The organism is Streptomyces sp. NPDC051740, assembly GCF_044453165.1.
Lineage (GTDB): Bacteria > Actinomycetota > Actinomycetes > Streptomycetales > Streptomycetaceae > Streptomyces > Streptomyces atrovirens.
The window spans coordinates 1-52,096 of the sequence record NZ_JBITCL010000034.1; the positions used below are offsets into that span (position 1 = coordinate 1).

Genomic DNA, 52,096 nt, shown 5'->3' on the forward strand with positions numbered 1-52,096 from the left:
AGCGTAGGGGAAACGCCCGGTTACATTCCGAACCCGGAAGCTAAGCCTTACAGCGCCGATGGTACTGCAGGGGGGACCCTGTGGGAGAGTAGGACACCGCCGAACTCATTTTATAGCTCTGGCTCTTGGGCGTACAGCCCAAGAGCCAGAGCTTTTTTGCGTTGAGGTAAGGTCGGGGAGCATCATCGACACGTTTCCCACAGGAGGATCCCGGGTGGAGGTCCAGGAGACGCGGGTCCAGACAGACCGCGTCCTCACCATCCCGAACATGCTCAGCATGGCGCGGCTCGTCGGCGTACCGCTGTTCCTGTGGCTGATCCTCAGGCCGGAGTTCGGCGGCCCGAAGAGCGACGGCTGGGCCCTCCTGGTGCTGGCTTTCAGCGGCGTCAGCGACTACCTGGACGGCAAGCTGGCGCGACGGTGGAACCAGATCAGCAGCCTCGGCCGGCTGCTCGACCCCGCCGCCGACCGGCTCTACATCCTTTCGACGCTGGTCGGCCTCACCTGGCGCGAGATCCTGCCGCTCTGGCTGACCGCCGTTCTGCTGGCGCGTGAGCTGGTCCTCCTGGTCATGGTGGGCATCCTCCGGCGGCACGGCTATCCGCCGCCACAGGTGAACTTCCTGGGGAAGGCCGCCACCTTCAACCTCATGTATGCCTTCCCGCTGCTCCTGCTCAGTGACGGAACTGGCTGGATCTCGTCACTCGCTGCTATTTTCGGCTGGGCGTTCGCCGGATGGGGTACAACTCTGTATTGGTGGGCAGGAGTGCTCTACGTGGTCCAAGTCCGCCGCCTGGTTCGTGCGGACGCTGTGGCCGATTGAGCTCGCTGATTGGCGCGCACAGGGTGGTGCGATGGCTCGCAGTGGAAAAGTGCGAGACAATCCTGGTGGGTGAAGTCGGCTGGACCGTCGTCTCTTAGAGGAGGACGCTTCCGACATGAAGGCCGTCGTGATGGCCGGGGGTGAAGGCACCCGCCTTCGCCCCATGACCTCAAGCATGCCCAAGCCGCTCCTGCCGGTGGCCAATAGGCCGATCATGGAGCATGTTCTGCGGTTGCTCAAGAAGCATGGGCTCAACGAAACCGTTGTGACCGTCCAGTTCCTTGCGTCGCTCGTCAAGAACTACTTCGGTGATGGCGAAGAGCTCGGAATGGAGCTCACCTATGCCAATGAGGAGAAGCCACTCGGTACCGCCGGGAGCGTGAAGAACGCCGAGGAGGCGCTGAAGGACGACGCTTTCCTCGTCATCTCCGGCGATGCCCTCACCGACTTCGACCTCACCGATCTGATCAATTTCCACAAGGAAAAGGGCGCCCTGGTCACGGTCTGCCTGACCCGCGTCCCCAATCCGCTGGAATTCGGCATCACCATCGTGGACGAGGAAGGCAAGGTCGAGCGCTTCCTCGAGAAGCCGACCTGGGGGCAGGTCTTCTCCGACACGGTGAACACCGGCATCTACGTCATGGAGCCCGAGGTCTTCGACTACGTCGAACCCGATGTGCCCGTCGACTGGTCCGGTGACGTCTTCCCGCAGCTGATGAAGGAAGGCAAGCCCGTCTACGGCTATGTCGCCGAGGGCTACTGGGAGGACGTCGGCACGCACGAGAGCTATGGGAAGGCGCAGGCCGACGTCCTGGAGGGCAAGGTCGACGTCGACATCGACGGCTTCGAGATCTCTCCGGGTGTCTGGGTCGCCGAGGGAGCCGAAGTCCACCCCGACGCCGTGCTGCGCGGGCCCCTCTACATCGGCGACTACGCCAAGGTCGAGGCCGGTGCGGAGATCCGCGAACACACGGTCGTGGGATCCAACGTCGTCGTGAAGAGCGGCGCCTTCCTGCACAAGGCCGTCGTCCACGACAACGTGTACGTCGGACCGCACAGCAATCTGCGGGGCTGTGTCGTCGGCAAGAACACCGACATCATGCGCGCGGCACGGATCGAGGACGGCGCCGTCATCGGTGACGAGTGCCTGATCGGTGAGGAATCGATCGTCCAGGGCAATGTGCGGGTCTACCCGTTCAAGACCATCGAGGCGGGCGCGTTCGTCAACACCTCGGTGATCTGGGAGTCCAGAGGGCAGGCGCATCTCTTCGGGGCCCGGGGCGTGTCCGGGATCCTGAATGTCGAGATCACACCGGAACTCGCGGTGCGGCTGGCCGGCGCGTACGCGACGACGCTGAAGAAGGGCTCGACCGTCACCACGGCCCGGGACCACTCCCGTGGTGCCCGTGCGCTGAAGCGGGCGGTCATCTCCGCGCTGCAGGCCAGCGCCATCGACGTACGGGACCTGGAGAACGTGCCGCTGCCCGTGGCGCGGCAGCAGACCGCGCGGGGCAGCGCGGGCGGCATCATGATCCGGACCACACCCGGTGTGCCGGACTCCGTCGACATCATGTTCCTCGACGGACAGGGCGCTGACCTCTCCCAGGGCAGCCAGCGGAAGCTGGACCGGGTGTTCGCGCGGCAGGAGTACCGACGCGCGTTCCCCGGGGAGATCGGGGACCTGCACTTCCCGGCCAGCGTCTTCGACTCGTACACGGGCTCGCTGCTGCGCAACGTCGACATCACCGGCATCGCGGAGTCCGGGCTCAAGGTGGTCGTCGACGCCTCCAACGGCAGTGCCGGCCTGGTGCTGCCGAGCCTGCTCGGCAAGCTGGGCGTCGACTCGCTGACCATCAACCCCGGTCTCGACGAGTCCAGGCCGACCGAGACGGCCGACATGCGGCGCTCGGGGCTGGTCCGGCTCGGGGAGATCGTGGCGTCCTCCGGTGCCGCCTTCGGCGTACGGTTCGACCCCGTCGGTGAGCGGCTGTCCCTCGTCGACGAGAAGGGGCGGATCATCGAGGACGACCGGTCGCTCCTCGTGATGCTCGACCTCATCGCCTCCGAGCGGCGCAGCGGCCGGGTGGCGCTCCCGGTGACCACCACCAGGATCGCCGAGCAGGTCGCGGCCTACCACGGTACGCAGGTCGAGTGGACGACCACCTCGCCCGACGACCTCACGCGCGTGGGCGGCGAGGAAGGGACGATCTTCGGCGGTGACGGCAAGGGCGGCTTCATCGTCCCGGAGTTCAGCAGTGTCTACGACGGCACCGCGGCCTTCGTGCGGCTCATCGGGCTGGTGGCGCGCACCCAGCTCACGCTCAGCCAGATCGACGCACGCATCCCGCGGGCGCATGTGCTCAAGCGGGACCTGGCGACCCCGTGGGCCGTCAAGGGCCTGGTGATGCGGCGGGTCGTGGAGGCGGCCGGAGACCGGTTCGTGGACACCACCGACGGCGTGCGGGTGGTGGAGACCGACGGCCGCTGGGTGATGGTGCTGCCCGACCCGGCCGAGGCGGTCACCCATCTGTGGGCCGAAGGCCCCGACGACGCCTCCGCGCAGGCCCTGCTCGACGAGTGGTCCGCGGTCGTGGACAGCGCGGGCCGGTGAGCGGCCGACGCCGGCGATAGAACGAGCGGTACGCGTGCGTGCCGGACAAGTGTCCCCAACGGGGCCTGTCCGGCACGCCGGTAGGTCCGTTCGGAGGTAGTGGTCACGGCGTGCGACGATGTGCGGCATGCCGCAGCAACCCCCCGTTCGGAGCACACCCGCGCGGCCCGCGCGCCCGGACGCCTCCATGTCGTTGCTCACCAACGTCATGGACCACAGCCTCGACGACGGATACGCCGAGGCCGCCGCGCGGAGGAAGACCGTCGGCGAGGGCGGCATGCCGAAGACCCTCAGGGCGAAGCTGGGGCTCGCCGTCGGCCTGGTGTTCGCCGCCCTGATCGTGACCGTCGGGGCCGCGCAGGCCCGGGTCGCGGCTCCCGTCGTCGCCAAGGAGCGCGAAGAGCTCATCGACCGGATCGACCAGGAGACCGAGGCCGCGGACAAGCTCGAGGACGATGTCGACGAACTGCGCGCGGACGTGAGTGCGCGGCAGCGCGAGGCGCTCCGGGACAGCGGAGGCGACCGGTCCGCGCTGGTGGGCATCCTGTCCGGCGCCGTCGCGGTGCACGGGCCCGGCGTGCGGCTCGTGGTGAACGACGCCAAGGACGCGAGCGGGGGCGGCGGCGACGGTCCGCGGTCGACCTCCGGCTTCTCCGACACCGGACGGGTCCGTGACCGCGACATGCAGCGGGTGGTCAACGGTCTGTGGGAGTCCGGCGCCGAGGCCGTCTCCATCAACGGGCAGCGGTTGACCGCCCTGTCGGCGATCAGGGCCGCGGGAGACGCGATACTGGTCGACAACAGGCCGCTGGTGCCGCCGTACACGGTGCTCGCGGTGGGGGACGGCGGGGAGCTGAGCGACCGGTTCCAGAACAGCGCTGACGGGCTGTATCTGCATGCCCTGCAGGAGAACTACGGGATCCGGACGGCCCTCTCCGTGGAGGACGACGTCCGGCTGCCCGTCGCACCGAGTGTGATCGTACGTACCGCACAGCCGATAACCGAGAAGGGCACATCGTGATCGCCGTACTGGGCCTCGTCGTGGGAGTCGTGGCCGGACTGTTGGTCCGGCCCGAGGTTCCGGCGGTCGTCGAGCCTTACCTGCCGATCGCCGTGGTCGCGGCGCTCGACGCCGTGTTCGGAGGACTGAGGGCCATGCTCGACGGCATCTTCGACGACAAGGTCTTCGTGGTGTCGTTCCTGTCGAACGTCGTCGTCGCCGCCCTGATCGTGTTCCTCGGCGACAAGCTCGGCGTGGGGGCCCAGCTGTCGACGGGCGTCGTGGTGGTCCTCGGCATCCGCATCTTCTCCAACGCCGCGGCGATCCGCCGGCATGTGTTCCGGGCGTGAGGCCGATGAGTGAGCACGAGCACAACGAGACGACGCGCCCGGCGGTGTCCCCGCCGAGGCCCGCTCCGGACGCCTCGCCCGCGGCCGGCCTGCGCAGGGAACTGCCGGCGGAGGTGCCCGCCGGGGCGCCCACGAGGACGCCCGCGCCCACGAGGGCGCCCGCGCCCACGAGGGCGCCCGCACCCGCGGAGGGGGACGTTCCGAAGCCCTCACCCGGTCTGACCGGCCGGCAGCGGCTGGTGAAGGGGCTGTGGCCGCCGCGGGTGACCCGGGCCCAACTCATCGTCGCCCTGCTGCTGTTCGGCCTCGGGTTCGGCCTGGCAGTCCAGGTGGCGTCGAACAGCGACAGTGACAGCGCGCTGCGTGGGGCACGTCAGGAAGATCTTGTGCGCATCCTCGATGAACTAGACGACCGCACAGAGCGTCTAGAGGACGAGAAGCAGGGACTCGAGAAGCAGCGCGACGAGCTGGAGAACAGCTCCGACCAGGCCGAGGAGGCCCGTAAGCAGACGATCGAGAAGGAACGACAGCTCGGCGTGCTGGCGGGCACCGTGGCCGCGCAGGGGCCCGGGATCACGATGACCATCGAGGACACGAAGGGGACGGTCGAGGCGGACATGCTGCTCGACGCCATCCAGGAGCTGCGCGCGGCCGGTGCCGAGGCGATCCAGGTGAACGACGTGCGGGTGGTGGCGGGCACCTATCTGACGGATTCCGGGAACGGTGTCGGCGTGGACGGGAACAAGATCACCACGCCCTATCGTTTCAAGGTCATCGGCAAGCCGCAGGACCTCGAGCCGGCGCTCAACATCCCCGGAGGCGTGGTGCAGACTCTCGAAAAGGAACAGGCCACCGTTACCGTGGAGCGGTCGACCAAGATCGTCGTGGATGCCTTGCGGGTGGTGAAGCGGCCTGACTACGCTCGGTCGTCCTCCCAGTGAACCGGGGGTGCATGCGGGGCGTCCGGCGAGGGCATGAGGTTGCGGGGGGTCGGCGCACCGAATGGGTGGTGCGTGGTGGAAACTGTCTGGCGGAGGCGGACGTTGTGAAGATGTCCGGGTCGGCCAATGTGTTCAGTCAGGGTTCGTCCTGCCCCACGGGCGGGTCTGTTTCGGTCAAGGGGAATCGCCCGTGAAGTTGTTTGCGAAGTTGTTCGGCAAGAGTGCGCGGCGAGAGGGCAGCGACAACGCGACCGCTCGTCATCGCGCACAGCCTGAGGCGGAAGGTCAGCGTCCGCTGTACCGGGACCAGGTGGGTCAGGGCGCGCCGTCCGTTGACCCCGCACAGTCGGGCGGCATAGGTTTCGGGCAACCGTCGACCTCAGGTACGGGTGGAGGGTTCTCCGACCCGTACGCGTCCCATGCCCCCGGGGGGCAGCCGCGGCAGGAGGATCCGTCCATGTCGGCCCTGGTGTGTACGAGGTGCGGCAACCGCAACGCGGAGAACAGCCGCTTCTGCTCCAACTGCGGCGCGCCGCTGAGGCCCGGAGTCACCCCGGAGCGCCCCTCGGAGACGACGTCCACGATCTCGATCTCCGGTCTCGAGGCCTACGACGCGGAGGCCACCGGCCAGACGCCGTCGCCGATGCTCTCTCCCGAGGCGCAGGCGGCCGTCGACGCGCTGCCGATGGGTTCCGCGCTCCTGGTCGTGCGCCGCGGGCCGAACTCGGGCAGCCGCTTCCTGCTGGACGGCGACCTGACCACGGCCGGGCGTCACCCGCAGAGCGACATCTTCCTGGACGACGTGACGGTCTCCCGTCGGCACGTGGAGTTCCGGCGCGGCCCGGACGGCTCCTTCACGGTGGCCGACGTGGGCAGCCTGAACGGCACGTACGTCAACCGGGAGCGGATCGACCAGGTCGCCCTGTCCAACGGCGACGAGGTGCAGATCGGCAAGTACCGGCTGGTCTTCTACGCAAGCCAGCGGGGCTACTGACCTCCCCGGATCCGTCCGGGGACCCCAGGGAAGGTTCATGGTTCAGACACCGAGCGGCGGTGCCGGTGACGGCGCCGCCGCCGCGGGCACCGGACTGATGAGCATCGGCACGGTGCTGAGCGTGCTGCGCGAGGAGTTCCCCGAGGTCACCATCTCCAAGATCCGCTTCCTGGAGTCGGAGGGGCTGATCGAGCCGCAGCGGACCCCGTCGGGGTACCGCAAGTTCAGTGCCGGGGACGTCGAGCGCCTCGGCCATGTACTGCGCATGCAGCGCGATCACTACCTGCCGCTCAAGGTGATCCGTGAGCACCTCGACGCCATGGAGCGCGGCGAGGCTGTCCAGCTGCCGGTGCTGGGCCGTCCGGGGGACGGGGACACCGCTCAGGAGCCCCCCGCCGAGGGGTCCACGGCGGCGCGTATCGGGCGCGGCCGGCTGCTGGCGGCGGCCGGTATCGACGAGCGGACGCTCACCGAGTGGGAGTCGTACGGGCTGCTCGCCCCGGTCGAGGACGGCATGTACGACGCCGAGTCGGTCACCGTCGCCGGGCTCATCACCGAGCTGGGGCGGTTCGGGATCGAGCCGCGTCATCTGAGGGCGATGAAGGCCGCCGCCGACCGTGAGGCCGGTCTGGTGGACCAGGTGGTGGCCCCGCTGAAGCGCCACCGGAACCCGCAGACCAGGGCCCACGCGCAGGCGCGTACGAAGGAGCTGGCGGGGCTCACGGTGAAGCTGCACGCGGCGCTGGTGCAGGCGGCGCTCGGGATACGGCTGCCCTGAGACGGAGCGGCGCGGGGGCCCGGATCGGCCACCCGTTCCCTGCCCGACTACCCAAACGTCCCGGGCACGGCCTAGGGTTGCTGTGTGAACGAGCTCGATGTCGTAGGTGTCCGGGTCGAGATGCCCTCCAACCAACCGATCGTGCTGTTGCGTGAAGTGGGCGGCGACCGCTACCTCCCCATCTGGATCGGACCGGGGGAGGCGACGGCCATCGCCTTCGCCCAGCAGGGCATGGCCCCCGCACGGCCGCTGACCCACGACCTGTTCAAGGACGTGCTGGAAGCCGTCGGACAGGAGCTCACGGAAGTACGCATCACCGATCTGCGCGAAGGCGTCTTCTACGCGGAGCTGGTGTTCGCCAGCGGTGTCGAGGTGAGCGCCCGCCCCTCCGACGCCATAGCGCTGGCCCTGCGCACGGGTACGCCGATCTACGGCAGTGACACGGTGCTCGACGACGCCGGGATCGCCATCCCGGACGAGCAGGAGGACGAGGTGGAGAAGTTCCGCGAGTTCCTCGACCAGATCTCGCCGGAGGACTTCGGAAGCAGCAACCAGTGAGGGCGGTCGGAGGCGGTCGGCCCGGTCGGTCGCCGGGGCTCGCGCCGAGGACATTCGGCTAGCCTTTCCCCGCGACGAGGTACGGGAAACCACTCTTAGGGTGATTATCACTCGGCGTGCCGAGTGTGGCGATCGTTGACGCACCCTTGGTGACTGCCTACCTTCGAGGAGGCAGGTCAAGGACGGAGGTCGGCGTGAGAAGCAGCGGCGACGGTACGGCTGGGGGTGCCCCCGGACGCGGTTTCGGGGCGAGCGGGCCGTACCCTCCCCAGAGCTCCCGGCTCCGTCCGAGCGGGGGGCATCCCGTGCACGGCGGCGCGATCGACCAGGCTCCGCAGCGACCGACGGCTGTGCCGAGCAGCGGAGGGGCGACATCCATGGCGTCCGAGCAGATCGGCTACCGGGGGCCCACGGCCTGCGCCGCCGCCGGCATCACCTACCGGCAGCTCGACTACTGGGCCCGTACGGGCCTGGTCGAACCGAGCGTGCGGCCGGCCCACGGATCGGGCACGCAGCGGCTGTACAGCTTCCGCGACGTCGTCGTGCTGAAGATCGTCAAGCGGTTCCTGGACACGGGCGTCTCCCTGCAGAACATCCGCACCGCGGTCCGGCATCTGCGTGAGCGCGGCTTCAGCGACCTGGAGCGCATGACGCTGATGAGCGACGGGGCCACGGTCTACGAGTGCACCTCGCCCGACGAGGTGCACGCCCTGCTCCAGGGCGGCCAGGGCGTCTTCGGCATCGCCGTGGGCGTGGTGTGGCGGGACGTGGAGAGCGCGCTGTCCCAGCTGCACGGGGAGCGCGTCGACACCGGGGAGACCCTGGTCGGCCACAACCCGATGGACGAGCTGGCGCGGCGGCGGAACAAGGCGGTCTGAGACCGTCCGGGGCCGCCCGGGAGCGGCCGTTGTCAGTGGCGTAGGGCAGCATCGGAGACGTGAGATCCGCGCCCACGATCCTGCACCTCGACATGGACGCCTTCTTCGCCTCGGTGGAGCAGGCGTCCAAGCCGAGCCTGCGCGGGAAGGCGGTCGTCGTGGGCGGGCTCGGGCCGCGGGGCGTGGTGGCCACCGCCTCGTACGAGGCACGGGTCTTCGGCGTCCACTCGGCGATGCCCATGGCACAGGCCCGGCGACGCGCGCCGAACGCCGCGTACCTGGTGCCGAGGTTCGCTCTCTACCGGTCGGTCAGCGACCAGGTGATGGGGTTGCTGCGGGCCCTGTCACCGCTGGTGGAGCCGCTCAGCCTGGACGAGGCGTTCGTGGACCTGGAGGCCGGCGGCACGGCCTGGGACGAGAGGTCGGCACGACTGGCCGGGGCGAAGCTGCGCGCGGACATACGGGCGGTCACGGGACTCACCGGGTCGGTGGGGCTCGCGGCCTCCAAGATGCTGGCGAAGATCGCCTCGGAGCAGGCGAAGCCGGACGGACTGGTGCTGATCGAGCCGGGCACGGAGCGGGCCCTGCTGGGGCCGCTGCCGGTCCGCACCCTGCCGGGCGTCGGACCGGCGACCGGTGATCATCTGCGGCGGGCGGGGATCCACACGGTCGACGAGCTCGCCGAGGCCGGGGAGGACGAGCTCGTACGGCTGCTGGGAAAGGCCCACGGTCACGCGCTGTACGCGATGGCGCTGGCCCGGGACGAGCGGCCCGTGGTGGCCGAGCGGGAGACCAAGTCGGTCTCGGTCGAGGACACGTACGACGTGGACATCCACGACCGGGTGCGGGTCGGGACGGAGGTGCGGCGGCTCGCGGACCGGTGCGTGCGCAGGCTGCGGGAGGCGGGCCTGTCGGGACGGACCATCGTGCTGAAGGTGCGCCGGTACGACTTCTCGACCCTCACCCGGTCCGAGACGCTACGGGGCCCCACGGACGATCCTGCGGTGGTGCGGGAGGCGGCCGCGCGGCTGCTGGACCCGGTCGACACGACGGGCGGGGTGCGGCTGCTGGGCGTCGGGGTCAGCGGGCTGGCCGACTACACGCAGGAGGACCTGTTCGCGCAGGCGGCGGGCGTCCCCGCCGACGACTTCCCGCACGAGGAGGCCGAGGCCGCGCCCGCGCCGGAGCCGGAGACGCCCGCCGAGCGGCGCTGGCCGGCGGGGCACGACGTACGGCACGCCGTGTACGGGCACGGATGGGTGCAGGGCAGCGGGCTGGGCCGGGTCACGGCGCGCTTCGAGACACCCGGTTCCGGGCCGGGCCGGGTGAAGACCTTCCGCGTCGACGACCCGGCCCTGCAACCGGCGGAACCGCTGCCGCTGGTGTCCCGAAGAACCGGGCAGGACGAGGGCGCGGGGGCCGGCGGAGGGACGCGGGCGGAGAGCCGGTGAGCGGGGCGGATCAGGCCGGCTTGTCGTTCCCGGCGAGTTTGCCGAAGTCGCGGTCCGGGAGGGGAGGGGGAGCGGCGAGGTCCAGGCCGTAGTGGTGGTAGAGCTGGAGTTCCTGTTCGGGGGAGAGGTGGCGGCCCACGCCGAAGTCGGGGGCGTCCTTGATGAGGGCGCGTTCGAAGGGCACGTGGAGGGCGCCGTCGACGAGGTCGCTGGGTTCCAGGGGGACGAAGGCGTCCCTGCTGAACAGGCCGGTGCGTATCGCCGCCCACTCCGGTACGCCGGTGGCGTCGTCGAGGTAGATCTCGTCGATGGTGCCGATCCGGGTTCCGTTGCGGTCGAACGCCTTGCGGCCGATCAGGTGGCGCGGATCGATGTCGGTCTGCACAGGCCCTCCACTGGTCGCAAACTCATCCGTAAGCACTACAGAACGGCACAATCGGCTGGACGGCCACTCGAACGTTCTGGTGTGGTGCTCGCTGGTACGCTGGCAAACGGCTGCTGACCCCGTGCGGGAGAGCCCTCCGGACACCATCGGAGGCGCCGAAGGAGCAAATCCTCCCCGGAATCTCTCAGGCACACGTACCGCACGGACGAGGTCACTCTGGAAAGCAGGGCGGGTGTCGACGGCTTCCGCTCTCACCGACGGTGAAAGCCGGGCGCCTTCGGGCCGTCCGGTGAAGCTCTCAGGTTGAGATGACAGAGGGGGAGGCCGTCGGGGCACCCGCGCCGTGGTGCCCCTCGAAGGTCGTCGGACCAGGAGGCCTCCTCAATGACCGCCCCTCGCACTCCGCTCTCCGAGCTCGAACAGGGAATCCCCTTCGAGCAGCGCCACATAGGACCCGACCACGAGGCCCGGGCCAAGATGCTCGCGCAGGTCGGCTACGGCTCGCTGGACGAGCTGACGGCCGCCGCCGTGCCGGACGTCATCAGGAACGCCGACGCGCTGGACCTGCCGGATGCCCGGAGCGAGGCCGAGGTGCTGGCCGAGCTGCGTGGGCTGGCCGACCGCAACGAGGTGCTCGGCTCCATGATCGGGCTCGGGTACTACGGCACCTTCACCCCGCCCGTCATCCTGCGCAACGTGATGGAGAACCCCGCCTGGTACACGGCGTACACGCCGTACCAGCCGGAGATCTCCCAGGGGCGGCTCGAGGCGCTGCTGAACTTCCAGACCGTGGTCGCCGAGCTGACCGGCCTGCCGACCTCGGGCGCCTCGCTGCTCGACGAGGGCACCGCCGCCGCCGAGGCGATGGCGCTGTCGCGGCGCATGGGCAAGAACAAGAAGGGCCTGTTCCTGGTCGACGCGGACGCGCTGCCGCAGACCATCGCCGTGATCGAGACCCGTGCCGAGCCGACCGGCGTCGAGGTCGTCGTCGCCGACCTGAGCGAGGGCATCCCCGCCGAGGTCGCCGAGCGCGAGATCAACGGCGTACTGATCCAGTACCCGGGCGCCTCCGGTGCCGTACGCGACATCAAGCCGGTGATCGACCAGGCGCACGGGCTCGGCGCGCTCGTCACCGTCGCCGCCGATCTGCTCGCCCTCGCGCTGCTGAAGTCGCCCGGTGAGCTGGGCGCGGACATCGCGGTCGGCACCACGCAGCGCTTCGGTGTGCCGATGGGCTTCGGCGGGCCGCACGCCGGCTACATGGCCGTGCAGGAGAAGATGGCGCGCAGCCTGCCCGGACGGCTCGTCGGCGTCTCCGTCGACGCGGACGGGCACAAGGCCTACCGCCTCGCCCTCCAGACCCGTGAGCAGCACATCCGCCGCGAGAAGGCCACCAGCAACATCTGCACCGCCCAGGTGCTGCTCGCCGTCATGGCCGGGATGTACGCGGTCTACCACGGCCCGGAGGGGCTGCGGCTGATCGCCCGGCGCACCCACCGGTACGCCACCGTCCTCGCCGAGGGGCTGCGGGCCGGCGGGGCCGAGATCGTGCACGGCTCCTACTTCGACACGCTGACCGTGCGCGTCGCCGGGCGGGCCGCCGAGGTCGTCGCCGCCGCCCGTGACAACGGCGTCAACCTGCGTCTCGTCGACGCCGACCACGTCTCGATCGCCTGTGACGAGACCACCACCCGGGAGCGGCTGACCGCCGTGTGGGGCGCCTTCGGCGTCGAGGGCGACATCGAGGCCCTGGACGCGGCCGCGCGGGACACGCTGCCGGACGCCCTGCTGCGCAACGACGAGTACCTGACCCACCCCGTCTTCCAGCAGCACCGCTCCGAGACCGCGATGCTGCGCTACCTGCGCCGGCTCTCCGACCGCGACTACGCGCTGGACCGCGGCATGATCCCGCTGGGCTCCTGCACCATGAAGCTCAACGCGACCACCGAGATGGAGCCGGTCACCTGGCCCGAGTTCGGTCAGCTGCACCCCTTCGCCCCCGCCGAGCAGGCCCAGGGCTACCTCACGCTCATCCACGAGCTGGAGGAACGTCTCGCCGAGGTCACCGGCTACGACAAGGTGTCCCTCCAGCCCAACGCCGGCTCCCAGGGCGAACTGGCCGGTCTGCTCGCCGTACGCGGCTACCACCGGGCCAACGGCGACGAGCAGCGCACCGTCTGCCTGATCCCGTCCTCCGCGCACGGCACCAACGCCGCCAGCGCCGTGATGGCCGGCATGAAGGTCGTCGTCGTCAAGACGTCCGACGACGGCGAGATCGACGTCGCGGACCTGCGCGCCAAGATCGGGCAGTACCGCGACGAGCTGTCCGTGCTGATGATCACCTACCCCTCGACGCACGGCGTGTTCGAGGAGCACGTCGCCGACATCTGCGCCGAGGTGCACGAGGCCGGCGGCCAGGTGTACGTGGACGGCGCCAACCTCAACGCGCTGGTGGGTCTGGCCAAGCCCGGCCACTTCGGCGGTGACGTCTCGCACCTGAACCTGCACAAGACCTTCTGCATCCCGCACGGCGGCGGCGGTCCCGGCGTCGGCCCGGTCGGCGTACGGGCGCACCTGGCGCCGTACCTGCCGAACCACCCGCTCCAGCCCGAGGCCGGCCCGGAGACGGGCGTCGGGCCCATCTCGGCGGCGCCGTGGGGCTCGGCGGGCATCCTGCCCATCTCCTGGGCGTACGTCCGTCTCATGGGCGGTGAGGGCCTGAAGCGGGCCACGCAGGTGGCCGTGCTCAGCGCCAACTACATCGCCAAGCGCCTGGAGCCGCACTACCCGGTGCTCTACACCGGCCCCGGCGGGCTGGTCGCGCACGAGTGCATCATCGACCTGCGCCCGCTGACCAAGGCGACCGGCGTCAGCGTGGACGACGTGGCCAAGCGGCTGATCGACTACGGCTTCCACGCGCCGACGATGTCGTTCCCGGTGGCCGGCACGCTGATGATCGAGCCCACCGAGTCCGAGGACCTCACCGAACTCGACCGGTTCTGCGAGGCGATGATCGCGATCCGCGCGGAGATCGAGAAGGTCGGCTCCGGCGAGTGGCCCGCGGACGACAACCCGCTCCGCAACGCCCCGCACACCGCCGCCGCGCTCGGCGGGGAGTGGGACCACGCGTACGGCCGCGAGGCGGCCGTGTTCCCGGCCGGGGTGAGCGCCGCCGACAAGTACTGGCCGCCGGTGCGCCGCATCGACCAGGCCTTCGGCGACCGCAACCTGGTCTGCTCCTGCCCGCCGCTGGACGCGTACGAGGACTGAGGCACGCCGAAGGGGGCCCCTTGTGGAGGGGCCCCCTTCGGCGTGTACGGCTACGCCGGGTACGCGTGCGTCTGCGTCGCCTTGACCGCCGCCCAGACCGTCGCGCCCGGGTGCAGGTCGAGTTCGGCCGCGGCGACCGTGGTGAGGTCGGCGGCCAGGGTGAGTTCGCCGGTGAGCTCCGCGCGGATCTGGTTCCCGTGGGTCTCCAGACCGGCGACCTCGCAGCACCAGAGGTTGCGGGCGCTGGAGCCGGTGGGCCGGTCCCGGTACAGGGTGACGGCGCCGGGCGGGAACGCCACGAAGGCGGGCCCGGAGAGGTCCTCCGTGGTGCTCACGGCGGGGCCCGCGTCGAGCAGCACCGTGTGGCCGTCGGCCTGCCCGCGGTACAGGTTGAGGCCGACCAGCTGGGCGATGTACTCGGTGCGCGGGTGACGGGCGATGTCGGAGGGCGTGCCCTCCTGCACGATCCGGCCCTGCTCCACGACGACCAGACGGTCGGCGAGCACCATGGCGTCCAGCGGGTCGTGCGTGACCAGGACGGCGACGGCCTCGAACGCGGCCAGATGACGGCGGAGCTGCGCGCGCACCTCCAGCCGGGTGCGGGCGTCCAGGGCGGCGAGCGGTTCGTCCAGGAGCAGCAGCCGGGGGCGGGTGGCCAGGGCGCGGGCGAGGGCCACGCGCTGGGCCTGGCCGCCGGACAGCCGCCGGGGCTTGGCGCCCGCGTGTCCGGCCAGCCCCATGCGGTCGAGCCATTCGGCGGCCTGCGCGCGTGCCTCCGCCTTGCCGGCGCCCCGGCAGCGCGGCCCGAAGGCCACGTTGTCGAGCGCGGTCAGGTGCGGGAAGAGCAGGTAGTCCTGGAAGACGACACCCACCGGGCGCGACTCCGGCGGCGTACGGCGCAGATCCACGCCGTCCAGCCGCAGATGCCCGGCACCGAGCGGGGCGAGGCCCGCGAGTGCGCGCAGGGCGGTGGTCTTGCCGGCGCCGTTCGGGCCCAGCAGGGCGACGACGTCACCGGGCGCGGCGGTCAGTGCGACGTCCAGTCGGAAGGAGCCGCGGTCCACGACGAGGTGCGCGTCCAGGCCCTCGGCGGCGTCGGGCACGGTCCCGGGATTCTTCGGCATGGTGTCAGACGGTCCTCGTCCAGCGGTCCCGCAGCCCGGCCAGTACGGCGATGGACACCGCCAGCAGGACCAGGCTGAGGGCGATGGCGGCGGCCGGGTCGTTCTGCAGGGCGAGGTAGACCGCGAGCGGCATGGTCTGGGTACGGCCGGGGAAGTTGCCGGCGAAGGTGATCGTCGCCCCGAACTCCCCGAGGGCCCGCGCCCAGGCCAGTACGGCACCGGCCGCGATGCCGGGAGCGATCAGCGGCAGCGTGACCCGGCGGAACGCGGTGAAGCGGGAGGCGCCCAGGGTGGTGGCCGCCTCCTCGTAGCGCGGGTCGGCGGCCCGCAGCGTGCCCTCGACGCTGATGACGAGGAACGGCATCGCCACGAACGTCTCGGCGAGGACGACGCCCGTCGTGGTGAAGGGCAGGGTGATGCCGAACCACGCGTCCAGCCACTGGCCGACGACGCCGTTGCGGCCCAGGGCGAGCAGCAGGGCGACACCGCCCACCACCGGTGGCAGCACCAGCGGGAGCGTCACCAGGGCGCGGACCAGGCCCCGGCCGGGGAAGTCCGTACGGGCCAGCAGCCAGGCCAGCGGGACGCCGACGACCAGGCTCAGCGCGGTCGCCGTCGTGGCGCAGAACAGTGACAGGCGCAGCGCCTCCCACACCCCGGGGCTGGTCAGCTGCTCGGGGAGGTCCCGCCAGGGGGCGCGGAGGAGGAGGGCGAGGAGGGGCACCAGAAGGAACGCCAGGCCCAGGAGGGCGGGCGCGAGGAGGGCGAGGGGGACACCACGGCCGGGGGCGCGGAGGGCGTCCTGGCCGTTGGTCATGGCTTCAGGAACCCCGCCTCGCCCAGGACCTTCTGGCCCTCCGCGGACTTCACCAGCGCCACGAACGCCTTCGCCGCGGACGGATTGGGCGCGTTCTCGAGCCGGGCGATCGGATAGTCGTTGACGGCCTCGGCGGACTCCGGGAATTCCACGCCCTCCACCTTGTCACCGGCCGCCTTCACATCCGTGCGGTACACGAGGGCGGCGTCGGCCTCCTTCAGCCGGACCTTCGTCAGGGCGCTCTTGACGTCCTGCTCGTACGAGACCGGTTCCAGCTCGACGCCGCCGGCGGTGAGGGCGGTCCGCGCGGCGGCTCCGCAGGGCACCGTCCCGTCGCACAGCACGACCTTCAGGCCGGACGCGGTCAGGTCCTCGAGGGAGTCGATCGCGTGCGGGTTGCCCGGTGCGGCGGCGATCTCCAGCCGGTTGCGGACGAACGTGCTCGGGCTGCCCGCCGTGAGCCCTTCGTCCGTGACGAGCTTCATCGTCCTGGCGCTGGCCGCCGCGAAGACGTCGGCCGGGGCACCGCTGTCGATGCCGGCGGCCAGGCCGTCGCTGCCGCCGAAGTTGAAGGTGACCTCGGTCCCGGGGTGCTCCTTCTCGAACCGCTCGCCCAGCGTCGTGAAGCTCTCCTTCAGCGAGGCGGCGGCGAAGACGGTGACCGTGCCGGTGATGTCCTGTCCGCCGGACTCCGCGGACGCCGACGAGTCCGAGCCGGACGCGGAACAGCCGCTCAGCACCAGTACGGCGGCGGCTGCCCCGGCACCGGCGATCCGACGGGTCCGATGCGAACGGGGCATGTCGGAGCACTCCCTCCGTGGGCCTGTGGAAGAGCCCGCAACGCCCTTCCGGTACGCCGATCATACTGACGCATCTGCCAGGCATTCACCCCCTGTCTCAACGCATGAGCCAGGAAAAGCATCAATAGGGTGCGCATGTGCGTTCACATGGATGTGCGGCCGCCGTCAGGTGCGGTCGATATGGACGTTCGTCGACTTCACACGCGCCGTGGCCTCCACGCCGACCTCCAGCCCCAGTTCCTCGACGGCCTCCCGGGTGAGCAGCGAGACGAGGCGGTGCGGGCCGGCCTGGATCTCGACCTGGGCGGCGACGTCGCCGAGCTTGATCGCGGTGACGATGCCGGGGAAGGCGTTGCGGGCGGAGGTGTACGGAGTGCCCTCCTCGACGGCGCCGGCCCTGGCGAGTTCGACGGAGAACGCCGCCAGGTCCCGTCCGTCGACGAGCCGGCGTCCGCCGTCGTCGCGGTGGGTGGTGATACGTCCCGCGTCCGCCCAGCGGCGGGCGGTGTCCGGGCTCACGCCGAGCAGCCTCGCTGCCTGGCCGATGGTGTAGGACTGCATGCCGGTCACGATAGGCGGTGCCGGAGGTGCCTCAGCCCCGCTCGGCGGGAGCGGCCGTGCTCGCCCGGACGACGAGGTCCGTGCCCAGTTCCACACGGGGGGAGTCCGGCTGTTCGCCGCGGGTCAGACGGAGCACCGTACGGACGGCGAGTCTGCCCATGTCGGCCAGGGGCTGGCGGACGGTGGTCAGGGGCGGCGCCGACCAACGGACCTCCGGGAGGTCGTCGAAGCCGACCACGCTCATGTCCTCCGGGACCCTGAGCCCCCGGCCGCGCAGCGCCTCGATCGCCCCCAGCGCCATCTGGTCGCTGGCCGCGAACACCGCGGTCGGCGGCTCCGGCAGGTCCAGCAGGACGTTGCAGCCCGCGTAGCCGGACTCCGGGCGGAAGTCGCCGGGGACGATCAGCGATGCGTCGAACGCGATGCCGGAGCCCTCGAGCGCCGCCCGGTAGCCGTCGAGCCGCGCGCGTGAGCAGAGCAGGCGCGACGGCCCGGCGATCAGCCCGATCCTGCGGTGCCCCAGGGCCAGCAGGTGTTCGGTCGCGGCCATGCCGCCCGACCAGTTGGCGGCGCCGATGGTCGGCACGTCCGCGGCGGGGGAGCCGGCCGGGTCCACGACCACCAGCGGGACGCCCAGGATCCGCGACTCCTCGTGCAGGGTGTTCATCGCGGAGGTCACGAGGATGACGCCGTCGGACGCGCGCGCCCGCAGATCGCGCATCCACTCCCGGGCGTCGCCGGAACGCCCGTGGACCGCCGACACCACCGTGCCCGCCCCGGCCGCGTGGGCGGCCTCCTCGACACCGCGGATGATCTCCACCGCCCAAGGGCTGCCGAGGTCGTTGAAGACCAGCTCGAGCAGGACCGCGCGCGAGGCGGAGGCGTTGGGGCGCTTGCGGTAGCCGTGACGGCGCAGCAGGTCCTCGACCCGGGCGCGGGTCCCCGGGGAGACGTCGGAGCGGCCGTTGACCACGCGGGAGACGGTCGGCACGGAGACGCCGGCCTGCCGGGCGATCTCCGTGATCGTGACTCTGCCCCCGGCGTCGGCCCCATGTGCTGCCACTTGCCCCACCTCCGTGACGAAACCCGCGAAACTTCCAGGAGTCTTCCGGAAAGCGGGCGCCCGTGGGAAGGCGTCGTGGGGCGGACTCCTGCCCCAGGGACCGGCCGGTCACCCCTCCCGTGTGCCGGGCTACGGTGGGTGATCGACCCCGGACACGCGTCGGGGCCGGCGCGCAGGAGCTCCCGCGTCCGGCCCCTCGTCGCCCGGGCGGGCCCCGTTCCGCCCGGGCGTGCTCAGGCGGTGGTCAGGCTGGCGTCCCGGGGACGCTGCGGGGCGATGATCCTGCCGTCGGGCAGGAGTTCGCCGGTGTCCTCGAAGAACACGACACCGTTGCACAGCAGGCTCCAGCCCTGCTCCGGGTGGTGCGCCACGAGACGGGCGGATTCCCGGTCGGCGGAGTCTGCTGAGGGGCACGGTGGCTGGTGCTGGCACATGGGTGGGATCTCTCGCTCTGTGGTGACCTGTGAGTCGGCTGTCGTTTCAGTTCCGCGGCGTGAAGCTTCGTTCATGGCCGCCCCCCGTTGTGATAAGTCGGTCGGAAACCAGTGTTGCCCCATGGGCGAGGATCCGCAGGGATTTCGCGGCACCGCCCCTCACAGCTTGAGGACGCGTCACCCGCGCGGACGGTTCAGCTCAACTGCACTGTCACTTCGGGTGGTTCGCCATGGCCGGATGGGGCTAGTCCTTCCGGAAGACGCGTGTGCCCCGCCGCGTCGGAGGTCCGGGCGGCGGGGCACACGGTGAACTCTCAGGCGGGTGAGCCGAGCAGGCGGGTCGGTGTCACCCGGTGCGTCAGGACCGGGAGCAGGTCGGTGAACCGGTGCGGGCGGTGGGCCGCGATGCCGGGCGGCGCCGGGGCGAGCGGGACGAGCAGATCGGTGGCGGCCGGGTGCCCGGTGGCGCCGTCCGCGGTGGGATCGCCGTGCAGCCAGAGCGCCAGCATGTAGAGGCTCGGCACCGACAGCAGCCGGGGCTGGTACGGCTGTGTCATGGCCTCGGCCTGGCGCAGCGCGAGCTCGGTGGAGGTGATGTAGGGGCCCTCGAAGAAGCGGGAGAACGTCCAGCCGTCGGCGGTGAGCACGGTGTCCGCGGCGGCCACCGCGCGGTCGCCGGTACGGATCAGGAAACGCCAGCCGGCCAGCCGGGTCGCGGTCCCGCCGTCGGAGGTGGTCCGGTCCAGGACGTGCACGGGAAGGGGCAGCTCGGGCGAGGAGGGTCCCTGGGCGACGAGCAGAGAGGGAGTTCGGGCTTCGCGGACCGCGGTCGGCGAGGAGAGTGCGGTCAGGACGGAACGCAGTGCGGGCGCGGGAGCCGGGGGAACGTGCAGCGGCATGGTGGGTCGCCTCTCATTCGAAGGCACAGTGGCGCGAGGGCGGGGCGTGGCGGGGCGGACGGCGCTGTCAGCTCGCGAAGGTCAGAGAGGCAGGGGCCGGGGGCCGAGCCCGGGAGACGGGGGCGAGGAGTGCCGCACGCCACCTCCCGGCTGGATCGCTCGAACCGCGGGCGCCAACCTTCTGCCTTGTGCGCGAAGTTTATACGACATGTGTTCAGACTGTGTTTCGTCTAGCCGTTTCCGACCGGCGGAACAAGGGTACTTCTGGCCGATGAAATGTGAAAATCATCCCGATTCCGGGCCGGGTGCACGCCTATGACCTCGGAAAGTGGCCGCGAAGCGGTCGGCCAATTCTGGTCGGTGTTTTTCACGAGTTCGCAACCGACCCGTAAGTCGCCTTCTGTGCCATGCCTCGTGAATGTGCCACTGGTCACCTCGACCAGACTAGCGGCCGACGGTTCCGTCCGGGGCGTTATCGATCGCATCGACGGGGCATCCTCCCCTGTGGACCGGGACTCCGGCGGCCGATCTTCGGCCCGCCCGTGCGAGGAAGGACCCTTCGATGGGGGAAAAGGTCGTGGCAGGTCAGTTCGACCTGTCCGATCGCCAGCGCTACCGCGAGAAGCTCCGCCGCTGTCTGACGGGCTTGGAGCGACTACTGGCGGAGAAGCGGTTCGACCGCCCCAAGAACCTCATGGGGCTGGAGATCGAATTGAATCTCGCGGGCGCCGACGGCATGCCGAAAATGTTGAATGCGCAAGTCCTCGAACGGATCGCCAGCAGGGACTTCCAGACGGAACTCGCCATGTTCAATCTGGAAGTGAACATCGCCCCCCACCGATTGGGCGGGCGGGTATTCGACCGGCTCGACGAGGAACTGCGCACTTCGCTCACGTACGCCGACCGGAAAGCCGGTGAGGTGGACGCGGGGATCGTGATGATCGGCATCCTGCCGACACTGGACCGGGACGACCTGGTCTCCTCGAATCTTTCCGACGTCGACCGCTACGCATTGCTCAACGAACAGATCGTGGCCGCGCGCGGTGAGGACTTCACCCTCGACATCGACGGCGTCGAGCGCCTCAGCTGCACCTCCAAGTCCATCGTCCCCGAGGCCGCCTGCACCTCGGTGCAACTGCACCTCCAGGTCACCCCGGAGCGCTTCGCCGGTGTGTGGAACGCGGCCCAGGCCGTCGCCGCCGCCCAGATCGCCGTAGGCGCCAACTCGCCGTTCCTGTTCGGCCGCGAACTGTGGCGTGAGTCCCGGCCCCCGCTGTTCCAGCAGTCCACCGACACCCGTCCGCCCGAACTCCAGGCCCAGGGAGTGCGGCCGCGCACCTGGTTCGGGGAGCGCTGGGTGACCTCGGCGTTCGACCTGTTCGAGGAGAACCTGCGCTACTACCCGGCCCTGCTGCCCCTCTGCGACGAGGAGGACCCGCTCGAGGTGCTGGACCGGGGCGGCGTCCCCAGCCTCGCCGAACTCGTCCTGCACAACGGCACCGTCTACCGCTGGAACCGTCCCGTCTACGGCATCGCCGACGGCGTCCCCCACCTGCGCGTGGAGAACCGCGTGCTGCCCGCCGGCCCCACGGTCACCGACGTCATCGCCAACGCGGCCTTCTACTACGGCGTGGTCCGCGCCCTCGCCGAGGACAGCCGGCCGGTGTGGACCCGGCTGCCGTTCGAGGCGGCGGCCGCCAACTTCGACGCCGCCTGCAAGCACGGCATCGACGCCCGCCTCACCTGGCCCCGGCGCGGTCGCCTGGGCGGGCTGGGCGAGGTGGACGCGGTCACCCTCGTACGGGACGAACTGCTGCCGCTCGCCGAGGCCGGGCTGGACGCGTGGGGGATCGAGCCCGCCGACCGGGATCTGTACCTCGGGGTGATCGAGGAGCGGTGCCGGCGAAGGGTGAACGGCGCGACCTGGCAGGCCGCGACCTTCCACCGGGCCCTCGACCTGGGCCTCGGCCGGGACGCCGCCCTGGCCGCCACCACCCGCCGCTACCGCGAGCTGATGCAGCAGGGCGATCCGGTGCACAGCTGGCCGGTGGGACTGCCGGAACCGGTGCCCACGGGCTGACGCCGTCACCGGCCCCCCGGCCGGGCACACAGCCGCTGCCCTCATACTGATCGGACCGATCGGTGATGTGGAGGCAGGTGTGCAGGCGGAGGCGGGCCCGGCGGCCGATTCGTATCCTGAGCGGAGGCCCTCGCGGACGACGCTCCGCGACGAGACGCTTCTCGTGCTCGCGCTGTCGCTCGGCGCGAGCGGAGTGTCGGCCCTGATCAGTTTCGTCGGATCGGTCACCGAACCGGGCGGTCTGAAGGACCAGGCGGCCACCCTCAACGCGTCGGCCGCGCCGGGCCGCCCCTGGCTGGACCTCGCCTGGCAGCTCTTCGGGATCACCACGGCGCTCGTACCGGTCGCGCTGGTGGCGCACTTCCTGCTGCGCGAGGGCGCGGGGCTGCGCACCCTCGGCTTCGACCGTGCCCGGCCCTGGTCCGACCTCGGCCGCGGAGCGGCGGTCGCGGCGGTCATCGGCAGCAGCGGCATCGCCTTCTACCTGGCCGCGCGCGGCCTCGGCTTCAACCTCACCGTGGTGCCGGAGGCGTTGCCCGAGGTGTGGTGGAAGTACCCCGTGCTGATCCTGTCCGCGATGCAGAACTCGATCCTCGAAGAGGTCATCGTCGTCGGCTACCTGCTGCGCCGGCTGGACCGGCTGGGCTGGTCCCCCGGCGCCTCGCTGGCGGCCAGTTCGGTGCTGCGCGGCTCGTACCACCTCTACCAGGGCATCGGCGGCTTCATCGGGAACATGGTGATGGGCGTGGTGTTCGTGCACCTCTACCGGCGCTGGGGGCGCGTCGGGCCGCTGGTGGTCGCGCACACGCTGCTCGACATCGGGGCGTTCGTGGGGTACGCGCTGCTGGCCGGCAAGGTGGACTGGCTGCCGACGGCGTGAGGCGGCGGCGAAGGGGCGTGCGGCACGGCCGTACGCCCCTTCGCCGTACCGGGATCAGACCAGCAGGTCGCCCTCGATGACCGTCACGGCCCGTCCGCCCAGCAGGGTGCGCTCGCCGCGTACCTCGGTGCGGACGCGGCCGGAGCGCGGTGAGGCCTGGAGGCCGGTGAGGGCGGAGCGGCCGAGTCGCTCGGACCAGTACGGGGCCAGAGCGGTGTGCGCGCTGCCGGTGACCGGGTCCTCGTCGATGCCGACGTTCGGGAAGAAGCAGCGGGAGACGAAGTCGTAGCCGAGAGCGGGGTTCTCGGCGCGGGCGGTGGCGATGACGCCGCGCTCGGAGTGGGCGGCCAGGGCCTTGAGGTCGGGCCGCAGGGCGTGGACGGTCCGCTCGTCGGCGACCTCGACGAGCAGGTCCCCGATGTTCGGGCCGGTGTCGAACGCCGTGAGCGGCCGGGCGCCCAGCGCCTCGGCGACGCCCTCGGGAACGTCGACCGCGGTGAGCGGGGCGGTGGGGAAGTCCAGGGTGACGGCGCCGTCCTCGCCGGGCGTGGCGATGAGGACGCCGCTGCGGGTGGCGAACCGCACCGGGCCCCGGTGCGCGCCGGTGGTGTGCAGGACGTGCGCGGTGGCCAGCGTCGCGTGGCCGCACATCGCGACCTCGGTGGCGGGGGTGAACCAGCGCAGCGCCCAGTCGGCCTCGCCGCCCGCGGGGAGCGGGTGGGCGAAGGCCGTCTCGGCGTGGTTGACCTCCAGGGCGACGTTCTGCAGCCAGGGGTCGTCCGGGAAGGCGTCCAGCAGCAGCACTCCGGCGGGGTTGCCTGCGAAGGGCCGGTCGGTGAAGGCGTCGACGATTCGAATCCGCATGTCCTGACGGTAGGGGCTCCGTGAAGCCGCAGGCCAAGGCCAATTCGAGGACGCCGGCCCGTTCGCCGCGGCTGTCGCCCGGTCGGAGGGAGTTGTCGGACAAGCTTTTCCGATATATCGTTGAAGCATCGCGACAGATCAACGACAGAATGGAGTGGTCACGATGCGTACCCATGGTCACGAGCACGGACACGGTCATGGTGGCCCGCGTGGCGGCCGTGGCGACTTCGAGCGGCTGCGGGCGGCCTTCGGGCCCTTCGGTCCGGGGGGCCCGGGTGGTCCCGGTGGTCCCTTCGGCCCGGGTTTCGGGCACGGCGGCCCCTGGGGTGGACGAGGGCGCGGCGGACCGAGGGGAAGGGCGCGGCGCGGTGACGTACGGACCTCGATCCTGGCCCTGCTGAAGGACCGCCCGATGCACGGCTACGAGATGATCCAGGAGATCGCCGAGCGCAGCGGCGGGGCGTGGAAGCCCAGCCCCGGCTCGGTGTACCCCACCCTTCAGCTGCTGGAGGACGAGGGGCTGATCGTCAGCGAGTCCGAGGGCGGAAAGAAGCTGTTCTCGCTGACCGACGCCGGCCGCTCGGCGGCCGAGGAGGGCCCCGAGGCTCCCTGGGAGGAGGCCTCGCGCGGGGTCGACTGGGAGGCGCTGAGCGAGATCCGGCAGGCCGGCTTCGGCCTGATGGAGGCCTTCGGGCAGGTCTGGAAGACGGGCAGCAAGGAGCAGCGGGAGAAGGCCCTCGCCGTCATCAACGAGGCCCGCAAGAAGCTGTACCTGATCCTCGCCGACGAGGACTGACGGGGTCGGTGAGGACCGGCGAGGGGCGTGACGCAAACCGGCGCGCGCCCCTCGGCCGGAAACGCCCTGATGTCCTTCGCAAGGAGGAGATCCCGGGCCGGGGCGTCCACTTTCCGTCGGACGCCGAGATGCTTCCCGCCGGGGATGCCCCGGGCCCGCGCGGCTGATGAGGTGGGGGATGTGCAACCCCGTATCCCCCGGCAGCAGGCCCAGGAGCTCCAGGAACAGGGCATCCACCGCGCGGAGAACGATGTCAGGCTCGGCGCCGAGCTGGCAGCGGTGGTGTCCGGTGCCCGGCGCAGAGCGGTCCGGGACGGGGACCGGCAGATCGACACCGCCCATCTGCTGCACTCGCTCCTGGAGTCCGACACCGACGTGAGATCCGCCTTCGGCGAGGGCCCGCGGATCGCCCGGCTGCTCGGCTACCTGGTCCAGCGCAGCATCGGCTACGGGCTGCGCTGGCAGGGCGCGGTCGAGGACTCCGGAAGCGTCCCCGTGGTGGCCGAGGCCGCGGGCCTCTCACCGCTCGCCGCGGGCTGCATGGAGTACGCCCACGAGCGCGCCGCGCGTCACGGCCGCGGCCCGGCGTGCGGTACGGACCTGCTCGCGGCGATCGTCGTGGACCCCCGGGCGCGCGCCGTCGAGGTGCTCGAACGCGCCGGGATCGACCCCCGTGAACTGTTCGCCCGACTTGAGGCACCGTCCGGCCGGTGAGACAGGTGCGATAAGGGATGACGCTCCTGTCCGGGCCTGTCATCATGTGCCGGTGCCTACCTCTGTCATGACCCCGAGCGACCACCGGAAGGGCGTCGGACTCGGCCTCGCGCTGCTGTCCGCGCTGGCCTTCGGGGGTTCCGGTGTGGCGGCCAAGCCGCTGATCGAGGCGGGTCTCGACCCGCTCCACGTCGTGTGGCTGCGGGTGGCGGGCGCGGCGCTCGTCATGCTGCCGCTGGCGGTGCGCCACCGGGAACTCCTGCGCAGCAGGCCCGGGCTGCTCGCCGGGTTCGGCCTGTTCGCCGTGGCCGGTGTCCAGGCCTGCTACTTCGCCGCGATCTCCCGCATCCCCGTCGGGGTCGCCCTGCTGGTCGAGTACCTGGCGCCCGCGCTCGTGCTCGGCTGGGTGCGGTTCGTGCAGCGGCGGCCGGTGACCCGTGCCGCCGCGGTCGGCGTGGTCCTGGCGGTGGGCGGGCTCGCCTGTGTCGTGGAGGTGTGGTCGGGCCTCGGCTTCGACGCGCTCGGTCTGCTGCTGGCGCTCGGCGCGGCCTGCTGCCAGGTCGGCTACTTCGTCCTGTCCGACCAGGGCGGCGACGGCGACGAGGCACCCGACCCGCTCGGTGTGATCGCCTACGGGCTGCTGATCGGCGCCGCCGTCCTGACCGTCGTCGCCCGCCCCTGGTCCATGGAGTGGTCCGTGCTCACCGGCGGCGCGGAGATGGACGGCACCCCGGTCGCCGCCTTCGTGCTGCTGGCATGGATCGTCCTCGTCGCCACGGTGGCCGCGTACGTCACCGGGGTGGTGTCGGTGCGCCGGCTCTCCCCGCAGGTCGCCGGCGTCGTGGCCTGTCTGGAGGCGGTCATCGCCACCGTCCTCGCCTGGGTCCTGCTCGGCGAGCATCTGTCGGCGCCGCAGATCGTGGGCGGCGCGGTGGTCCTGGCGGGCGCTTTCACCGCCCAGTCCTCGGCCCCCGCGAAGGGCTCCGGAAAGCCTGTGGCGAGCGGCGGTCCCGAACGGGAGTTGTCCACGCCGGGAACGACCGCCTAAGGTGCTGATCATGCATGCGCGCGCACGTGTTCTCCCGCCTCCGGCCGCCTGAGGCGGGCCCTCCGGTACATCCGCCCGGCCGGTCGCCGGGCGTGACGGTGCTGCCCGCGAACGAAGTCCGCGGATCCCGCCGACCCGGCCCAGGCCGGGACTGATCCGGGGTCCCTTCCCGAACTTCCGCGCCCACGCCGACGCGCGTGGTGCGTGCATCCGCGGAGAGAACACATGTCGAACGCCGTCTCCGGCCTGCCCGTCGGGCGAGGCCTCCTCTATCTGATCGTCGCCGGTGCCGCCTGGGGCACCGCGGGCGCCGCCGCGTCGCTGGTCTACCGGACCAGCGACATGGGTCCCGTCGCCCTGTCCTTCTGGCGCTGCGCCGTCGGCCTGGCCCTGCTGCTCGCCGCCCGGCCGCTGTCCCGCCGCCCCCGGTCCACCGCACCCGAGCCGCTCGGCCGCCGGGTGCTGCGGGCCGGGGCCACCGGCATCGGGCTCGCGGTCTTCCAGACCGCCTACTTCGCGGCCGTCTCCGCCACGGGACTCGCCGTGGCCACCGTCGTCACCCTCGGCGCCGGACCCGTACTGATCGCGCTCGGCGCGCGACTGACCCTGGGCGAGCGCCTCGGGCGCGGCGGACTGGCCGCCGTCGTGGGCGCGCTCGCCGGACTCGTCGTGCTCGTCCTCGGCGGCGGGGGCGCGACCGTGGACCCGTGGGGCGTCCTCCTCGCCCTGCTGTCCGCGGCCGGATACTCGGCGATGACGCTGCTCACCCGCTGGTGGGGACGTGACGGCGGTACGGACTCCGCCGGTACGACCGTCGGCGCGTTCGCCGTCACCAGTCTGGTGCTGCTGCCGTTCGCCGCGGCCGAGGGGCTGGTGCCGCACACCGACGCCCCCGGCGCGCTGCTGTGCCTGCTGGCGTACATCGCCTCCGTGCCGACGGCGCTCGCGTACGGCCTCTACTTCGCCGGCGCGGCCGTCGTACGGTCGGCCACCGTGTCCGTGATCATGCTGCTGGAGCCGGTGAGCGCGGCGGTGCTCGCGGTCGCCCTGCTCGGTGAGCGGCTCACGACGGCCACCCTGGCCGGCACCCTGCTGATGCTCGGCTCGGTCGTGGGACTGGCGGTCGGCGAGGCGCGGGACGCGCGGGCCCGCGGGGAGAAGCCGGACGTGGTGCCGGTGTGACGGCGCGGGGCCCTTCCGCGCGGAGGGGCCCCGCGCCGGGGGTCAGGCCGGCTGCCGGCGCAGGACGTGCGCGCGTGCCTCCGCGTCACGCGCGCCGTCCCGGTTCGCCAGCCCGGCCGCGATGCGCTCCCGTACCGCCTCGGACCGCTTGCCCGCGTACTTGAACTTCGCCCGTACGCCCGTCACTTCGAGCCGGAGCCCGCGGATCCCGGACAGCAGTCTGCCGTACGGGGCCTCGCCCGCCGCCGCCGGCGCGGATCCGCCCTCCGGCTGGAAGTGGCCGACCTGGCGGTTGAGGAGCGCGGCCTTCTGCGCCGGATCGTCCACGACGTGGGCGCGGCAGCGCAGTTGGACGGACGCGTAGAGGCTCGTCGGAACGCCGTGCTCGGGCGGGGTGCCGGGCTCGGCCTGCCAGGGGCCGGGGACGTAGACGTAGTCGTCGACCACGCTCAGCACGACCTCCGGGTTCGCCTCGACGGCGTGCCAGAGAGGGTTGGGCCGGGCCAGGTGGGTGACCGCCTCGCCGCGCTCGGCGTCGTAGGCGAAGTGCAGGGGCTGGACGTGGGGCGGCTCGCCCGGCGGGCCGTTGACCGCGAGCTGTCCGAAGTCGTGCACGGCCAGCCACCGCTGCCACTCGTCGTCGTCGCGGGGCGCGTCCCAGGGGTGGATCAGCATCACAGGGCCGTCAGGTAGCCGGGCAGCTCGGTGCCGGGGGCCAGGTCCGGGTCGGCGAGCGGGGTGTCGTAGCCCTTGTGCAGCGGGACGACGCCGGCCCAGTGGGGGAGGGCGAGGTCCTCGGGCTCGTCGTTGACCCCGCCGGTGCGCAGCTTGGCGGAGACCTCGTCCAGGTCGAGGCGGATCACCGCGGTGGCGGCCAGTTCCTTCTTGTCGGCCGGCCGGGAGTCGGCGGCGCGGCCCGGTACGACATGGTCGACCAGAGCGTCGAGGGCCTGCCGCTTCTCCTCGGGGTCGGTCACGTCGTACGCCATGCCGTGGACCACCACGGAGCGGTAGTTGATCGAGTGGTGGAAGGCCGAGCGGGCCAGCACCAGCCCGTCGACGTGGGTGACGGTCAGGCAGACCGGGAGGCCGGGGTCGGCCCGGCCCGCCGCGCGCAGCGGGCGCGAACCGGTCGAACCGTGCACGTAGAGGACCTCGCCGACCCGGCCGTACAGCGTGGGCAGCACCACCGGCGCGCCGTCCCGGACGAAGCCGAGGTGGCAGACGTAGCCCTCGTCGAGTATCGCGTGCACCAGCTCCTTGTCGTACGCGGCACGGTCGGGGGAGCGGGTGGGGACGGTGCGCTCGGTGGGCGGGTAGGTGTCGGCGGGCCGCTGCTGCGGGGTCCCCTGCATGGCGCTCTCCATTGCACTAGTGCATAATCGGCTTTGTGCTAGGAGAGTATCGGATCAGTGGGCGGCGTGCGGCGGAGATTTCCGCGAGCATCGAGCGCGCGGTGGGGGAGGGGGCGCTGGGACCGGGCGAACTGCTGCCTGCCATGCGGGAGTTGGCGGGCCGGCTCGGGGTGAACCCGAACACCGTCGCCGCCGCGTACCGGACCCTGCGCGAGCGCGGGGTCATCGAGACCGCGGGCCGGCGGGGGAGCCGGGTGCGGTCCAAGCCGGCCACCACCGCGCGTGAGCTCATCCGGGTGGAGGTCCCGCCGGGCGTGCGGAACCTGTCCGAGGGCAACCCGGACCCCGCGCTGCTGCCCGCGCTGGCCGGGGCGTTCGCGGCGGCGGCCGGGGAGGGCGACCGGGAGCCGGTGCTGTACGGGCACACGCCCGTGGAGCCCGGGCTGGCGCGGCTGGCGCGGGCCGGGCTGGACGCCGACGGTGTTCCCGACGGGCCCGTCGCCGTCACCTCGGGCGCGCTGGACGCGATGGAGCGGGTGCTCGTGGCGCATCTCAGACCCGGGGACGCGGTCGCGGTGGAGGATCCGGGGTGGGGGAGTCTGCTGGACCTGGTCCCGGCGCTGGGGCTGAGGACCGTCCCCGTGGGGGTCGACGACGAGGGCCCGCTGCCCGATGACGTACGGAGGGCGCTGGCGGGCGGGGCGCGGGCCCTGATCGTCACGGACCGGGCGCAGAACCCGACCGGCGCCGCGCTGAGCGCCGCACGCGCGCGTGCCCTGCGCCGGGTGCTCGCCGACCACCCGGAGACGCTGCTCATCGAGGACGACCACGGGCACCACATCGTCGACCTGCCGCTGCACGCCTTGGCGGGGACGACCCGTAGCTGGGCCTTCGTGCGCTCGGCGGCCAAGGCGTACGGACCCGACCTGCGGCTCGCGGTGCTCACCGGGGACGCGGTCACCCTCGACCGGGTGCGCGGACGGCAGCGGCTCGGGCCGGGCTGGGTCAGCAGGATCGTCCAGCGGGCGGTGGTGCGGCTGTGGAGCGAGGGCGCGGTGGATCCGGCGGCCGTGGCGGCGCGGTACGGGCGGCGCCGGGAGGCGCTGATCGGGGCGCTGGCCCGGTGCGGGGTCGCGGCGCGCGGGCGCAGCGGTATGAACGTGTGGGTGCCGGTCCCCGACGAGACCGGTGCGGTCGCCCGGCTGCTGCACGCGGGCTGGGCGGTGGCGCCCGGTGCCCGCTTTCGGATGAACGCGGCGCCGGGGATCCGGGTCACCGTCTCGACGCTCACGGAGGGAGAGATCGGGCCGCTGTCCGAGGCGATCGCCGCGGCGATCGGTCCGGCCGGGGGGCCGGGGCGGACGTATGCCTGAGGCGGAGGCGGGCGTCCGGTCCGCCCGCGGTCGGCTGTGCCGGTGAGGAAAGTGCGGCGATTCGGGTAGGTTCCCAGGGTGAGGGCTGGACGGGGGGCGTTGCGCAGCCGGACGTTCGCGGGGTGCCTCCCCCGCTCTCGGCTTCTCCCCCACTCTCGGCTTCGCTCGAGCGGGAGGGGCCCCCATGAGCGGGAGGGGCCCCCATGAGCGGGAGGGACCCCCACCGCCCACCCTCCCCCACTCTCGGCTTCGCTCGAGCGGGGGACCCCCATCGCCCTGGGGGTACCTCCCAGGCCTTCAAGGCACTCTTCAAGGCACTGGGGGGAGGCACGACTGCCCGCAGTGAGGTGGCAGGGAGAGGGCAGGGCCGGTGGGGCGATCGCCCGCGGTGACGGGGCAGGTGGCTAGGCCGGCTTTCTTGGCCTCACCTGGGTCAGTGCCGCGCCCGCCAGGACGATCGCCGCGCCCACCGGTGTGGACCAGGTCAGGGTTTCGCCGAGGATGGCGATGCCGGCCGCGGCGGCGATCACCGGGACGAAGTAGGTGACCATCTGGCCGGTCGTCGGGCCGACCTCGGCGACCAGGCCGTACTGGATGAGTACGGCCAGACCCGTGCCCAGCATGCCCAGCGCGGCGATCGCCAGCAGCGGGCCGACGGCGAACCTGGTCGGCAGTGTGGTGAACAGCGGGGTGACGACGGCCAGTTGGACCGTGGCCAGCAGCAGCTGGCCGCCGGTCAGGGACAGGTTCGAGTGGCTGCTGCCCGCCAGGGTGCGGCGGACGTAGATCCAGCCGACGGGGTAGCTCAGCGAGGCCAGCAGGGCCAGCGTCGTGCCGCGGGCATCCAGGCCCTCGAAGCCCTGCCAGGCGCCCAGCACGGTCAGCACCCCGAGGAAGCCGAGGCCGAGCCCCGCCACCCGCACCCGGGTCGGCCGGTCCTCGGAGAGCGCCACCAGCGACAGCGCCATGCCCCACAGCGGTGAGGTCGCGTTGCAGATGCCGGCCAGCGTGGACGGGATGGTCAGCTCCGCGAAGGCGAACAGCGAGAACGGCAGGGCGTTCAGCAGGAACCCGGCGACCGCGAGATGACCCCAGGTGCGCGCACCGCGCGGCAGCCCCTCCCGCCGTACCGCCATCGCCACCGCCAGGACGGCGGTGCCGAAGGCCAGCCGGCCGAAGGTGACCTGGAAGGGGGCGTAGCCCTGGGTGCCGACCTTGATGAGGAGGAAGCTGAACCCCCAGATCAGGGAGAGCGCGCCGAAACGCAGCCGCCAGTCCAGGCGGGGGCGGACGGGTTCCGGGGCGGGGCCGGCCGGGGCCGGTGCGGTGGTGGTCGCGGTGACGCTGCTCATGGACGCAACGATGCGGGACATCCATCTCGTAGCACAATCGAGATTTCGCACGCGGTATCTCGTAGCATCGCTTACATGTTGAACCTGGAGCGCCTGCGTACCCTCGACGCCCTCGCCCGGCACGGCTCGGTCAGCGGCGCGGCCGAGGGGCTGCACATCACGACCTCGGCCGTCTCGCAGCAGATGTCCAAGCTGGAGCGCGAGGTCGGTCAGCGGCTGCTGGCCAGGAACGGGCGGGGCGTCCGGCTCACGGACGCGGGCCGGCTGCTCGCCGAGCACGCGGCGCGCATCCTCTCCCAGGTCGAGCTCGCCCAGTCCGACCTGGAGGCGCAGCGCGGACAGGTCGCCGGTGAGCTGCGGGTCTCGGCGTTCCCGACCGCCGCGCGGGGGCTGTTCCCGGTGGCCCTGCGGGCCCTGCGCGAGCGGCACCCCGCGCTGCGCGTGCGCTCCCGCGAGCAGGAGCCGGAGCAGGGCGTCCGGGGAGTGGTGCGCGGGGACCTCGATCTCGCGGTGGTGCTCGACTGGTACAACAAGCCGATGCCGTTGCCCGACGGTCTGGTCAAGGCGCTCCTGCTGGACGACCCGGCCGATGTGGCGCTCCCGGCCGGCCACCGGTTCGCCGGCCGTGACGAGGTGGACCTCGCCGACTTCGCCGAGGACGAGTGGATCACCTGGGGCGAGGGTGAGTTCTGCCACGAGTGGCTGATGTTCACCCTGCGCTCCAAGGGCATCGAGCCGGTCATCGGCCACCGCGCCGCCGAGAGCCACACCCAGCTCGGCCTGGTCGCGGCGGGGCTCGGCGTCTGCATCGCCCCGCTGCTCGGCCGCGACCCGCTGCCCGACGGGGTGGTGACCGTCCCGCTCAGGCAGCGCGTACGACGGCACGTCTTCGTCGTCTGGCGCGCGGACGCCGACCGCCGCCCGTCGATCCGGGCGGCGGTACAGGCACTGCGGGCGGCGGGGGAGCGCGTCGGGGCGATGAGTGAGAGCCCTACGGCAGTGTCGGGAGCTTTCTGAAGTCCCAGGAAACGGTCTTCTCCGGGGTCAGGCGCAGCCAGGCGTGCCGCCCGTCGTGGGGCATCTCGTCCAGGCCGAAGTTCTTGCGGGCGAACAGCGTCTCCGGAACGTCGAGTTCCGCGCACAGTTCGCCGGTGCGCGGGACCTCGCCCACGAACTCCACCCGCCCGGACAGCTCCGCGCCGCGCAGCTCGTCGTACTCCTCGCCCGTGTCGACCACGATCGCCACCCGCGGATCCCGCCGCAGATCCGCCCAGCGCCTGCTGCGCACCACGGAGTACAGCCACAGCGAGGTGCCGTCCCAGGCGAACCAGAGCGTGCTGACGTGCGGCGCTCCGTCGGCGGACACCGTGGCGACCCGGCAGGTGCGCTGGACGGTGAGGAAGTCGTCCAGCTCACCGGGCGTCATCATGATCTTCCGGCCCCGGCGCTGCGTGGCGGTCATACGGCCCCTTCGTCTCTCGTGTCGTGCCCGGTGCCGGCGACTCAGGCGAGGGTGATCGAGTCCCCGCTCACCGTGATCTCCACGGCGGGCAGCGGCTTGGTCGCCGGGCCGCTCTGCACACTGCCGTCGGTGATGGAGAAGTTGCTGTTGTGGCAGGGGCAGTTGATGACCCCGTCGGCGATGCTCTTCACCGCGCACCCCTGGTGGGTGCAGGTCGCCGAGAACGCCTTGAACTCGCCCGCCGTCGGCTGGGTGACGACCACCTTACGGTCGGCGAAGACCTTTCCGCCGCCCTCGGGGATGTCGGCGGTCGAGGCGAGCGGGTCGGTACCGGCGTTCTCGCCGCCGCCCGAACCCCCGCCGCTCTCGCCGCCGCCGTCCGGCGAGGCGCCGGTGGAGCCGGAGTCCACGGAGGAGCCCGGCGTGTCGTCGTCGGAGCCTCCGCACGCGGTCAGCGCGACGGCGAGGCCCGCCGCTCCGGCCGCCGCCACGACGGTTCGACGGGCGGGTCCCGATGCGGATGTGAGCGATGCGCTGGTCATGCCGGTGTGTCCCTTCCGGGGTTGCGTGATCTGGGGAGAGGTACGGTCAGCGGGCCCACGCTGTTCATGCGATGCCGAGAGCTTGGCGTGTCCGCGGTCTGACGGGCGTAAATCACGGCTGTCGTTTCGCTGTCGGGCTCCGGGCCGTCCCGCACGGGCCGCCTCCGACGTGCGGCGACACGCCAGTAGCCTGGTGCGATGCTGAAGGAAGTCACCGCGACCCGTTTCATCGCGCCGCTGCGCGAGGGCGGCTCGCTGCCGGGACTGATCGAGGCCGACGACCTCGGCACGTACGTGCTGAAGTTCGCCGGCGCCGGACAGGGCCGCAAGACGCTGGTCGCCGAGGTCGTCTGCGGGGAACTCGCCCGCCGGCTGGGACTGAGGGTGCCCCGCCTGGTCACCGTCGAGCTCGACCCCGTGCTGGGGCTCGGCGAGCCCGAGCAGGAGGTGCAGCGGCTGCTGAAGTCCAGCGGCGGCACCAACCTCGGCATGGACTTCCTCTCCGGCGCCCTCGGCTTCGACCCGCTCGCCTTCGAGGTGAGCCCCGAGGAGGCCGGGCGGATCGTCTGGTTCGACGCGCTGGTGAACAACGTCGACCGCTCCTGGCGCAACCCCAACATGCTCCGCCGGCGCGGCGAACTGTGGCTCATCGACCACGGCGCGACCATGATCTGGCACCACAACTGGCCCGGCGCGGCAGCCTCCGCCGCCCGCCCCTACGACGCCTCCGACCACGCCCTGAAGTCGTTCGCGCCGGACATCGCGTCCGCCGCGGCCCGGCTCGCGCCGCAGGTCACCGAGGAACTGCTCGCCGAGGTCACCGCGGAGATCCCCGACCCCTGGCTGACCGGCGAGCCCGGCTTCGACACCCCGGACGAACTCCGGTCGGCCTACGCGCGGCCGCTGATCGCCCGCGCGGCCACCGTCCACCACGACATCCGCGGCCTCGAGGGGGACCAGTGAGCGACCGGTACGTCTTCGAGTACGCGCTGCTGCGGGTCGTACCGCGCGTCGAACGCGGGGAGTGCGTCAACGCCGGGGTGCTCGTGTACTGCCGCCCCAAGTCGTTCGTCGCGGCCCGCACGCACCTCGACGAGGCGCGGCTGCTGGCCCTCGACCCGAAGGCCGACGTGCCCGGCGTACGGGCCGCGCTGCGCGCCGTCGAGGGCGTCTGCGCGGGCGGGGACGCGGCAGGGCAGGCGGCGCGGGACGACGCCGGACGGCGCTTCCGCTGGCTGATCGCGCCCCGGTCCACCATCGTCCAGCCCGGCCCCGTGCACACCGGGCTCACCACCGATCCGGCGGCGGAGGCGGAGCGGCTGCTGGAGTTGCTCGTCCGCTGACGGGTCATGGGCGGCTGCGGGTGGTTCATGGTTGTTCGCGCAGTTCCCCGCGCCCCTTCAGGCAGGTGCGGCGGACCCACCTGAAAGGGGCGCGGGGAACTGCGCGACCGGCCACAGACCACCCGCAGGCGCCCACGACCCGTCAGGTCCGGTGACGTTTCATCAGGTAACCGGTCGCGGCCACGGCGCCCGTCACGAACGTCGCGCCGATGCCCAGGTCCCAGCCGCTCGGCCCGGCCTCCGACGAGCCGCCCAGCCCGCCCTGCACACCACGCGTCGGCGCGACGGAGGTGGGGGTCGCGGGCGCGGTCCGTGTCGTCGGCGCGGAGGTGGGGGTCACGGTCCGGGTGGGCGTTGCGGCCGTCGACGACGGTGACCGGGTGGGCGAAGCGGTCGTCGGTGCCGGCGACCGGGTCGGTGCCGAGGTGGCGGGGGCCGGACGGAAGGTGGACGACGTGAGACCGCGCCGGGGCAGTGCCTCGCAGGCCACTCCGTCGTCCGGACCCGGGTCCTCGTCGAGACGGTGCGGATCGCTCCGGTCCGTGTCGAAGAAGACCTGCGCGTCCTCCTGGTAGGTGAAGTCGCTGCAGTCCAGGTCCTGGGCGTGAGCGGTGTCGGCCAACGGCACGATCGCGGCGAGCGCGATCAGCGTGCCCATGGCACCGGTGCGACGGCGCATGGAACGCCTCCTTTCCGGCCGCGGGTGGCTCGCGCTTCGACGCTAGGGGCCGTCCGGCGCCGGGGCACGCAGCGCTGGGCCGATCGGGTGCTCCACCCGGGGGCCGCCCACGGCGGGGCGGAGACGGCCGCCGCGCGGGGAATGGATCACACACGCGCGGTGTGCCGTTGACACCGGGTGCCAGGGCTTCTAGCGTCACGTCTGCTGAAGGTACTAAGCGGTCGCTCACCGATTCCGGTCCGGCCGCAGGAGCCGCATCCCAAGCGCGAGGAGAAGCAGCAATGTCCACCACTGAGCAGCGGGTCGCGGTCGTCACCGGCGCCGCGCGCGGCATCGGCGCCGCCACCGCCGTACGACTGGCCGCCGAGGGCCGCGCGGTCGCCGTGATCGACCTCGACGAGGCCGCCTGCAAGGACACCGTCGAGAAGATCACCGCCGCCGGCGGCAAGGCGATCGCGGTCGGCTGCGACGTCTCCGACGAGGCGCAGGTCGAGGCGGCCGTCGCGCGGATCGCCGAGGAGCTCGGCGCGCCCACGATCCTCGTCAACAACGCGGGCGTGCTGCGCGACAACCTGCTGTTCAAGATGAGCGTCTCCGACTGGGACACCGTCATGAACGTGCACCTGCGCGGCGCGTTCCTGATGTCGAAGGCCTGTCAGAAGCACATGGTGGACGCCGGATTCGGCCGGATCGTCAACCTGTCGTCCTCCTCCGCGCTCGGCAACCGCGGCCAGGTCAACTACTCGGCCGCCAAGGCCGGCCTCCAGGGCTTCACCAAGACCCTCGCCAAGGAGCTCGGCAAGTTCGGCGTCACCGCCAACGCCGTCGCCCCCGGCTTCATCGCCACCGAGATGACCAAGGCCACCGCCGACCGCGTCGGCATGGGCTTCGAGGACTTCAAGGCCGCCGCCGCCACCCAGATCCCGGTCGCCCGCGTCGGCGAGCCCGAGGACATCGCCAACGCGATCGCCTTCTTCACCGGCGAGGCGGCCGGCTTCGTCTCCGGCCAGGTGCTGTACGTCGCCGGCGGACCGCTCGACTAGGAAGACCGGGAACATGACTGCTGTGGAACTCTCGGGCAAGGTCGCCCTGATCACCGGCGCCAGCCGCGGCATCGGCTACGGCGTCGCCGAGGCGCTGGTCGCGCGCGGCGACCGGGTCTGCATCACGGGACGGGGCGAGGACGCCCTCAAGGAGGCCGTCGAGAAGCTCGGCGCCGACCGTGCCGTCTACGTCGCCGGCAAGGCGCACGACGAGGCCCATCAGGCCCTCGCCGTCGAGCGCGTGATGGAGGCATTCGGCCGGGTCGACTATCTGGTCAACAACGCCGGTACCAACCCGGTGTTCGGGCCGATCGCCGACCTCGACCTGAACGTGGCGCGCAAGGTGTTCGAGACCAACGTGATCTCGGCGCTGGGCTTCGCGCAGAAGACCTGGCACGCCTGGCAGAAGGACAACGGCGGCGCGATCGTCAACATCGCCTCCGTGGCGGGCATCGCGCCCTCGCCGTTCATCGCCGCCTACGGTGTCAGCAAGGCCGCGCTGATCAACCTGACCCAGCAGCTGGCGCACGAGTTCGCGCCCGGGGTGCGGGTCAACGCCATCGCCCCGGCCGTGGTGAAGACCAAGTTCGCGCAGGCGCTGTACGAGGGCCGGGAGGCGGAGGCCGCCGCCGGCTACCCGCTGGGCCGGCTCGGCGTGCCCTCCGACATCGGCGGTGCCGCCGCGTTCCTCACCTCGGACCAGTCGGACTGGGTCACCGGCCAGACCCTGGTCGTCGACGGCGGCATCTTCCTCAACGCCGGCGTCGCCTGAACCGGACGCCCCGCGTGGTGCGACACATGCGCCGCGCGGGACGGTCCCGCGCCCCGCGCGGGTGACGCGAGCGCCCGCGCGGGGCCCCTGTCCGACGATCCGGCGCGGGCGTCCGTCGACGAAAACGGCGCCCGTGCCGGCGTACCGGGCCGCGACGGTGCGTGACAACGTAGTCATCGGAGAGTTGATCTCAAGGGTCGTACAGAGAGGGGTCAACGGGGCGAACACTGCGGTATGGTCTGCCGACTCTTGGGACGGCAGAGCGAGGAGCGTGCGCGTGTTCAACCGGAACCGATGCCTGCGGCGGGTGGCGGCCATCGCGTCCATATCGTCCTTGGCGACCGGGTGCGGTGTCCTGTCGTCCGACACCTCGGACGACGAGGGACCCATCGTCGTGGGAACCACCAGCTCGCCCAGCACGCTGGATCCTGCCGCCTCCTGGGACAGCTCCTGGGAGCTGTTCCGCAACATCTACCAGACCCTGCTGAGCTACCCGGTCGGCGCGACCACCCCGCAGCCGGACGCCGCCAAGAGCTGCGAGTTCTCCGACAGCTCCAACCAGGTGTTCCGCTGCGAGCTGCGCGAGGGGCTGACGTTCTCCGACGGGAGCACCCTCGACGCCGGTGCCGTCAAGCACTCCATCGACCGGATCCGGGAGATCGACGTCAACGGCGGTCCGGCCGGTCTGCTGGGCAGCCTCGAACGGGTGCAGGCGCCCAGTGAGCGCGAGGTCGTCTTCTACCTCAACAAGCCGGACGCCACCTTCCCGTTCGTGCTCGCCACCCCGGCGATGTCCATCGTCGACCCCGACGCCTACCCGGCCGACGCCCTGCGCGAGGACGACGGCGTCGTCGGCTCGGGGCCCTACGCCCTCCGGTCGTACAAGGAGGGCGAGGCGGCCGAACTCGCCCGCAACGACCGCTACAAGGGCTTCGCCGAACGCCGGAACAACGCGGTGACCATCCGCTACTTCCAGGACTCCGGCACCATGGTCAAGGCACTGCGGGACGACCGGATCGACCTGACCTACCGCGGCCTGGCGGCGGGCGACATCATCGACCTCCAGGGCAAGACCTCCAAGGAGGAGGAGCTCCAGCTGATCGACGGCACCGGGACGGACATCAACTACCTGGTGTTCAACCCGAAGGACCCGTGGGCCGGCAAGAAGGCGGTGCGCCAGGCCGTCGCCCAGGTCGTCGACCGCGCGGCGATCGCGCACAAGGTCTACAAGGACACCGTCGACCCGCTGTACTCCATGGTCCCCAAGGGCCTGACCGGGCACACCACCGGCTTCTTCGACGACTACGGCGAGCCCAGCGTGTCCAAGGCCCGGCGGATCCTCGCCGAGGCGGGCATCACCGAGCCGGTCCCGCTCACCCTCTGGTACACCACGGACCGCTACGGCTCCGAGACCGGCCTGGAGTTCAAGGAGCTCGAGCGGCAGCTGGAGGCGTCGAAGCTGTTCGACATCACGCTCAAGAGCCGCCCCTGGAAGACGTACGTCGAGGGCTACCAGAACGGTGAGTACCCGGTGTTCGGGCGCGGCTGGGCCCCCGACTTCCCGGACGCGGACAACTTCATCGCCCCGTTCGTCGGCAAGCAGAACGCGCTCGGCACACCCTACGAGGCGAACGAGATCACAGACGATCTGCTGCCCAGTTCCCGCCGGGAGAGCGACCGCGGGAACGTGGTGAAGCAGTTCGAGGAGGCCCAGCGGATCCTGGTCGACGACGTGCGGCTGCTGCCGTTGTGGCAGGGCCGGCCGTATGTGGCGGCGAGCCGCGACATCTCGGGCGCGGAGCGGTCCCTGGACCCGTCCACGATCATGATGATGTGGCAACTCTCCCGGAAGACGAGCTGGTAGGGCCGGGTACGGCCGTTCGCCGGGCCGGTTGTCAGTGGTCGCCTGTAGGTTCTGTGGTCTGGAAGCGACCGCACACGTAAGGACATTGACGTGACCGACATCGCCATGCTGCCCGAGTCCTGGCGCGGGGTTCTGGGCGACGAGCTGCAGCAGCCCTACTTCAAGGAGCTGACCGAGTTCGTCGAGGAGGAGCGGGCGAACGGTCCGGTCTACCCGCCCCGCGAGGAGGTCTTCGCGGCGCTGGAGGCCACGCCGTACGACAAGGTGAAGGTCCTGGTCCTCGGCCAGGACCCGTACCACGGTGAGGGCCAGGGACACGGCCTGTGCTTCTCCGTCCGCCCGGGCGTGAGGATCCCCCCGTCCCTGCGCAACATCTACAAGGAGATGCACGCCGAGCTGGGCACGCCCGTCCCGGACAACGGCTATCTGATGCCGTGGGCCGAGCAGGGCGTGCTGCTGCTCAACGCGGTGCTCACGGTCCGCGCCGGTGAGGCCAACTCGCACAAGGGCAAGGGCTGGGAGCTGTTCACCGACGCGGTGATCCGCGCGGTGGCGGACCGCCCCGACCCGGCGGTCTTCGTGCTGTGGGGCAACTACGCGCAGAAGAAGCTGCCGCTGATCGACGAGAGCCGGCATGTGGTGGTCAAGGGGGCGCACCCCTCGCCGCTGTCCGCGAAGAAGTTCTTCGGGTCCCGGCCGTTCACGCAGATCAACGAGGCGGTGGCCGCTCAGGGCCACGAGCCGATCGACTGGACCGTCCCGAACCTGGGCTGAGGCCGCCCCGCCGGGTGCGGAGCGCTTCAGCGGCCCCGTACCCGGCCCGCTCGAGTACTACGGAGCTGCTTGTCCGGTATTGCCCCGGCCTGCGGTTAGCGTCGGGGGCGACAGTCGGCGAGCGGTGCGGAGGACGCGGTGGCGGAGCGACAGGAGCAGGCGGCGCCGGACGCCGTGCTCACACGGATCGGTCAGGTCGTGATGCTGCACCACGCGGGGGACCGCGAGGAGGCCCGGCACCGGTTGCTCGGCCTGTGGGCGGAGATCGGCGAGCACGGGGACCCGCTGCACCGCTGCACCCTGGCCCACTACCTCGCCGACACGCAGGACGACCCCGAGGACGAACTGGCCTGGGACCTGCGGGCGCTGACGGCGGCCGAGGAGGCCGCGGACGACCGCGTCGGCGCGTACGGGGAATCCCTCGCCGTGCGCGCGCTCTACCCGTCCCTGCAGCTCAACCTGGCCGCCGACTACGCCCGCCTCGGCCGCCCCGACGCCGCCCGCACCCATCTCCACCGGGCCCGGGGCGCTGCCCGCACCCTGGCCGACGACCGCTACGGCGAGGGCGTACGGGCCGCCATCCGGCGGCTGGAGATCCGGCTGGACGAGGACGGGACGCCCGAGGGCCGGTGGCCGCCGGGACGACGTTCCTAGGACCGGCACCGCTCCGGCCGGTTCAGCCTCCGTACGTCTTCTCGCAGATGGCCGCCTCCGGGCTGCCCGGGCGCCAGCCGCCGTACCGCCTGCCCAGCGCGCACACGTCCGTTCCACCGGAGGAGCCGCGGCGCATCGACTCCGGCACATCGGGGAGGTCCGTCGCGGGAAGTCGCGGCCGGCCGTTCCCGCCGGTTCCGGGACGGGCCGACCGGGCCTGCCCGTTCCGGTCGTCGGGCGGTGTGTCCCGCTCCGGCGTGGCCCTGGGGGCGGCCCGGTGCGACGGGGACGCGGGCGTCTTCGAGGGCCGGGACGGGCCGATCATCTCCAGGGCCTCGCGCGCCGGTGCCTGTACGACCTCCGTCTCGTCGCCCCCGACCGGACGTGGCTCCGACCCCTGGGACGGTGCCGTCGCCGGTCCGGGGGCGAGGGGACGGTGGACCGTCACACAGCCCGAGAGGGCCGAGACCGCCACGGTCACCAGAAGCGTTGCTGTGGTCGTCGTTCGATGCACCCGCGCCACTCTGCTGGCTCCGGCCGCCCCGGGGAGGCCGGACAGGCCCAGCATGCCCCGCACGGGTGATCTCCCGCCCCGTACGGGGGCTTCCGGACGCCCCGCGGGTGACGTCAGTCGCCGGTGGCGCCGTCGACGCGCTCGCGGAGCAGGTCGGCGTGGCCGTTGTGACGCGCGTACTCCTCGATCATGTGGGTGTAGATCCAGCGCAGGCTGTACGGATCTTCGCTGAACCTGTGACGGCCCCGGGACAGGTCGTCCAGGGCGAAGCCGGCCGCGTTGCGCCGGGCGGCGCCCATCTCGGACTGCCAGGTCGCGTACGCCTCCTGCCAGGTGTCCGTCTCGGTCGGATGGAACTCGCCGTCCCGGTCGGCCTCGCTGTAGTACAGGGGGCCGGCGTCCTCGTCCGCGAGCACCCTGCGGAACCAGCTCCGTTCCACCTCCGACATGTGCCGCACCAGGCCCATCAGGGACAGCTCCGAGGGCGGCACCGACGCGGTGCGCAACTGCTCGTCGGTCAGCCCTTCGCACTTCCGGGCGAGGGTGCTGCGGTGGTAGTCGAGCCACCCCTCCAGCATGGCGCGTTCGTCGGCGTTGACGGCGGGTTCACTGCGCTCGATCGTCATGCCGCCATCCTTGCCCAGCGTGACCCCCCTTCACCAGGGCTTTTCGGTGCCGAGCATTCCCGCCAGCAGTTCCCCGAGGTCCGCGCGCACCTCCGCGAGGCCCGGCACGCGCGCGCTGAAGGAACCGGCCACGCAGGAGAACATCAGCCCGTCCGCCCAGGCGATCAGCGACAGGGAATGACGGTCGGGGTCCGTCGAGCCCAGCCCGGTGACGAGGGCGGTGAGCAGGTCGCGGAAGCGGGCACCGGCCGCATCGAAGTGCGCCCGCAGTTCGGGGCGGCGGGTGGCCTCCAGGGCCAGTTCGTAGCGGGCGAGCGTCAGCGCCCGGTTGCGGGTCAGCGCGCGGTGGGCGGCCAGCGCCAGGGCGTCCACCAGTGGGCCGGCGCCGGCCCGTGGGTCGGGCATCTCGTGCAGCGCGAGAACCCGTGCCTCCCGCTCGGCGAGCCGCCGTACCGCCAGCTCGAGGAGCGCCTGGCGGGTGCGCGCCAGGTTCGAGGTGGACCCCTGGGGGAGTCCGGCCGCCTCGTCGACCGCCCGGTGGGTGAGCCCGCGCATCCCGCGTTCGGCGAGCAGGGCGAGGGCGGTGTCGGCGACGAGATCGGCACGGGCGGTGCCTGCGGTGCGTACGGACATGGAGGTCAAACTACCCACCTCACTACGGACGTAGTATGTTGGAGTCCTGCGTTCACTACAGGTGTAGTTCACGTGTGGTGCGAGGAGGAGTCATGGCACGGACCGAGCGGGCGATCGTCATCGGCGGAGGGATCGGCGGCCTGACCGCGGCGGCCGCCCTGCACCGGCGCGGGGCGCGGGTGACGGTGCTGGAGCGGGCCGGCTCACTGGAACCCGTCGGCGCGGCCATCTCCCTGGCCCCCAACGCCCTGCGCGGGCTGGACGTCATCGGGCTCGGCGACGACATCCGCGCCCTGTCCGCCTGGCAGGGCGACGGAGGGCTGCGCGCGCCGGGCGGACGGTGGCTGTCCCGTACCAGTGCCGCCGCGGCGACCGAGCGCTTCGGTGGCCCCCTCGTCCTGCTGCACCGCGCCACCCTCGTCGGCCACCTGGCCGCACTGCTCCCGCCGGACACCGTCCGCACGGCCACCGACGCCCGCCTCCTCGACCCCGGTGTCCCCGGCGACTCCGGCCGGCCGGCCCGCGTGGGCACCCCCGACGGCGAACTGGAGGCCGACCTCGTGGTGGCCGCCGACGGCGTCCACTCCGCCGTACGCCGCGTGCTGTTCCCCGGCCACCCCGGGCCCGTGTACGCCGGTTTCACCACCTGGCGGGTGGTGATCCCGCTGCCCGGCGTGGAGTTCGCCTCCCACGAGACCTGGGGCCGGGGCCGCATCTGGGGCACGCATCCGCTCAAGGACGGCCGGGTCTACGCCTACGCCGCCGCCGTGGCCCCCGCCGGGGAGCGCGCCCCTGACGACGAGCGGGCCGAACTGCTGCGGCTCTACGGCGACTGGCACACCCCGATCCCCGACGTACTGGCCGCCGCCCGGCCCGAGGACGTACTCCGCCACGACGTCCACCACATCGCCGAGCCGCTGCCCGCCTACCACCACGGCCGGGTGGCCCTGGTCGGCGACGCCGCGCACGCCATGCCGCCGACCCTCGGTCAGGGCGGCAACCAGGCCGTCGAGGACGCGATCACCCTCGCCCACCACGCCGGTGACCTGCCCGCCTACACCGCGGCCCGGCTGCCCCGCACCACCGGGATCGCCCGCCGGGCCGTGAAGGTGGCCCGCTTCAACCTGATGACCGGCCGCGTCGGCGTCGCCGTACGCGACAACGCGCTCGCCGCGCTGTCGAAGGCCGGACCGGCCCTGTTCCTGCGCGGCTTCGACTCGATCGCCGGCTGGTGCCCGCCGCAGCAGCCGTATGCTTCGCAGCACACCACGCAAGGCAATGGCTAGAGGAGAACACCCCGTGAAGGTCGGCTGCGTCGGACTCGGTGACATCGCCCAGAAGGCCTACCTTCCGGTGCTCGCCCACCAGCCCGGAGTGGAGCTGCACCTGCAGACCCGCACCCCCGCGACCCTCGACCGGGTCGCCGACGGCCTCCACCTCCCGCCCGCGCGGCGCCACGCGGACCTCGGCTCCCTGATCGCCCAGGACCTCGACGCGGCCTTCGTGCACGCGCCCACCGAGGTCCACCCCGAGATCGTGAACCGGCTCCTGGAGGCGGGCGTACCGACGTACGTCGACAAGCCGCTCGCCTACGAACTCGCCGATTCCGAGCGGCTGGTGGCGCTCGCCGAGGAACGGGGCACGAGCCTCGCCGTCGGCTTCAACCGGCGCTTCGCCCCCGGTTACGTCCAGTGCGCCGACCACCCGCGCGAGCTGATCCTGATGCAGAAGAACCGCGTCGGACTGCCCGAGGAACCCCGCACGATGATCCTCGACGACTTCATCCACGTCGTCGACACCCTGCGCTTCCTGGTGCCCGGCACGGTCGACGACGTGACCGTGCGCGCCCGCACCGAGGACGGGCTGCTGCACCACGTGGTGCTCCAGCTCTCCGGGGACGGCTTCACCGCGCTCGGCGTGATGAACCGGCTCAGCGGCTCGGCCGAGGAGATCCTGGAGGTCTCCGGGCAGGACACCAAGCGCCAGGTGGTCAACCTCGCCGAGGTGGTCGACCACAAGGGGCAGCCCACCGTGCGCCGGCGCGGCGACTGGGTGCCGGTGTCGCGGCAGCGCGGCATCGAGCAGGCGGTGCTCGCCTTCCTGGACGCGGTCCGCGCGGGCGAGGTGCTCAGCGCCCGGGACGCGCTGGCGACCCATGAGCTGTGCGAGCGGGTGCTGCGAGCGGTCCACGAGCGCTCCGCCTGATCCGCAGCACCTCGGCGACGCCCCAGACCACGAGGACCATGGGGGCCCCGTACAGCGACCAGTCGCCGAAGCGGACGTAGGGCGTGGTGCCGTGCGCCAGTGGAACCTCGTACACCCGCGCGGCGGCGGTGTCCGTGCCGAGCCGCGGGCCGACGGGCTCCCCGCCCGGCCCGTACACCGCGGAGACGCCCGTCAGGGTCGCGTGCACCATCGGGCGGCCGGTCTCGGCGGCGCGCAGCGCGCCGAGCGAGGCGTGCTGCGCGGGCGCCCAGCTCTGCTGGAACGTCGACGTGGAGGACTGGGCGAGCAGCACGTCGGCGCCGTCCTCGGCGAGATGCCGGCTCATGTCGGGGAACGCGGACTCGAAGCACACCATCGGGCCGATCCGCGGCCCGTTCGCCGTGTCCATCACCACCTGCTCGGAGCCCTGCCGGCGGTCCTCGCCGGCCGCCTCGCCGACGGAGGTCGCCCAGCCCAGCAGGGAACGGGCCGGAATGTACTCGCCGAACGGGACCAGCCGCATCTTGTCGTACCGGTCGCCGGTCGGACCGTCCGGGCCGATCAGCACCGAGCTCTTGTAGATACCGGGCTTGTCCGACCGCCGGGCGTCCACGTTGACCAGGAGTTCGGCGCCCGTCTCGCGGGACAGCGCGGCCAGCCGCCGCGCCAGGTCGGGCCGGTCCCCGAGGTCGAAGCCGACGCTGCTCTCGCCCCAGACGACCAGGCCGACGTCCTGCCCGGCGAGCTCGCGCGTGAGCTGTTCCTCGCGGTCGAAGCGGCGGTCCGCGCTGTCGGGTCCGGCGACGACACCCGGCTGCACGAGCGCGATCCGCACCCGGTCGTCGGTGCCGGGCCGGGGCGAGAACACCCAGGCGGCGGAAGCGGCGGCGGCCGTGGCGACGAGCCCGGCCAGGGCGGGCACCCGGGCCCGCCGGACCGCGACCAGCACGGCCACGGCGACGTTCAGGGCCACCACCAGGAAACTGAGCAGCCAGGTCCCCCCGACCGACGCCAGCCGCAGCGCGGCCTCCACCTGCCACTGGCTCGCACCGAGCACGCCCCAGGGGCCACCGAGCCCCTGCCAGGAGCGGACGAGTTCGATCGTCAGCCACCCCGACGGCACCACGACGAGCGCGGCCGTGACCCGCCCGCGCGACGGCACCCCGCCGAGCAGCCGCCGCACCAGCCACCCCCACGGCGCCCACAACGCGCCCAGCAGGACGGCGATGACGAACGTGAACACGTGCAGATTCGGCAGCAGCCAGTGGTGCATGGCCAGCATGAAGCCGAACCCGCCCCACCAGCCGTCGCAGGCCGCCCGTCTCCCCGTAGGAGCGGTACGGGCCAGCAGCACCCACGGGACCAGGGCGACGTAGGCGAACCACCACAGGGACGGGGCGGGAAAGGCCAGGACGGGCAGGGCGCCCACGACCGCGGCGACGGTCGAGCGCCGCCAGGGGGAGGTGAGCCAGTGGCCGAGCGTCTTCATAGGCCCCTCCCTACCCCATGGTGCCTCCAGTGTGCGTCCCCTCGGTGATCCGGGACGGCGCATGCCGGGGTCAGCCGGTCACAGGATCCGTCCGCGGATCGGGCAGGCGGCGCCACTTCTCCCGTACGACCACCTCGCTCAGCCGCCAGCCGTCGTCCGTGCGCAGCATCGCGAAGGCGCACCGGCCGCCGCGCACGAGGTCCAGAGCGGCGAAGGCGCCGTCCTGCCCGGTACGGCCCATCGGATTGACGTAGTCGGCCTGCACCTGGGCCGTGTCGCCGGTGTCCTGCTCCCAGACCCCGAACCGCACCCGCCGGTTGACGATCAGGTGCTGCCGCACGGGGAAGCCCCCGAGGCTGTCCGCCAGCCATCCGGCCACCACCCGGGCGGTGCCCTCGATGCCGCCGGCCGAGCGGTAGTCCGCCCGCCCGTCCGGGGTGAACAGCCCCCGGTACGCCTCCCAGTCGCCGTCGTCCACGGCCACCGCGTACTCGGTGACGAGCCCGTCCACGGCCAGCCGGTCCCTCACGGTCGCGAGCTCCACACGCTGCGTCATCGGCTCAGTGTTGGCCATGGCACGTGCGCAGCCAAGGGGGCGTGCGCGGATATTCACTGGCCTTCGCCCTGTTGCGCGGCCGAGGCTGTACGCCGTGAACGATCAGCCGACCGGACAGCACCCGAAATTCGAGGTGCGCGCCCGCCACACCGAGTCCACCGTCACCGTCTACCAGGCCTACCGCCCGGAAATAGGCCGCGCGGCGGCAGGCCACGGCCGCTTCCCGTCGTCGTGGAGCAGGGAGCGCATGACATGGATCAAGCCGTCGTTCCTGTGGATGATGTACCGCTGCGGGTGGGGCACGAAGGAGGGCCAGGAGACCGTGCTGGCCGTGGAGATCAGCCGGGAGGGGTTCGTGTGGGCGCTGCGGAACGCGTGTCTGTCGCACTACGTGCCCGCCCTGCACGGTGACGGCGGCACCTGGAAGCGGGAGCTGCGGAAGGCGCCCGCGCGGGTGCAGTGGGACCCGGAGCGGGATCTGCGTCTCAACCCGTTGCCGTACCGCTCGCTCCAGCTGGGGCTCGCCGGGGAGGCGGCCGCGCGGTACGCGGACGAGTGGATCGTGGGCATCGAGGACGTGACACCGCTCGCCGCCGGGATCCGTGCCCTGGTGGGGGAGGGGCAGCTCGACCGTGCGGCCGGGCTGCTGCCCGAGGAGCGCCCCTACCCCCTCGACGACGAGGTGCTCGCGCATCTGCGAGCCTGAGGATCTTCGTCCCGCGCTCTTCGCGCTCTTCGCCTGGAGGTACTCATGAAGCGTCTCGTCACGGTGGTCACCGGTGGCAGCCGGGGGATCGGTGCCGCGACCTGTCTGCGGCTCGCGGCGGAGGGGCACGACGTGGCGGTGAACTACGTCCGGGACGCCGAGGCCGCCGAGGACGTGGCGCGGGGGGTGCGGGCGGCCGGGGCGCGGGCCGTGACCGTGCGCGCGGACACGTCCGTCGAGGCGGATGTCGACCGCCTCTTCGAGGTGGCGGAGCGGGAGCTCGGGCCGCTGACAGGGCTGGTGAACAACGCGGCGGTGACGGGGCCGCTGGGGCGGTTCACCGAGGTCGGGACGGACGTCCTGCGGCGGGTCGTCGACGTCAACCTCATCGGCACGCTGCTGTGCTCGCGGCGGGCGGCGCAGCTCATGACGCCCCGGGGCGAGGGTGTGATCGTGAACATCTCCTCGGGGGCCGCCACCCTGGGCAGTCCCGGCGAGTTCGTGCACTACGCGGCGACGAAGGCCGCCGTCGACACCCTGGCCCTCGGCCTGTCCAAGGAGCTCGGCCCGGACGGCATCCGGGTCAACGCGGTCGCGCCGGGCGCGATCGACACGGAGATGCATGCCGCCATGGGAGCCCCGGACCGTGCCCGGGAGATGGCCGGGAGCATCCCGCTGCGGCGGGCGGGACGGGCCGAGGAGATCGCGGCGGCCGTGGCGTGGCTGATGTCGCCGGAGGCCTCGTACACCACGGGGACGGTGCTGAGAGTGGCGGGCGGGCGCTGAGCCGCGGCGCGGGGGAGGGTCAGGCCGCCTTGACGACCCGGCCGCGGATCGCCGCCGCCCACTCGACCACCAGCAGTTCGTACTGCTCGCGCTCCTGGGCGGACAAGGACCCGCCCGCGCGCAGCCACAGCGCGCGGATCTGCTCGTTGACCTCGGCTGCGGACCGCGCGGAACCAGGGGTCACTAAATCGGGGGACATGCGGACAAGCCTAGGGCCAGGGACTGACAGTGCGCTACCGGACGGCTACGCGCACCGTATGTCTTCGGTCACGTGCCCGAGTCACGTTCCCGCCGGGGAGGCGTGTTCCCCGCCGGGGCTCAGCCCGCCGACTCCGCCGCGTGCGGGCTGAGGGCGCCCGTGGCGACCAGCACGATGATGACGACGCCGAGCGCGAGGCGGTACCAGACGAAGGGCATGAAGCTCTTGGTCGAGATGAACTTCATGAACGAACTTATGACGACTTTGACTGGGCGGATTTGACCTGCTGTTTTCCACCACTTTTCAAGATCGAATGCGAGAGCAGTGGGAGATGGCACCTTCCAGTGCTCTCCCTCGCTGGCCGCGAAGTGCAGCCACCTGGTTTGCAGGGGTAACGTGCGAGTAGAGACCTTCCACGCCGGCGACCTCGTGGCCCATGCGGGTGGCGTTGATGGTGAGGCAGACGTCGCCTTCTGGGATGCGGTCAAGCGCGAGAACTCGGCGGTTGTGGCCGAGGAGTTGGGGCCAGATGCAGAGGCTCTGCACACGGTGTTGCCGGCCTTGTCGTCGTCGTGGCGGCGGCGTGAGCGGCAGCGTCGGAAGGTACAGCGCTGGCTTTACCGGGTGGACTGGAAGCCTCTTCCCAATTCGCGGGCACAGGAGTCGTTGCAGGGCGGCTGGCTGCTCGTAGTCCCGCAGGGCCGTTGCCCTTGCCGGAAACCTCATCCGGCCTGGTTGCGCAGCATGCTGGTACTCGTGAAGGAGGCCGCCGAGTCGGTCGGTTCGATGTATGTCGAGGCGGGTGATTTCGTCCGGATCGGTGATCGGTGATCGGTGATCGGTGATCGGTGATCGGTTCGGGGAGCGGGTGCAGCGGGCAGGTGTTCGCGATGCCCTGGTGCGGCCGGTGCGCGTTGTAGAACTGCTCGAACTCCCGCAGTGCGTGGAGGAGATGTCGCTGGTTCCAGATCAGGGTGCGGTCCAGCAGTTCACGGCGGCAGGTCTGCACCCATCTCTCCATGATGGAGTTCATGCGGGGGATCCGGATGCCACTGAGCACGGCCTCGATCCCCGCGTCGGCGAGGATCGTGTCGAACAGTTCGGGGAACTTCCCGTCCCGGTCCCTGATCACGTAGCGGGCCTGGCAGCCGGCGTCCTGGAGATCCATGACGAGGTTCCTGGCGGCCTGCGCCACCCAGGAGGCGGTCGGGTGCGCCGTCGCGCCCAGGACGCGGATGCGCCGGCCGGCGTGCCCGATCACCGCGAACACGTACAGCCGCGTCCCGGACAGAGTGATGGTCTCGAAGAAGTCACACGCCAGCAGGGCATCGGCCTGGGAGCGCAGGAAGTCCGCCCAGGTACTGGACGTCCGCTCGGTGCCGGCGGGATCCCGGCGTCCTTGAGGATCTCCCAGACCGTGGACGCCGCCACTTTCACGCCGAGGACGAGCAGTTCACCGTGCAGGCGCCGGTAGCCCCAGGTCGGGTTCTCGCGGGCCAGGCGCAGGATGAGAGCGCGGATCGAGCGCACCGTGCGCGGCCGTCCCGAACGTTTCGGACGGGAACGGGCCGCATGGCGGCGCGCGAGAAGATCACGGTGCCGGCGCAGCACCGTGTCCGGCCGCACCAGCAGCCGCACCCCGCGCAGCACCTCCGTCGGCAACCGGCGCAGCAGCGCGGCCAGGAACACCCGGTCACTCGGGGCGAACCGCACCCGATCCCGGCCGAGCTGGCGTTCCAGCACGGTGATCTGATGACGCAGCGCGAGGATCTCCGCGTCCTTGTCCTGGTTGCTCACCGGCAGCAGCCGCCGCAGGGCGAACACGTTCGCCACACCCAGATAGGCAAGTCGAAGCAGCACGACCGGCCATCATGCCGGGGCACTCACCAGGTGCCCGGAGCACCCGCCCAAGCGCCCGCGCTCGACACCACCCGTACACCAGCCCTCACCAGGACGGATGAGTTTTTCGGCAGGGGCACCGCCTCCTTGCAGGCCGTGCCGCAATGACGATCTCGCCCTGCTGCTGGAGTCGACGACCTGAGGTGTCTATTTCCAGCTTTGGGAGCGGATTCTCCTAATGAGGCCCAAGTGTTGTGAGGAATCGTATGATGCGTCAGAACCGCACACGAGTAGGGCACTTGAGGCGGTTGCAGCCGCCTGGGCCATCCGGGGCTCGGGCCTCACCGCTCGGGGGACGTCGTTGTACCTTGCCTGCCTGTACGCGGAGAACTTCCGGATCTTCGGCGCGGCGCCGCAGAAGGACGGTGACAACGACGCCAGTCTGTGCCTGGACTTCGGTCCCGCCACGAACGTCCTCGTCGGCGAGAACGACAGCGGCAAGACGGCCATCATCGATGCGATCCGCCTCTGCCTGCTGACGACCGCGGCTGACTTCTACCGCATCACGCGCGACGACTTCCACGTCGGACCGGGCGGCCGAGCAGGCACCTTCAAGATCACCTGTGGCTTCAAGAACCTGACGACAGAAGAACAAGCGGTCTTCCTGGAACTGCTCACCACCGACGACGACGGCAACGTCGCCCTCTATGTCACCGTCAAAGCGGAGCTGATGGAGCCGCTGCCTCCCCACAGGGTCTCGGTAACCACTCGCACGGGACGCGACGGGCAGGGACCCGCTCTGGACGGTGCCGCCCGCGAACTGCTGAAGGCCACCTACCTGCGCCCGTTGCGGGATGCCGAGGCCGAACTGCGCTCCGGCCGGGGATCGCGGCTGTCGCAGATCCTCGCTGGCTACCCGGCCATGCGCGCCCAGGGCGCGGACGACTTCGACAAGGAGGATGACAGCGCCACCACCCTGGTCGGCATCCTGCGCCGCGCGGAACGCCACATCGGTGACAACGAGGCGGTGGCCGCGGCCCGGAACGACATTAACACCGGCTACCTGAACAAGTTCTCCATCGGTTCCGACGTCCTGCGCGCCGAGATCGGCGTCGCCGGTGACGCTACCCTGGCCCGTGCGCTGGAGCGGCTGGAGCTGACGCTGTTCGCGGGAACGGGGGAGTGGACCCGGCACGGTCTGGGCTACAACAACGCTCTGTTCATGGCTGCCGAACTGGTGCTGCTCAGCAACAGCGCCTTCGCACCCCTGCTGCTGATCGAGGAACCCGAAGCCCACCTCCACCCGCAGCTGCAGACCCGCATCATGGACCTCCTGCGGGATCGTGCCGAGGCCGCCAAGACGGCCCGGACGCCGCCGGTCCAGGTCGTCCTCACCACCCACAGCCCCAACCTGGCCTCGGCCATCCCGGTCGAACACCTCACACTCGTCGCCCGCGGATCGACCTTCCGCCTGGCCCCGGGACTGACCTGTCTCGACGAGGGCGACTACGCCTTCCTCACCCGCTTCCTCGACGTGACCAAGGCCAACCTGTTCTTCGCCCGCAGCGTCGCCATCGTCGAAGGCGACGCCGAAGCCATCGTTTTGCCCGCCCTCGCACAGGCTGTCGGCCGGTCGTTCAGCGAATGCGGCGTCAGCGTCGTCAATGTCGGCGGCGTCGGTCTCTTCCGCTACAGCCGGATCTTCCAGCGCGAGGGCGAGCAGATACCGGTCGCGGTGGCTTGCATCCGGGACCGGGACCTGGTGCCCGCTGGCACTTCGGAGGAGATGCGCAAGCAGCTGAAGTGCTCGGCGGAGATGACCGGGCAGCAGATCGCCGATCACGTCGCAGCGCTGAAGGAAAAGGACAGCGGCCACGTGCGCACCTTCGTTTCCGACCACTGGACGTTGGAGTACGACCTGGCCGCAGCGTCCTGTGAGGTTCCCCCGCTGTGCGGGGGTGGCTGACTAGCTGGTCAGGGAGGTTTGACGTGGCTTCAGGTTCACTTGTTCGGTCGGTGCCTGGATGGC

The 52,096-nt window shown here is 71.7% G+C and carries 54 protein-coding genes, 1 rRNA gene, 2 pseudogenes and 1 riboswitch; of the genes and pseudogenes, 33 read left to right on the forward strand and 24 right to left on the reverse strand.

What is annotated here, in order from left to right:
* The 11 genes from rrf to ACIA6T_RS33505 all read left to right on the forward strand — a co-directional run.
* Nucleotides 1-105: ribosomal RNA gene (gene rrf, locus ACIA6T_RS33455) — 5S ribosomal RNA — on the forward strand; the annotation flags it as partial.
* A 109-nt stretch (nucleotides 106-214) separates the two neighbouring features.
* Nucleotides 215-823, forward strand: coding sequence for a CDP-alcohol phosphatidyltransferase family protein (locus ACIA6T_RS33460; RefSeq protein ID WP_073934564.1), 609 nt, complete (start codon nucleotides 215-217; stop codon nucleotides 821-823).
* 115 nt (nucleotides 824-938) lie between these two features.
* Nucleotides 939-3,434, forward strand: a complete 2,496-nt coding sequence (locus ACIA6T_RS33465) for a sugar phosphate nucleotidyltransferase (protein WP_399450279.1) — start codon at nucleotides 939-941, stop codon at nucleotides 3,432-3,434.
* Nucleotides 3,435-3,561: 127 nt separating this feature from the next.
* On the forward strand, nucleotides 3,562-4,455 hold the full coding sequence (locus tag ACIA6T_RS33470) for a DUF881 domain-containing protein (protein ID WP_399450280.1): 894 nt from the start codon (nucleotides 3,562-3,564) through the stop codon (nucleotides 4,453-4,455).
* Entirely contained in the window at nucleotides 4,452-4,784 is a 333-nt protein-coding gene (locus ACIA6T_RS33475) for a small basic family protein (RefSeq protein WP_003988855.1), read from the forward strand. The genes ACIA6T_RS33470 and ACIA6T_RS33475 overlap by 4 nt, the downstream gene beginning before the upstream one ends.
* Nucleotides 4,785-4,789: 5 nt before the next feature.
* Entirely contained in the window at nucleotides 4,790-5,725 is a 936-nt protein-coding gene (locus tag ACIA6T_RS33480; protein ID WP_399450281.1) for a DUF881 domain-containing protein, read from the forward strand.
* Nucleotides 5,726-5,786: 61 nt separating this feature from the next.
* On the forward strand, nucleotides 5,787-6,719 hold the full coding sequence (locus ACIA6T_RS33485) for an FHA domain-containing protein (protein ID WP_399450282.1): 933 nt from the start codon (nucleotides 5,787-5,789) through the stop codon (nucleotides 6,717-6,719).
* A 37-nt stretch (nucleotides 6,720-6,756) separates the two neighbouring features.
* On the forward strand, nucleotides 6,757-7,497 hold the full coding sequence (locus tag ACIA6T_RS33490; protein ID WP_399450283.1) for a MerR family transcriptional regulator: 741 nt from the start codon (nucleotides 6,757-6,759) through the stop codon (nucleotides 7,495-7,497).
* 84 nt (nucleotides 7,498-7,581) lie between these two features.
* Entirely contained in the window at nucleotides 7,582-8,055 is a 474-nt protein-coding gene (locus ACIA6T_RS33495; RefSeq protein WP_030833746.1) for a bifunctional nuclease family protein, read from the forward strand.
* A gap of 194 nt (nucleotides 8,056-8,249) precedes the next feature.
* Entirely contained in the window at nucleotides 8,250-8,933 is a 684-nt protein-coding gene (locus ACIA6T_RS33500) for a MerR family transcriptional regulator (protein WP_107486114.1), read from the forward strand.
* A gap of 59 nt (nucleotides 8,934-8,992) precedes the next feature.
* Complete coding sequence (locus ACIA6T_RS33505) at nucleotides 8,993-10,384, forward strand: DNA polymerase IV (RefSeq protein WP_399450284.1); 1,392 nt, start codon at nucleotides 8,993-8,995, stop codon at nucleotides 10,382-10,384.
* A gap of 10 nt (nucleotides 10,385-10,394) precedes the next feature.
* Here the strand turns inward: ACIA6T_RS33505 and ACIA6T_RS33510 are convergent, their stop codons facing one another.
* Entirely contained in the window at nucleotides 10,395-10,769 is a 375-nt protein-coding gene (locus tag ACIA6T_RS33510) for a PRC-barrel domain-containing protein (protein WP_385058156.1), read from the reverse strand.
* 114 nt (nucleotides 10,770-10,883) lie between these two features.
* Nucleotides 10,884-10,979, forward strand: a riboswitch (glycine riboswitch).
* Between the two features lie 174 nt (nucleotides 10,980-11,153).
* Here ACIA6T_RS33510 and gcvP point away from each other — a divergent pair.
* On the forward strand, nucleotides 11,154-14,039 hold the full coding sequence (gcvP, locus tag ACIA6T_RS33515; protein ID WP_399450285.1) for an aminomethyl-transferring glycine dehydrogenase: 2,886 nt from the start codon (nucleotides 11,154-11,156) through the stop codon (nucleotides 14,037-14,039).
* A gap of 50 nt (nucleotides 14,040-14,089) precedes the next feature.
* Here gcvP and ACIA6T_RS33520 read toward each other — a convergent pair whose 3' ends face one another.
* The 7 genes from ACIA6T_RS33520 to ACIA6T_RS33550 all read right to left on the reverse strand — a co-directional run bounded on the left by ACIA6T_RS33520 (nucleotide 14,090) and on the right by ACIA6T_RS33550 (nucleotide 19,737).
* Entirely contained in the window at nucleotides 14,090-15,163 is a 1,074-nt protein-coding gene (locus ACIA6T_RS33520) for an ABC transporter ATP-binding protein (protein ID WP_399450286.1), read from the reverse strand.
* A 4-nt stretch (nucleotides 15,164-15,167) separates the two neighbouring features.
* Entirely contained in the window at nucleotides 15,168-15,980 is an 813-nt protein-coding gene (gene modB / locus ACIA6T_RS33525; RefSeq protein WP_399450287.1) for a molybdate ABC transporter permease subunit, read from the reverse strand.
* Nucleotides 15,977-16,780 (reverse strand): molybdate ABC transporter substrate-binding protein, encoded by an 804-nt coding sequence (modA, locus tag ACIA6T_RS33530; RefSeq protein WP_399450288.1) that lies wholly within the window; start codon nucleotides 16,778-16,780, stop codon nucleotides 15,977-15,979. The genes modB and modA overlap by 4 nt, the downstream gene beginning before the upstream one ends.
* Before the next feature lie 165 nt (nucleotides 16,781-16,945).
* Entirely contained in the window at nucleotides 16,946-17,341 is a 396-nt protein-coding gene (locus ACIA6T_RS33535) for a molybdopterin-binding protein (RefSeq protein ID WP_085571568.1), read from the reverse strand.
* 31 nt (nucleotides 17,342-17,372) lie between these two features.
* The gene (locus ACIA6T_RS33540) at nucleotides 17,373-18,404 is read right to left on the reverse strand and encodes a LacI family DNA-binding transcriptional regulator (RefSeq protein WP_399450289.1); all 1,032 of its coding nucleotides are present in this window, start codon (nucleotides 18,402-18,404) and stop codon (nucleotides 17,373-17,375) included.
* A 233-nt stretch (nucleotides 18,405-18,637) separates the two neighbouring features.
* Nucleotides 18,638-18,838: a DUF5999 family protein gene (locus tag ACIA6T_RS33545; RefSeq protein ID WP_399450290.1), complete on the reverse strand. Its 201-nt coding sequence runs from the start codon at nucleotides 18,836-18,838 to the stop codon at nucleotides 18,638-18,640.
* A 314-nt stretch (nucleotides 18,839-19,152) separates the two neighbouring features.
* On the reverse strand, nucleotides 19,153-19,737 hold the full coding sequence (locus ACIA6T_RS33550) for a hypothetical protein (RefSeq protein ID WP_399450291.1): 585 nt from the start codon (nucleotides 19,735-19,737) through the stop codon (nucleotides 19,153-19,155).
* A 562-nt stretch (nucleotides 19,738-20,299) separates the two neighbouring features.
* On the opposite strand from ACIA6T_RS33550, the gene ACIA6T_RS33555 reads away from it, so the two are divergent.
* Together ACIA6T_RS33555 and ACIA6T_RS33560 are read left to right on the forward strand one after the other, a co-directional pair.
* Complete coding sequence (locus ACIA6T_RS33555) at nucleotides 20,300-21,817, forward strand: glutamate-cysteine ligase family protein (protein WP_399450292.1); 1,518 nt, start codon at nucleotides 20,300-20,302, stop codon at nucleotides 21,815-21,817.
* 79 nt (nucleotides 21,818-21,896) lie between these two features.
* Nucleotides 21,897-22,697: a CPBP family intramembrane glutamic endopeptidase gene (locus tag ACIA6T_RS33560; RefSeq protein ID WP_399450293.1), complete on the forward strand. Its 801-nt coding sequence runs from the start codon at nucleotides 21,897-21,899 to the stop codon at nucleotides 22,695-22,697.
* Between the two features lie 54 nt (nucleotides 22,698-22,751).
* Here the strand turns inward: ACIA6T_RS33560 and ACIA6T_RS33565 are convergent, their stop codons facing one another.
* Nucleotides 22,752-23,561, reverse strand: coding sequence for a PhzF family phenazine biosynthesis protein (locus tag ACIA6T_RS33565; RefSeq protein WP_399450294.1), 810 nt, complete (start codon nucleotides 23,559-23,561; stop codon nucleotides 22,752-22,754).
* 163 nt (nucleotides 23,562-23,724) lie between these two features.
* Between ACIA6T_RS33565 and ACIA6T_RS33570 the strand changes: the two genes are divergently transcribed.
* The 4 genes from ACIA6T_RS33570 (at nucleotide 23,725) to ACIA6T_RS33585 (ending at nucleotide 27,301) form a co-directional block, all read left to right on the forward strand.
* Nucleotides 23,725-24,357, forward strand: a complete 633-nt coding sequence (locus ACIA6T_RS33570) for a PadR family transcriptional regulator (protein ID WP_399450295.1) — start codon at nucleotides 23,725-23,727, stop codon at nucleotides 24,355-24,357.
* 180 nt (nucleotides 24,358-24,537) lie between these two features.
* Nucleotides 24,538-25,071: a Clp protease N-terminal domain-containing protein gene (locus ACIA6T_RS33575; protein ID WP_399450296.1), complete on the forward strand. Its 534-nt coding sequence runs from the start codon at nucleotides 24,538-24,540 to the stop codon at nucleotides 25,069-25,071.
* A 67-nt stretch (nucleotides 25,072-25,138) separates the two neighbouring features.
* Nucleotides 25,139-26,119 (forward strand): EamA family transporter, encoded by a 981-nt coding sequence (locus ACIA6T_RS33580; RefSeq protein ID WP_399450324.1) that lies wholly within the window; start codon nucleotides 25,139-25,141, stop codon nucleotides 26,117-26,119.
* A gap of 225 nt (nucleotides 26,120-26,344) precedes the next feature.
* A complete protein-coding gene (locus tag ACIA6T_RS33585; RefSeq protein WP_399450297.1) occupies nucleotides 26,345-27,301 on the forward strand; it encodes a DMT family transporter in 957 nt (318 codons plus the stop codon).
* A 42-nt stretch (nucleotides 27,302-27,343) separates the two neighbouring features.
* Here the strand turns inward: ACIA6T_RS33585 and ACIA6T_RS33590 are convergent, their stop codons facing one another.
* Together ACIA6T_RS33590 and ACIA6T_RS33595 are read right to left on the reverse strand one after the other, a co-directional pair.
* Nucleotides 27,344-27,976 carry an FMN-binding negative transcriptional regulator gene (locus ACIA6T_RS33590; protein WP_399450298.1) on the reverse strand — a complete coding sequence of 211 codons (633 nt, stop codon included), beginning with the start codon at nucleotides 27,974-27,976 and terminating at the stop codon, nucleotides 27,344-27,346.
* The gene (locus ACIA6T_RS33595; RefSeq protein WP_399450299.1) at nucleotides 27,976-28,656 is read right to left on the reverse strand and encodes a pyridoxamine 5'-phosphate oxidase family protein; all 681 of its coding nucleotides are present in this window, start codon (nucleotides 28,654-28,656) and stop codon (nucleotides 27,976-27,978) included. Before ACIA6T_RS33595 ends, ACIA6T_RS33590 begins: the two co-directional genes overlap by 1 nt.
* A gap of 35 nt (nucleotides 28,657-28,691) precedes the next feature.
* Between ACIA6T_RS33595 and ACIA6T_RS33600 the strand changes: the two genes are divergently transcribed.
* On the forward strand, nucleotides 28,692-30,029 hold the full coding sequence (locus tag ACIA6T_RS33600; protein WP_399450300.1) for an aminotransferase class I/II-fold pyridoxal phosphate-dependent enzyme: 1,338 nt from the start codon (nucleotides 28,692-28,694) through the stop codon (nucleotides 30,027-30,029).
* A 404-nt stretch (nucleotides 30,030-30,433) separates the two neighbouring features.
* On the opposite strand, the gene ACIA6T_RS33605 is transcribed toward ACIA6T_RS33600, so the two are convergent.
* Nucleotides 30,434-31,381, reverse strand: a complete 948-nt coding sequence (locus ACIA6T_RS33605) for a DMT family transporter (RefSeq protein ID WP_399450301.1) — start codon at nucleotides 31,379-31,381, stop codon at nucleotides 30,434-30,436.
* Nucleotides 31,382-31,456: 75 nt separating this feature from the next.
* Between ACIA6T_RS33605 and ACIA6T_RS33610 the strand changes: the two genes are divergently transcribed.
* Nucleotides 31,457-32,398: a LysR family transcriptional regulator gene (locus tag ACIA6T_RS33610; RefSeq protein ID WP_399450302.1), complete on the forward strand. Its 942-nt coding sequence runs from the start codon at nucleotides 31,457-31,459 to the stop codon at nucleotides 32,396-32,398.
* On the opposite strand, the gene ACIA6T_RS33615 is transcribed toward ACIA6T_RS33610, so the two are convergent.
* Entirely contained in the window at nucleotides 32,373-32,843 is a 471-nt protein-coding gene (locus tag ACIA6T_RS33615; protein ID WP_399450303.1) for a pyridoxamine 5'-phosphate oxidase family protein, read from the reverse strand. The genes ACIA6T_RS33610 and ACIA6T_RS33615 overlap by 26 nt on opposite strands.
* Nucleotides 32,844-32,884: 41 nt before the next feature.
* Nucleotides 32,885-33,385, reverse strand: coding sequence for a Rieske (2Fe-2S) protein (locus ACIA6T_RS33620; protein WP_399450304.1), 501 nt, complete (start codon nucleotides 33,383-33,385; stop codon nucleotides 32,885-32,887).
* A 198-nt stretch (nucleotides 33,386-33,583) separates the two neighbouring features.
* Between ACIA6T_RS33620 and ACIA6T_RS33625 the strand changes: the two genes are divergently transcribed.
* Together ACIA6T_RS33625 and ACIA6T_RS33630 are read left to right on the forward strand one after the other, a co-directional pair.
* Nucleotides 33,584-34,348, forward strand: a complete 765-nt coding sequence (locus ACIA6T_RS33625; RefSeq protein WP_399450305.1) for a HipA family kinase — start codon at nucleotides 33,584-33,586, stop codon at nucleotides 34,346-34,348.
* Entirely contained in the window at nucleotides 34,345-34,728 is a 384-nt protein-coding gene (locus tag ACIA6T_RS33630; RefSeq protein ID WP_399450306.1) for a DUF3037 domain-containing protein, read from the forward strand. Before ACIA6T_RS33625 ends, ACIA6T_RS33630 begins: the two co-directional genes overlap by 4 nt.
* Before the next feature lie 142 nt (nucleotides 34,729-34,870).
* Here ACIA6T_RS33630 and ACIA6T_RS33635 read toward each other — a convergent pair whose 3' ends face one another.
* The gene (locus ACIA6T_RS33635) at nucleotides 34,871-35,407 is read right to left on the reverse strand and encodes an excalibur calcium-binding protein (protein WP_399450307.1); all 537 of its coding nucleotides are present in this window, start codon (nucleotides 35,405-35,407) and stop codon (nucleotides 34,871-34,873) included.
* Between the two features lie 281 nt (nucleotides 35,408-35,688).
* Here ACIA6T_RS33635 and fabG point away from each other — a divergent pair, with 281 nt between their 5' ends.
* The 5 genes from fabG to ACIA6T_RS33660 all read left to right on the forward strand — a co-directional run bounded on the left by fabG (nucleotide 35,689) and on the right by ACIA6T_RS33660 (nucleotide 40,514).
* Nucleotides 35,689-36,450, forward strand: coding sequence for a 3-oxoacyl-ACP reductase FabG (gene fabG / locus ACIA6T_RS33640; RefSeq protein WP_030865253.1), 762 nt, complete (start codon nucleotides 35,689-35,691; stop codon nucleotides 36,448-36,450).
* Between the two features lie 13 nt (nucleotides 36,451-36,463).
* Complete coding sequence (locus ACIA6T_RS33645) at nucleotides 36,464-37,222, forward strand: SDR family oxidoreductase (protein ID WP_383462306.1); 759 nt, start codon at nucleotides 36,464-36,466, stop codon at nucleotides 37,220-37,222.
* Between the two features lie 277 nt (nucleotides 37,223-37,499).
* Complete coding sequence (locus tag ACIA6T_RS33650) at nucleotides 37,500-39,086, forward strand: ABC transporter substrate-binding protein (protein WP_399450308.1); 1,587 nt, start codon at nucleotides 37,500-37,502, stop codon at nucleotides 39,084-39,086.
* A gap of 90 nt (nucleotides 39,087-39,176) precedes the next feature.
* Nucleotides 39,177-39,860 (forward strand): uracil-DNA glycosylase, encoded by a 684-nt coding sequence (ung, locus tag ACIA6T_RS33655; protein WP_399450309.1) that lies wholly within the window; start codon nucleotides 39,177-39,179, stop codon nucleotides 39,858-39,860.
* Between the two features lie 138 nt (nucleotides 39,861-39,998).
* The gene (locus ACIA6T_RS33660; RefSeq protein ID WP_399450310.1) at nucleotides 39,999-40,514 is read left to right on the forward strand and encodes a hypothetical protein; all 516 of its coding nucleotides are present in this window, start codon (nucleotides 39,999-40,001) and stop codon (nucleotides 40,512-40,514) included.
* Nucleotides 40,515-40,536: 22 nt separating this feature from the next.
* Here the strand turns inward: ACIA6T_RS33660 and ACIA6T_RS33665 are convergent, their stop codons facing one another.
* From ACIA6T_RS33665 to ACIA6T_RS33675, 3 genes are all read right to left on the reverse strand, one after another.
* Nucleotides 40,537-41,028: a hypothetical protein gene (locus tag ACIA6T_RS33665; protein WP_399450312.1), complete on the reverse strand. Its 492-nt coding sequence runs from the start codon at nucleotides 41,026-41,028 to the stop codon at nucleotides 40,537-40,539.
* 113 nt (nucleotides 41,029-41,141) lie between these two features.
* A complete protein-coding gene (locus tag ACIA6T_RS33670; RefSeq protein WP_399450313.1) occupies nucleotides 41,142-41,654 on the reverse strand; it encodes a DinB family protein in 513 nt (170 codons plus the stop codon).
* Nucleotides 41,655-41,684: 30 nt separating this feature from the next.
* Nucleotides 41,685-42,287 (reverse strand): TetR/AcrR family transcriptional regulator, encoded by a 603-nt coding sequence (locus tag ACIA6T_RS33675; protein ID WP_399450314.1) that lies wholly within the window; start codon nucleotides 42,285-42,287, stop codon nucleotides 41,685-41,687.
* Nucleotides 42,288-42,379: 92 nt separating this feature from the next.
* Between ACIA6T_RS33675 and ACIA6T_RS33680 the strand changes: the two genes are divergently transcribed.
* Both ACIA6T_RS33680 and ACIA6T_RS33685 read left to right on the forward strand, forming a co-directional pair.
* Entirely contained in the window at nucleotides 42,380-43,573 is a 1,194-nt protein-coding gene (locus ACIA6T_RS33680) for an FAD-dependent monooxygenase (RefSeq protein ID WP_399450315.1), read from the forward strand.
* Between the two features lie 13 nt (nucleotides 43,574-43,586).
* Complete coding sequence (locus ACIA6T_RS33685) at nucleotides 43,587-44,492, forward strand: Gfo/Idh/MocA family protein (protein WP_399450316.1); 906 nt, start codon at nucleotides 43,587-43,589, stop codon at nucleotides 44,490-44,492.
* Here the strand turns inward: ACIA6T_RS33685 and lnt are convergent.
* Nucleotides 44,416-45,981 (reverse strand): apolipoprotein N-acyltransferase, encoded by a 1,566-nt coding sequence (gene lnt / locus ACIA6T_RS33690; RefSeq protein WP_399450317.1) that lies wholly within the window; start codon nucleotides 45,979-45,981, stop codon nucleotides 44,416-44,418. The genes ACIA6T_RS33685 and lnt overlap by 77 nt on opposite strands.
* A gap of 70 nt (nucleotides 45,982-46,051) precedes the next feature.
* Nucleotides 46,052-46,537 carry a nuclear transport factor 2 family protein gene (locus tag ACIA6T_RS33695; protein WP_399450318.1) on the reverse strand — a complete coding sequence of 162 codons (486 nt, stop codon included), beginning with the start codon at nucleotides 46,535-46,537 and terminating at the stop codon, nucleotides 46,052-46,054.
* A gap of 94 nt (nucleotides 46,538-46,631) precedes the next feature.
* On the opposite strand from ACIA6T_RS33695, the gene ACIA6T_RS33700 reads away from it, so the two are divergent.
* Both ACIA6T_RS33700 and ACIA6T_RS33705 read left to right on the forward strand, forming a co-directional pair.
* Entirely contained in the window at nucleotides 46,632-47,243 is a 612-nt protein-coding gene (locus ACIA6T_RS33700) for a DUF4291 domain-containing protein (protein ID WP_399450319.1), read from the forward strand.
* Between the two features lie 45 nt (nucleotides 47,244-47,288).
* On the forward strand, nucleotides 47,289-48,029 hold the full coding sequence (locus ACIA6T_RS33705; protein WP_399450320.1) for an SDR family NAD(P)-dependent oxidoreductase: 741 nt from the start codon (nucleotides 47,289-47,291) through the stop codon (nucleotides 48,027-48,029).
* 19 nt (nucleotides 48,030-48,048) lie between these two features.
* Here the strand turns inward: ACIA6T_RS33705 and ACIA6T_RS33710 are convergent, their stop codons facing one another.
* The gene (locus ACIA6T_RS33710) at nucleotides 48,049-48,228 is read right to left on the reverse strand and encodes a hypothetical protein (RefSeq protein WP_085570927.1); all 180 of its coding nucleotides are present in this window, start codon (nucleotides 48,226-48,228) and stop codon (nucleotides 48,049-48,051) included.
* A gap of 119 nt (nucleotides 48,229-48,347) precedes the next feature.
* Nucleotides 48,348-48,488, reverse strand: a pseudogene (locus ACIA6T_RS33715) (undecaprenyl-diphosphatase); the annotation flags it as partial.
* Nucleotides 48,489-48,624: 136 nt separating this feature from the next.
* Between ACIA6T_RS33715 and ACIA6T_RS33720 the strand changes: the two are divergent.
* The gene (locus ACIA6T_RS33720) at nucleotides 48,625-49,059 is read left to right on the forward strand and encodes a hypothetical protein (protein ID WP_399450321.1); all 435 of its coding nucleotides are present in this window, start codon (nucleotides 48,625-48,627) and stop codon (nucleotides 49,057-49,059) included.
* Between the two features lie 103 nt (nucleotides 49,060-49,162).
* On the opposite strand, the pseudogene ACIA6T_RS33725 reads toward ACIA6T_RS33720, so the two are convergent.
* Both ACIA6T_RS33725 and ACIA6T_RS33730 read right to left on the reverse strand, forming a co-directional pair.
* Nucleotides 49,163-49,396, reverse strand: a pseudogene (locus ACIA6T_RS33725) (hypothetical protein); the annotation flags it as partial.
* Between the two features lie 89 nt (nucleotides 49,397-49,485).
* The gene (locus tag ACIA6T_RS33730; RefSeq protein ID WP_399450322.1) at nucleotides 49,486-50,088 is read right to left on the reverse strand and encodes a helix-turn-helix domain-containing protein; all 603 of its coding nucleotides are present in this window, start codon (nucleotides 50,086-50,088) and stop codon (nucleotides 49,486-49,488) included.
* A gap of 340 nt (nucleotides 50,089-50,428) precedes the next feature.
* On the opposite strand from ACIA6T_RS33730, the gene ACIA6T_RS33735 reads away from it, so the two are divergent.
* Nucleotides 50,429-52,033, forward strand: a complete 1,605-nt coding sequence (locus tag ACIA6T_RS33735; RefSeq protein WP_399450323.1) for an ATP-dependent nuclease — start codon at nucleotides 50,429-50,431, stop codon at nucleotides 52,031-52,033.
* The last annotated feature ends 63 nt before the right edge of the window (nucleotides 52,034-52,096 follow it).

What these genes read in the sequence shown, in the direction of transcription:
- ACIA6T_RS33695 (WP_399450318.1), bottom strand. Translation starts at nt 46,537, where the DNA reads ATGACGCAGCGTGTGGAGCTCGCGACCGTGAGGGACCGGCTGGCCGTG.
- ACIA6T_RS33595 (WP_399450299.1), bottom strand. Translation starts at nt 28,656, where the DNA reads ATGCAGGGGACCCCGCAGCAGCGGCCCGCCGACACCTACCCGCCCACC.
- ACIA6T_RS33705 (WP_399450320.1), top strand. Translation starts at nt 47,289, where the DNA reads ATGAAGCGTCTCGTCACGGTGGTCACCGGTGGCAGCCGGGGGATCGGT.
- ACIA6T_RS33520 (WP_399450286.1), bottom strand. Translation starts at nt 15,163, where the DNA reads ATGCCGAAGAATCCCGGGACCGTGCCCGACGCCGCCGAGGGCCTGGAC.
- ACIA6T_RS33480 (WP_399450281.1), top strand. Translation starts at nt 4,790, where the DNA reads ATGAGTGAGCACGAGCACAACGAGACGACGCGCCCGGCGGTGTCCCCG.
- ACIA6T_RS33570 (WP_399450295.1), top strand. Translation starts at nt 23,725, where the DNA reads ATGCGTACCCATGGTCACGAGCACGGACACGGTCATGGTGGCCCGCGT.
- ACIA6T_RS33610 (WP_399450302.1), top strand. Translation starts at nt 31,457, where the DNA reads ATGTTGAACCTGGAGCGCCTGCGTACCCTCGACGCCCTCGCCCGGCAC.
- ACIA6T_RS33635 (WP_399450307.1), bottom strand. Translation starts at nt 35,407, where the DNA reads ATGCGCCGTCGCACCGGTGCCATGGGCACGCTGATCGCGCTCGCCGCG.
- ACIA6T_RS33615 (WP_399450303.1), bottom strand. Translation starts at nt 32,843, where the DNA reads ATGACCGCCACGCAGCGCCGGGGCCGGAAGATCATGATGACGCCCGGT.
- ACIA6T_RS33710 (WP_085570927.1), bottom strand. Translation starts at nt 48,228, where the DNA reads ATGTCCCCCGATTTAGTGACCCCTGGTTCCGCGCGGTCCGCAGCCGAG.
- modA (WP_399450288.1), bottom strand. Translation starts at nt 16,780, where the DNA reads ATGCCCCGTTCGCATCGGACCCGTCGGATCGCCGGTGCCGGGGCAGCC.
- ACIA6T_RS33555 (WP_399450292.1), top strand. Translation starts at nt 20,300, where the DNA reads ATGGGGGAAAAGGTCGTGGCAGGTCAGTTCGACCTGTCCGATCGCCAG.
- fabG (WP_030865253.1), top strand. Translation starts at nt 35,689, where the DNA reads ATGTCCACCACTGAGCAGCGGGTCGCGGTCGTCACCGGCGCCGCGCGC.
- ACIA6T_RS33550 (WP_399450291.1), bottom strand. Translation starts at nt 19,737, where the DNA reads ATGCCGCTGCACGTTCCCCCGGCTCCCGCGCCCGCACTGCGTTCCGTC.
- ACIA6T_RS33680 (WP_399450315.1), top strand. Translation starts at nt 42,380, where the DNA reads ATGGCACGGACCGAGCGGGCGATCGTCATCGGCGGAGGGATCGGCGGC.
- ACIA6T_RS33620 (WP_399450304.1), bottom strand. Translation starts at nt 33,385, where the DNA reads ATGACCAGCGCATCGCTCACATCCGCATCGGGACCCGCCCGTCGAACC.
- ACIA6T_RS33645 (WP_383462306.1), top strand. Translation starts at nt 36,464, where the DNA reads ATGACTGCTGTGGAACTCTCGGGCAAGGTCGCCCTGATCACCGGCGCC.
- ACIA6T_RS33565 (WP_399450294.1), bottom strand. Translation starts at nt 23,561, where the DNA reads ATGCGGATTCGAATCGTCGACGCCTTCACCGACCGGCCCTTCGCAGGC.
- ACIA6T_RS33545 (WP_399450290.1), bottom strand. Translation starts at nt 18,838, where the DNA reads ATGTGCCAGCACCAGCCACCGTGCCCCTCAGCAGACTCCGCCGACCGG.
- gcvP (WP_399450285.1), top strand. Translation starts at nt 11,154, where the DNA reads ATGACCGCCCCTCGCACTCCGCTCTCCGAGCTCGAACAGGGAATCCCC.
- lnt (WP_399450317.1), bottom strand. Translation starts at nt 45,981, where the DNA reads ATGAAGACGCTCGGCCACTGGCTCACCTCCCCCTGGCGGCGCTCGACC.
- ACIA6T_RS33625 (WP_399450305.1), top strand. Translation starts at nt 33,584, where the DNA reads ATGCTGAAGGAAGTCACCGCGACCCGTTTCATCGCGCCGCTGCGCGAG.
- ACIA6T_RS33485 (WP_399450282.1), top strand. Translation starts at nt 5,787, where the DNA reads ATGGGTGGTGCGTGGTGGAAACTGTCTGGCGGAGGCGGACGTTGTGAA.
- ACIA6T_RS33535 (WP_085571568.1), bottom strand. Translation starts at nt 17,341, where the DNA reads ATGCAGTCCTACACCATCGGCCAGGCAGCGAGGCTGCTCGGCGTGAGC.
- ACIA6T_RS33490 (WP_399450283.1), top strand. Translation starts at nt 6,757, where the DNA reads ATGGTTCAGACACCGAGCGGCGGTGCCGGTGACGGCGCCGCCGCCGCG.
- ACIA6T_RS33675 (WP_399450314.1), bottom strand. Translation starts at nt 42,287, where the DNA reads ATGTCCGTACGCACCGCAGGCACCGCCCGTGCCGATCTCGTCGCCGAC.
- ACIA6T_RS33470 (WP_399450280.1), top strand. Translation starts at nt 3,562, where the DNA reads ATGCCGCAGCAACCCCCCGTTCGGAGCACACCCGCGCGGCCCGCGCGC.
- ACIA6T_RS33465 (WP_399450279.1), top strand. Translation starts at nt 939, where the DNA reads ATGAAGGCCGTCGTGATGGCCGGGGGTGAAGGCACCCGCCTTCGCCCC.
- ACIA6T_RS33580 (WP_399450324.1), top strand. Translation starts at nt 25,139, where the DNA reads ATGACCCCGAGCGACCACCGGAAGGGCGTCGGACTCGGCCTCGCGCTG.
- ACIA6T_RS33590 (WP_399450298.1), bottom strand. Translation starts at nt 27,976, where the DNA reads ATGCTGATCCACCCCTGGGACGCGCCCCGCGACGACGACGAGTGGCAG.
- ACIA6T_RS33670 (WP_399450313.1), bottom strand. Translation starts at nt 41,654, where the DNA reads ATGACGATCGAGCGCAGTGAACCCGCCGTCAACGCCGACGAACGCGCC.
- ACIA6T_RS33585 (WP_399450297.1), top strand. Translation starts at nt 26,345, where the DNA reads ATGTCGAACGCCGTCTCCGGCCTGCCCGTCGGGCGAGGCCTCCTCTAT.
- modB (WP_399450287.1), bottom strand. Translation starts at nt 15,980, where the DNA reads ATGACCAACGGCCAGGACGCCCTCCGCGCCCCCGGCCGTGGTGTCCCC.
- ACIA6T_RS33605 (WP_399450301.1), bottom strand. Translation starts at nt 31,381, where the DNA reads ATGAGCAGCGTCACCGCGACCACCACCGCACCGGCCCCGGCCGGCCCC.